At 71.0% G+C, this 56,596-nt stretch carries 49 protein-coding genes and 5 pseudogenes; 31 read left to right on the top strand and 23 right to left on the bottom strand.

The features are described 5' to 3' along the window. Nucleotides 1-86 precede the first annotated feature (86 nt). Together ABZV78_RS11780 and ABZV78_RS11775 are read left to right on the top strand one after the other, a co-directional pair. Nucleotides 87-488, top strand: a complete 402-nt coding sequence (locus tag ABZV78_RS11780) for a YciI family protein (protein ID WP_355637773.1) — start codon at nt 87-89, stop codon at nt 486-488. 3 nt (nt 489-491) lie between these two features. After that, nucleotides 492-1,739, top strand: a complete 1,248-nt coding sequence (locus tag ABZV78_RS11775; protein ID WP_355637771.1) for a sigma-70 family RNA polymerase sigma factor — start codon at nt 492-494, stop codon at nt 1,737-1,739. Here the strand turns inward: ABZV78_RS11775 and ABZV78_RS11770 are convergent. The 3 genes and pseudogenes from ABZV78_RS11770 to ABZV78_RS11760 form a co-directional block, all read right to left on the bottom strand. Next, on the bottom strand, nt 1,726-2,706 hold the full coding sequence (locus ABZV78_RS11770; RefSeq protein WP_355637769.1) for a hypothetical protein: 981 nt from the start codon (nt 2,704-2,706) through the stop codon (nt 1,726-1,728). The genes ABZV78_RS11775 and ABZV78_RS11770 overlap by 14 nt on opposite strands. Nucleotides 2,707-2,815: 109 nt before the next feature. Next, the gene (locus ABZV78_RS11765) at nt 2,816-2,995 is read right to left on the bottom strand and encodes a hypothetical protein (protein ID WP_355637767.1); all 180 of its coding nucleotides are present in this window, start codon (nt 2,993-2,995) and stop codon (nt 2,816-2,818) included. Between the two features lie 227 nt (nt 2,996-3,222). Continuing rightward, nucleotides 3,223-3,399: pseudogene (locus ABZV78_RS11760) on the bottom strand (trehalase-like domain-containing protein); the annotation flags it as partial. A gap of 215 nt (nt 3,400-3,614) precedes the next feature. Between ABZV78_RS11760 and ABZV78_RS11755 the strand changes: the two are divergent. Both ABZV78_RS11755 and ABZV78_RS11750 read left to right on the top strand, forming a co-directional pair. Next, entirely contained in the window at nt 3,615-4,274 is a 660-nt protein-coding gene (locus ABZV78_RS11755; RefSeq protein ID WP_355637765.1) for an HNH endonuclease family protein, read from the top strand. A 137-nt stretch (nt 4,275-4,411) separates the two neighbouring features. Further along, nucleotides 4,412-5,083, top strand: a complete 672-nt coding sequence (locus tag ABZV78_RS11750; RefSeq protein ID WP_355637763.1) for a DinB family protein — start codon at nt 4,412-4,414, stop codon at nt 5,081-5,083. 10 nt (nt 5,084-5,093) lie between these two features. On the opposite strand, the gene ABZV78_RS11745 is transcribed toward ABZV78_RS11750, so the two are convergent. Next, the gene (locus ABZV78_RS11745) at nt 5,094-5,864 is read right to left on the bottom strand and encodes a hypothetical protein (protein ID WP_355637761.1); all 771 of its coding nucleotides are present in this window, start codon (nt 5,862-5,864) and stop codon (nt 5,094-5,096) included. Between the two features lie 72 nt (nt 5,865-5,936). Here ABZV78_RS11745 and ABZV78_RS11740 point away from each other — a divergent pair, with 72 nt between their 5' ends. Next, the gene (locus ABZV78_RS11740) at nt 5,937-6,227 is read left to right on the top strand and encodes a hypothetical protein (protein ID WP_355637759.1); all 291 of its coding nucleotides are present in this window, start codon (nt 5,937-5,939) and stop codon (nt 6,225-6,227) included. A gap of 183 nt (nt 6,228-6,410) precedes the next feature. On the opposite strand, the gene ABZV78_RS11735 is transcribed toward ABZV78_RS11740, so the two are convergent. Next, nucleotides 6,411-7,502: a DUF5937 family protein gene (locus ABZV78_RS11735; RefSeq protein ID WP_355637757.1), complete on the bottom strand. Its 1,092-nt coding sequence runs from the start codon at nt 7,500-7,502 to the stop codon at nt 6,411-6,413. Between the two features lie 118 nt (nt 7,503-7,620). Here ABZV78_RS11735 and ABZV78_RS11730 point away from each other — a divergent pair, with 118 nt between their 5' ends. Next, nucleotides 7,621-8,886 carry an MFS transporter gene (locus tag ABZV78_RS11730; RefSeq protein ID WP_355637755.1) on the top strand — a complete coding sequence of 422 codons (1,266 nt, stop codon included), beginning with the start codon at nt 7,621-7,623 and terminating at the stop codon, nt 8,884-8,886. 44 nt (nt 8,887-8,930) lie between these two features. Beyond that, nucleotides 8,931-10,112, top strand: coding sequence for a low temperature requirement protein A (locus tag ABZV78_RS11725; protein ID WP_355637753.1), 1,182 nt, complete (start codon nt 8,931-8,933; stop codon nt 10,110-10,112). 472 nt (nt 10,113-10,584) lie between these two features. Here ABZV78_RS11725 and ABZV78_RS11720 read toward each other — a convergent pair whose 3' ends face one another. Further along, nucleotides 10,585-11,847, bottom strand: a complete 1,263-nt coding sequence (locus ABZV78_RS11720; protein ID WP_355637751.1) for a hypothetical protein — start codon at nt 11,845-11,847, stop codon at nt 10,585-10,587. Nucleotides 11,848-12,555: 708 nt separating this feature from the next. Between ABZV78_RS11720 and ABZV78_RS11715 the strand changes: the two are divergent. The 4 genes and pseudogenes from ABZV78_RS11715 to ABZV78_RS11700 all read left to right on the top strand — a co-directional run. Further along, nucleotides 12,556-14,607, top strand: a pseudogene (locus ABZV78_RS11715) (NACHT domain-containing protein); the annotation flags it as partial. A gap of 867 nt (nt 14,608-15,474) precedes the next feature. Beyond that, nucleotides 15,475-16,047 (top strand): annotated as a pseudogene (locus ABZV78_RS11710) (sugar transferase); the annotation flags it as partial. Next, the gene (locus ABZV78_RS11705) at nt 16,028-17,002 is read left to right on the top strand and encodes an HD domain-containing protein (protein ID WP_355637749.1); all 975 of its coding nucleotides are present in this window, start codon (nt 16,028-16,030) and stop codon (nt 17,000-17,002) included. The pseudogene ABZV78_RS11710 and the gene ABZV78_RS11705, both read left to right, overlap by 20 nt. Next, nucleotides 16,987-17,316 (top strand): tyrosine-type recombinase/integrase, encoded by a 330-nt coding sequence (locus ABZV78_RS11700; protein WP_355637747.1) that lies wholly within the window; start codon nt 16,987-16,989, stop codon nt 17,314-17,316. Before ABZV78_RS11705 ends, ABZV78_RS11700 begins: the two co-directional genes overlap by 16 nt. Nucleotides 17,317-17,373: 57 nt before the next feature. Here the strand turns inward: ABZV78_RS11700 and metH are convergent, their stop codons facing one another. Next, a complete protein-coding gene (gene metH, locus ABZV78_RS11695; protein ID WP_355637745.1) occupies nt 17,374-20,889 on the bottom strand; it encodes a methionine synthase in 3,516 nt (1,171 codons plus the stop codon). A 170-nt stretch (nt 20,890-21,059) separates the two neighbouring features. On the opposite strand from metH, the gene ABZV78_RS11690 reads away from it, so the two are divergent. From ABZV78_RS11690 to ABZV78_RS11680, 3 genes are all read left to right on the top strand, one after another. Next, on the top strand, nt 21,060-21,209 hold the full coding sequence (locus ABZV78_RS11690) for a hypothetical protein (RefSeq protein WP_355637744.1): 150 nt from the start codon (nt 21,060-21,062) through the stop codon (nt 21,207-21,209). Beyond that, nucleotides 21,206-22,075, top strand: coding sequence for a PAC2 family protein (locus ABZV78_RS11685; protein WP_355637742.1), 870 nt, complete (start codon nt 21,206-21,208; stop codon nt 22,073-22,075). The genes ABZV78_RS11690 and ABZV78_RS11685 overlap by 4 nt, the downstream gene beginning before the upstream one ends. Nucleotides 22,076-22,190: 115 nt before the next feature. After that, nucleotides 22,191-22,982 carry a GntR family transcriptional regulator gene (locus ABZV78_RS11680; protein ID WP_355637740.1) on the top strand — a complete coding sequence of 264 codons (792 nt, stop codon included), beginning with the start codon at nt 22,191-22,193 and terminating at the stop codon, nt 22,980-22,982. A gap of 104 nt (nt 22,983-23,086) precedes the next feature. On the opposite strand, the gene ABZV78_RS11675 is transcribed toward ABZV78_RS11680, so the two are convergent. From ABZV78_RS11675 to ABZV78_RS11660, 4 genes and pseudogenes are all read right to left on the bottom strand, one after another. Beyond that, a complete protein-coding gene (locus ABZV78_RS11675) occupies nt 23,087-23,806 on the bottom strand; it encodes a C39 family peptidase (RefSeq protein WP_355637738.1) in 720 nt (239 codons plus the stop codon). A 304-nt stretch (nt 23,807-24,110) separates the two neighbouring features. Continuing rightward, complete coding sequence (locus tag ABZV78_RS11670; RefSeq protein ID WP_355637736.1) at nt 24,111-24,941, bottom strand: hypothetical protein; 831 nt, start codon at nt 24,939-24,941, stop codon at nt 24,111-24,113. A gap of 263 nt (nt 24,942-25,204) precedes the next feature. After that, nucleotides 25,205-25,600: pseudogene (locus ABZV78_RS11665) on the bottom strand (DUF6114 domain-containing protein); the annotation flags it as partial. A 68-nt stretch (nt 25,601-25,668) separates the two neighbouring features. Continuing rightward, nucleotides 25,669-26,280 (bottom strand): DUF6230 family protein, encoded by a 612-nt coding sequence (locus ABZV78_RS11660; RefSeq protein WP_355637734.1) that lies wholly within the window; start codon nt 26,278-26,280, stop codon nt 25,669-25,671. A gap of 461 nt (nt 26,281-26,741) precedes the next feature. Between ABZV78_RS11660 and ABZV78_RS11655 the strand changes: the two genes are divergently transcribed. The 6 genes from ABZV78_RS11655 to ABZV78_RS11630 all read left to right on the top strand — a co-directional run bounded on the left by ABZV78_RS11655 (nt 26,742) and on the right by ABZV78_RS11630 (nt 35,189). After that, nucleotides 26,742-28,625: a gamma-glutamyltransferase family protein gene (locus ABZV78_RS11655; protein ID WP_355637732.1), complete on the top strand. Its 1,884-nt coding sequence runs from the start codon at nt 26,742-26,744 to the stop codon at nt 28,623-28,625. Between the two features lie 34 nt (nt 28,626-28,659). Next, entirely contained in the window at nt 28,660-29,829 is a 1,170-nt protein-coding gene (locus ABZV78_RS11650) for a CapA family protein (RefSeq protein ID WP_355637730.1), read from the top strand. A gap of 427 nt (nt 29,830-30,256) precedes the next feature. Then, on the top strand, nt 30,257-32,377 hold the full coding sequence (locus ABZV78_RS11645) for a HAMP domain-containing protein (RefSeq protein WP_355637728.1): 2,121 nt from the start codon (nt 30,257-30,259) through the stop codon (nt 32,375-32,377). A 1-nt stretch (nt 32,378) separates the two neighbouring features. Beyond that, entirely contained in the window at nt 32,379-33,623 is a 1,245-nt protein-coding gene (gene pgsB / locus ABZV78_RS11640; protein ID WP_355637726.1) for a poly-gamma-glutamate synthase PgsB, read from the top strand. Next, complete coding sequence (locus ABZV78_RS11635; RefSeq protein ID WP_355637724.1) at nt 33,620-34,105, top strand: poly-gamma-glutamate biosynthesis protein PgsC/CapC; 486 nt, start codon at nt 33,620-33,622, stop codon at nt 34,103-34,105. The genes pgsB and ABZV78_RS11635 overlap by 4 nt, the downstream gene beginning before the upstream one ends. Nucleotides 34,106-34,142: 37 nt before the next feature. After that, nucleotides 34,143-35,189 (top strand): NlpC/P60 family protein, encoded by a 1,047-nt coding sequence (locus tag ABZV78_RS11630; protein WP_355637722.1) that lies wholly within the window; start codon nt 34,143-34,145, stop codon nt 35,187-35,189. 90 nt (nt 35,190-35,279) lie between these two features. Here the strand turns inward: ABZV78_RS11630 and mshC are convergent, their stop codons facing one another. The 4 genes from mshC to ABZV78_RS11610 all read right to left on the bottom strand — a co-directional run bounded on the left by mshC (nt 35,280) and on the right by ABZV78_RS11610 (nt 38,808). After that, nucleotides 35,280-36,518, bottom strand: a complete 1,239-nt coding sequence (gene mshC, locus ABZV78_RS11625; RefSeq protein ID WP_355637720.1) for a cysteine--1-D-myo-inosityl 2-amino-2-deoxy-alpha-D-glucopyranoside ligase — start codon at nt 36,516-36,518, stop codon at nt 35,280-35,282. A 67-nt stretch (nt 36,519-36,585) separates the two neighbouring features. Continuing rightward, complete coding sequence (locus ABZV78_RS11620; protein ID WP_355637718.1) at nt 36,586-37,404, bottom strand: SCO1664 family protein; 819 nt, start codon at nt 37,402-37,404, stop codon at nt 36,586-36,588. Beyond that, on the bottom strand, nt 37,401-37,982 hold the full coding sequence (locus ABZV78_RS11615; protein ID WP_355637716.1) for a DUF3090 domain-containing protein: 582 nt from the start codon (nt 37,980-37,982) through the stop codon (nt 37,401-37,403). The genes ABZV78_RS11620 and ABZV78_RS11615 overlap by 4 nt, the downstream gene beginning before the upstream one ends. 112 nt (nt 37,983-38,094) lie before the next feature. Next, a complete protein-coding gene (locus ABZV78_RS11610; protein ID WP_355637788.1) occupies nt 38,095-38,808 on the bottom strand; it encodes a histidine phosphatase family protein in 714 nt (237 codons plus the stop codon). Nucleotides 38,809-39,677: 869 nt separating this feature from the next. Between ABZV78_RS11610 and ABZV78_RS11605 the strand changes: the two genes are divergently transcribed. Continuing rightward, a complete protein-coding gene (locus ABZV78_RS11605) occupies nt 39,678-40,256 on the top strand; it encodes a hypothetical protein (RefSeq protein WP_355637714.1) in 579 nt (192 codons plus the stop codon). Nucleotides 40,257-40,316: 60 nt separating this feature from the next. On the opposite strand, the gene ABZV78_RS11600 is transcribed toward ABZV78_RS11605, so the two are convergent. Together ABZV78_RS11600 and ABZV78_RS11595 are read right to left on the bottom strand one after the other, a co-directional pair. Beyond that, nucleotides 40,317-41,153 carry an undecaprenyl-diphosphate phosphatase gene (locus tag ABZV78_RS11600; protein WP_355637712.1) on the bottom strand — a complete coding sequence of 279 codons (837 nt, stop codon included), beginning with the start codon at nt 41,151-41,153 and terminating at the stop codon, nt 40,317-40,319. Further along, nucleotides 41,150-42,202: an LLM class F420-dependent oxidoreductase gene (locus ABZV78_RS11595; protein WP_355637710.1), complete on the bottom strand. Its 1,053-nt coding sequence runs from the start codon at nt 42,200-42,202 to the stop codon at nt 41,150-41,152. The genes ABZV78_RS11600 and ABZV78_RS11595 overlap by 4 nt, the downstream gene beginning before the upstream one ends. Nucleotides 42,203-42,369: 167 nt before the next feature. On the opposite strand from ABZV78_RS11595, the gene ABZV78_RS11590 reads away from it, so the two are divergent. Together ABZV78_RS11590 and ABZV78_RS11585 are read left to right on the top strand one after the other, a co-directional pair. Beyond that, a complete protein-coding gene (locus ABZV78_RS11590) occupies nt 42,370-43,341 on the top strand; it encodes an aldo/keto reductase (protein WP_355637708.1) in 972 nt (323 codons plus the stop codon). Nucleotides 43,342-43,434: 93 nt separating this feature from the next. Then, on the top strand, nt 43,435-43,626 hold the full coding sequence (locus ABZV78_RS11585) for a DUF5703 family protein (protein WP_091265978.1): 192 nt from the start codon (nt 43,435-43,437) through the stop codon (nt 43,624-43,626). A 64-nt stretch (nt 43,627-43,690) separates the two neighbouring features. Here the strand turns inward: ABZV78_RS11585 and ABZV78_RS11580 are convergent, their stop codons facing one another. Both ABZV78_RS11580 and ABZV78_RS11575 read right to left on the bottom strand, forming a co-directional pair. Then, nucleotides 43,691-44,344, bottom strand: coding sequence for a hypothetical protein (locus tag ABZV78_RS11580; protein WP_355637706.1), 654 nt, complete (start codon nt 44,342-44,344; stop codon nt 43,691-43,693). A gap of 60 nt (nt 44,345-44,404) precedes the next feature. Beyond that, nucleotides 44,405-45,733 carry a M20/M25/M40 family metallo-hydrolase gene (locus ABZV78_RS11575; RefSeq protein ID WP_355637705.1) on the bottom strand — a complete coding sequence of 443 codons (1,329 nt, stop codon included), beginning with the start codon at nt 45,731-45,733 and terminating at the stop codon, nt 44,405-44,407. Nucleotides 45,734-45,849: 116 nt separating this feature from the next. On the opposite strand from ABZV78_RS11575, the gene ABZV78_RS11570 reads away from it, so the two are divergent. The 3 genes from ABZV78_RS11570 (at nt 45,850) to ABZV78_RS11560 (ending at nt 47,785) form a co-directional block, all read left to right on the top strand. Continuing rightward, nucleotides 45,850-46,467 carry a hemerythrin domain-containing protein gene (locus tag ABZV78_RS11570; protein ID WP_355637703.1) on the top strand — a complete coding sequence of 206 codons (618 nt, stop codon included), beginning with the start codon at nt 45,850-45,852 and terminating at the stop codon, nt 46,465-46,467. Between the two features lie 75 nt (nt 46,468-46,542). Next, complete coding sequence (locus ABZV78_RS11565; RefSeq protein ID WP_355637701.1) at nt 46,543-47,529, top strand: LysR family transcriptional regulator; 987 nt, start codon at nt 46,543-46,545, stop codon at nt 47,527-47,529. Between the two features lie 19 nt (nt 47,530-47,548). Continuing rightward, nucleotides 47,549-47,785, top strand: a complete 237-nt coding sequence (locus ABZV78_RS11560; protein WP_355637699.1) for a hypothetical protein — start codon at nt 47,549-47,551, stop codon at nt 47,783-47,785. Between the two features lie 55 nt (nt 47,786-47,840). Here ABZV78_RS11560 and ABZV78_RS11555 read toward each other — a convergent pair whose 3' ends face one another. Genes ABZV78_RS11555 through ABZV78_RS11545 form a run of 3 tightly spaced genes read right to left on the bottom strand, consistent with a single transcriptional unit; the run spans nt 47,841 to nt 50,949 of the window. Next, entirely contained in the window at nt 47,841-48,191 is a 351-nt protein-coding gene (locus ABZV78_RS11555; RefSeq protein ID WP_355637697.1) for a DUF3140 domain-containing protein, read from the bottom strand. Continuing rightward, entirely contained in the window at nt 48,191-48,364 is a 174-nt protein-coding gene (locus ABZV78_RS11550) for a hypothetical protein (RefSeq protein WP_355637695.1), read from the bottom strand. The genes ABZV78_RS11555 and ABZV78_RS11550 overlap by 1 nt, the downstream gene beginning before the upstream one ends. A gap of 38 nt (nt 48,365-48,402) precedes the next feature. Continuing rightward, nucleotides 48,403-50,949, bottom strand: a complete 2,547-nt coding sequence (locus tag ABZV78_RS11545; RefSeq protein ID WP_355637693.1) for an ATP-dependent Clp protease ATP-binding subunit — start codon at nt 50,947-50,949, stop codon at nt 48,403-48,405. 120 nt (nt 50,950-51,069) lie between these two features. Here ABZV78_RS11545 and ABZV78_RS11540 point away from each other — a divergent pair, with 120 nt between their 5' ends. The 5 genes from ABZV78_RS11540 (at nt 51,070) to ABZV78_RS11520 (ending at nt 56,131) form a co-directional block, all read left to right on the top strand. Then, the gene (locus ABZV78_RS11540) at nt 51,070-51,447 is read left to right on the top strand and encodes a hypothetical protein (protein WP_355637691.1); all 378 of its coding nucleotides are present in this window, start codon (nt 51,070-51,072) and stop codon (nt 51,445-51,447) included. Between the two features lie 199 nt (nt 51,448-51,646). Then, complete coding sequence (locus ABZV78_RS11535) at nt 51,647-51,907, top strand: hypothetical protein (protein WP_355637689.1); 261 nt, start codon at nt 51,647-51,649, stop codon at nt 51,905-51,907. Between the two features lie 9 nt (nt 51,908-51,916). After that, on the top strand, nt 51,917-52,798 hold the full coding sequence (locus ABZV78_RS11530) for a hypothetical protein (RefSeq protein ID WP_355637688.1): 882 nt from the start codon (nt 51,917-51,919) through the stop codon (nt 52,796-52,798). Beyond that, nucleotides 52,791-55,463 (top strand): FtsK/SpoIIIE domain-containing protein, encoded by a 2,673-nt coding sequence (locus tag ABZV78_RS11525; RefSeq protein WP_355637687.1) that lies wholly within the window; start codon nt 52,791-52,793, stop codon nt 55,461-55,463. The genes ABZV78_RS11530 and ABZV78_RS11525 overlap by 8 nt, the downstream gene beginning before the upstream one ends. Further along, nucleotides 55,460-56,131 (top strand): hypothetical protein, encoded by a 672-nt coding sequence (locus ABZV78_RS11520; RefSeq protein ID WP_355637685.1) that lies wholly within the window; start codon nt 55,460-55,462, stop codon nt 56,129-56,131. The genes ABZV78_RS11525 and ABZV78_RS11520 overlap by 4 nt, the downstream gene beginning before the upstream one ends. A gap of 140 nt (nt 56,132-56,271) precedes the next feature. On the opposite strand, the pseudogene ABZV78_RS11515 reads toward ABZV78_RS11520, so the two are convergent. Next, a pseudogene (locus ABZV78_RS11515) lies at nt 56,272-56,596 on the bottom strand (cupin); the annotation flags it as partial.

Raw genomic sequence — 56,596 nt, 5'->3', positions numbered from 1 at the left:
GCCCCTAGGCTGGTGTCCGGGGCGGCTCCGCGGCTCCGACGTTCCGGGTGAGCGGCGCCGCGGGGCGCCGGCCGAGAGGAGACACGGTGAAGTACCTGATCATGCTCTACGGCAGCCAGCGGGACTACGACGCGATGGCCGGGCGGCCCGGCGACCAGCCACCGATGAGCCCCGAGCAGGTCGCCGCCATGCACGCCCACATGGAGGCGGTCCACAAGGAACTGGCCGAGACCGGGGAACTCGTCGACGCGCAGGGCCTGTCCGCGCCGGTGCACGCCCGCCGGGTCCGGCTGCGCGGCGGGGCGCCCGTGGTGACCGACGGCCCGTACGCCGAGACGCAGGAGGTGCTGGCCGGCTACACGATGGTCGAGTGCGCCAGCTTCGACCGGGCCACCGAGATCGCCGCCCGGTTCGTCAACCCGGACGGCGAGGGCGAGTACGTCGACGTGCGGCCGGTCGTGGACGGCATCGAGGAACTCCAGGGCTGAGCGGTGCCCGCCGAACGCGTCGAGGACCTGTTGCGCGCCCTGGCGCCGCAGGTCCTCGGCGCGCTCGTCCGCCGGTACGGGCACTTCGACACCGCCGAGGACGCCACCCAGGAGGCGCTGCTCGCCGCCGCCACCCGCTGGCCCGACGCCGGGCTCCCGGACGATCCGAAGGCGTGGCTGATCACCGTGGCGTCCCGCCGGCTGACCGACCTGCTCCGGGCCGAGCAGGCCCGGCGTCGCCGGGAGGACGGCGTGGCCCGGGAGGCGCCGGCGGACCGGTGGCTCGCGCCGCCCGCGGACGCGGTGCCGGACGACGCCGACGACAGCCTCATCCTGCTGTTCCTCTGCTGCCACCCGTCGCTGCCGCCGGCCGGGCAGATCGCCCTGACCCTGCGCGCGGTCGGCGGGCTGAGCACCGCCGAGGTGGCCCGGGCGTTCCTCGTGCCGGAGGCGACCATGACCCGGCGGATCACCCGGGCCAAGCAGCGCATCCGGGACAGCGGGCTGCCGTTCGCCCCGCCGGCCGGCCCGGAGCGGGCCGCCCGGCTCGACGCCGTGCTGCACGTGCTCTACCTGATCTTCAACGAGGGGTACGCGAGCACCGCGGGGGAACAGCTGCACCGGCCCGACCTGTGCGCCGAGGCGATCCGGCTGGCCCGGTTGCTGCACCGGCTCACCGACGACCCCGAGGCGACCGGGCTGCTGGCGTTGATGCTGCTCACCGACGCGCGGAGCCCGGCACGGACCGGCCCGGACGGGACGCTGGTGCCGATGGCCGAGCAGGACCGGGGGCGCTGGCGGGCCGACCGCATCGCCGAGGGGACGGCGCTGGTCGCCGCGGCGCTGCCCCGGGGCGCGGTCGGGCCGTACCAGCTCCAGGCGGCGATCGCCGCGCTGCACGACGAGGCGACCGACATCGAGGCGACCGACTGGCCGCAGATCGTCGCCCTCTACGAGATGCTGCTGACGTTGCACGACAACCCGGTGGTCCGGCTGAACCACGCCGTGGCGGTGGCCATGGCGCACGGGCCGCGCGCCGGCCTGGCGCTGCTCGACGCACTGGCCAGCGACCGCCGGGTCGCCGAGGACCACCGCCGGTACGCGGCCCGGGCGCACCTGCTGGAGCTGGCCGGGGAGCCGGACGCGGCGCGCGAGGCGTACCTGGCGGCGGCCCGCCGGTCGATGAACCTGGCCCAGCAGCGCTACCTGCACGGCCGCGCGGCCCGGCTCGGCCCGCTCACTGCTGGTTGAGCACCACCGGGGTGCCCGGGCAGGCCAGGCAGGCGAAGACGCGCAGCGCGCCGTAGCGGCCCACCACCACACCGGTCGTCTCGCGGGTGGAGTCGATCGTGAGCACCAGCCGCGTCGGGCCGGCACAGGACGGGCACGGGGTGGGCGTCGGGTCGGTGAGGGTCCAGAACGGATGGCCGCCGACCTTCCAGCCGAAGGCCAGCGGCCACCGGTCGTAGAACTCCGCGACGTCCTCGTCGTCGTCGTCCTCGTCCTCGTCGGCCGCGCGGGGCAGCGCGTCGCGGATCGCCGCCGGCAGCTCCGCCGGGTCCGGGTAGTCGACCACGCGCTCGGGGTGCAACCGGCACGGGCGGGGCAGGTAGTGCTCGTCGCCCACCTCGCCCTCGGGCGGCGCCGCGAGCGGGTCGGTCACCTCGGCCTCGCGGCGCCAGCGCAGGTGGACCGTCGGCCCCCAGGTCGTCGCCTGCTGGTGCTCGAACGGGCACCAGAGCACCTGGAGCAGGTCGGCGCCGTCGGGCCGGGGCAGGTCCGGCAGGTCGGCCGCGCGCAGCTGGGCCAACGCCACCATCGGGTTGGGCGTCGGGTGCGGGCGGGCCACGTAGCGGTGGCCGACGTACGGGCCGCCGTTGACCGAGCCGAAGCCGGTGTAGCCGGGACCGACGAGGCGGGCGATCTCCTCGAGCAACTCCAGCTCCCCGTCGGCCATGACGTGCGCCTGGGTCCGGTGCGCCTCCCGCTCCCGCAGCCGGGCGAGCAGCTCCGCCGGGAGAGGCACCTCCTCGGCGACCATGTGCGGGGTGTCGCAGGTCGGCCAGGTCTCGGCCGCCGGCCAGCGTAGCGGCCCGCCGAGGTGGCTGTCGGCGGCGGTGACCGCACCCGGTCGGGGGTTCAGCCGGGCGGCCGGCCGCCCCAGCGGCGCGAGCGCGGGAAAACGGGTCAGCAGCTCAACCGGCGCGGGGGTGATCATGCAGGGAGCCTATGTCCCCGCCGAGGGCTGCGTGGATCCACGGTCACCGGCCCCCAGCGGGTGCACGGATCCGGGCGCCCCTGCGGGGCGCCTGCGGTATGGCGTGACCTCAGTCCAGGCCGCGCATGATGTGCGGCTCGCCGTCGTCGTCGCCGAAGCAGCGGTGCAGCGTCTGCGCACGGGCCCACAGGTCCAGGCTGCTCGGCGGCCCGACCGGCGGTGGACCGGCGGGCGCGCTCACCACGGGGGCCGGGTCCGGCGGAACCTTCGAAGCGATGTCGTCGGTCATCTCCGCCCCTTTCGTCGTACCCCCATGCTCGTCCTCTGCCGTCACAACCGCATCTCCCGGGCTGCGCCGGCGTGGACGGCTGGTCGGGGGCGGTTACCCGCCCGGGCGGGGCCGGTAACCCGTACTCCGGTCACCGTAACGGGCCGGACCGGGCGGCACAGCGGGTTTCTTCCGCCGGGCGGTCAGCCGCGGGCGTCGAGGAGCCGGTCGAGGTTCGCCGCGGTGCTGATGAGGGAGACCCCATCGTCGCTGAGGAAGCGGGTGATGAGGATCGGAGTCCCCGGCAGGTAGAGCTGTTTGCTCGTGTAGTCGACCCCCTCCGGCGAGACCTGGAAGTGGCCACCGCGACGCCGGTCGAGCAGGCCGCCGAAGATGCACGGCGAATCGAACCGAGGTGCGCAGAACCGACCTCCCACCTCGTCTCGCCGTCGTCCTGGGCGACTACCCCTGCCCCGGCGGCACACACCTGGCCGGCCGCCGGGCCCGCCCGGTTCCGCGCCCGAAGCGGCGTCCGTCCGGTTCCGGTCATCCACTGTTCACAGAACTTGATCTAGACGGCTACTTCCATCTCTGTCTATATGGGTGCCAGCACATGCCAATCCCATCCGGATGGAGTCCCATGACCCGCACGATGCGCGCCACGGCCATCAGCCTCGCCGCGATCCTGGCCGCCACCCTCGGCCTCACCCAGCCCGCCTGGGCCGCCAGCTACTCCGCCTCCCTGACCACCGCCGTCGCCGGCCTCCCCGTCGCCACCGAGGTCCGCACCGGCTACAGCCGCGACCTCTTCCCACACTGGATCGACGCCGACGGCGACGGCTGCAACACCCGCAACGAGGTGCTCTACGCCGAGGCCACCACCAAGCCCACGATCAGCGGCACCTGCACCCTCTCCGGCGGCCGCTGGTACTCCTACTACGACAACGCCTACTGGACGCTCACCGGCGACCTCGACATCGACCACATGGTGCCGCTCGCCGAGGCCTGGGACTCCGGCGCCCGCAACTGGACCACCAGCCGCCGCCAGGCGTACGCCAACGACCTGGGCGACTCCCGCGCGCTGGCCGCGGTCACCGACAACGTCAACCAGGCCAAGGGCGACCAGGACCCGGCCACCTGGATGCCGTCGTACGCCTCCGCCCGCTGCCGCTACATCGGCGAGTGGGTGGCGGTGAAGGTCCGGTGGCGGCTCAGCGTGGACAGCGCGGAGAAGAGCGCCCTGACCAGCTGGGCCAACAACTGCCCCGCCGCCACCATCTCGGTCACGTACGCGTACTGACGCCTGCCATCCCCCGATCCTGGAGCGTTGGCGTTCGGACCGAACGGCACCTCTCCAGGATCGTCGGCGGACACTTCTACCTCCGTCCAGGTCCGCTCCGACACCTGGCACCCAGTTCGTCACACCCGTCAGGCAAGGTGGCCGGACTGAGCAAGGCCGGTGCGGCATCGGCCACCCAGAACCTGGAGGAAAACGTGGCGGTCACCGCCGATGATCTCGACGCGGCACTGTCCAGCGTCGTCGCCCGCCTGCGACCGGCGACCGGCTCGGACTGGTCCGTCCGGGCAGGCAGCCTGGAGTGGGACTGCTGGCACACCGCCGAGCACATCGGCGACTGCCTGATGTCGTTCGCCACCCAGCTCGTGGCCCGACCCGAGAAGCGGTATGTGCGCTACATGGCGATCGCCGACAAGGATGCTTCCCCGGCCGAGGTGCTGGAGTTCGCCGAGGCGGGTGGTCGCGTCCTGGCAGCCACGGTACGCGCGTCCGGGCCGGACGTCCGGGCCTACCACCCCAGCGGTCAAGCCGATCCGGAGGGCTTCGCCGCGATGGGGTGCGTGGAGACGCTGCTGCACGGCGACGACATCGCGCGGGGCCTCGGTCTCGCCATCGACCCACCACGTGACGTGTGCGCCCGGGTGCTCGCTCGGCTGTTCCCGGCAGCGGCGCAGGAACTGGCCGGCGTCGACCCGTGGGCGGCACTGCGGTGGTCCACCGGCCGGATCGAGCTGCCCGGACGCCACCGGCTGACGGAATGGCGCTGGCGGGGTGCTCCCCTCGACGAGGGTGAGGGCCTCACTCGGCGTTGATCTGGACTATTCAGGATCCGGTCGACTGATATCTGCGGACCGCGGCTTCGGCGAGCATGGTGAGGTACTTGTCGCCGCCGGGCTTGTTGCCCTGCTCCTGGACGACCACCAAGGTGGTTCCGGTCCGGACCAGTACGCTGTCGCATTCAAGAGTGCCAGAACCGGACGTCGCGCTGCATCTGACGTGCAGACTGTCATCGCCCAGCCGCGGCCCTGGTGCCACTGCGAAGCGGTAGCCGCCGCCGACGCCCTGACCGGACGACGCGACGGTGGGGCAACGGCCGATGAAGGCTCGCAGATCGGCCATTGCCCGTCGTGCACCGTCATCGGCGTAGGTCCTGAGGACTTCGTTTCCCACCCAGCCCCAGCCATCGGGATCCGCGTCATAGCCGAGAGTGGCCGCGGCCATCGCTGACGGCGCCCCGGTCAGCCGCGTGGCCGACAGCAGCGGGATCATGCCGGCCGGACAGGAAACGTCGACGCCCGAGCGGTGCTCTCCAGCATCCGTCGGCATGACGGTCGCGATCTCCACAGTGAATCCGGGCGGCAGTGAATCCGCGGTCAGCAGGCGTGCGGACAGCGTCGCGGAGTAGCCGGATCCGCCGGTCGCCGGAACTGCCGGGGAAGCTGGCTCCGTGGCCGAGCCCGTCGCCTGCGCCTTGGAGGGGATTGTTTCGTGCGCTGGTCGATCCGCGGGGTGAGCCGTTGAAGAAGAACCGCACGCGGTCGCCATGCAGACGGCCAGCACCGCGACCGACCTCCGCAGCACCATCCTGAGCATCGGGCAGACTCCACCTCTCACGCGAGACGCTTGGCCAGGGGTTGTCTTGGCGGTGTCTGCCACAGTCGTGGCATGGACAACCGGTTCCGCCACCTGCCGCCGCGCATTGAACCACGGTACGAGACACATGACGTCTCCGGTCCGCCGCCGTTGCCGGAGGTGGAGGAAACGAGTTGGTTGACGCCGGCTGGGGAGGTAGCCGCTTTCGAGCAGTTGGCCTCCGCCGTTGCCCGCAACTCCGATCGGACCGGCTCGGAACCAGTGCGGCAGCGACGGCGTGGCCGAGCGCTGGTGATCCTCTCCATTGCCCTGGCTCTGGGGACAATCGCAGTCGGCTTCGTCCTGAGCGTCCACGTCCGTTGATCATCCTCCGTGCGCTCGACGTCCGGCCGCCGGTAAGCCCCTCGCCTCGTATCGGGAAGAACCCCCGGCGGGGTGATGCGGTCCCCGTCAATCACCCAACGTGACCTGCGCCCCGGACCTCTCATGCGGAAGCAATGAACAACGTCGACCTCGTCTTCCTGCCCACGTACGCGTCCTGGCTGTTCAGCGCCCGAGGACGTCCACCAGTTGCTGCCCCAGGCCGGTGCAGGCCTGCATGTCCAGGCGGTACGTCACGTAGCGGCCGCGGCGCGCCGAGATCAGCAGCCCGGCCGCCTTCAGCACCGCGAGGTGCCTGGACACCTCCGGCGCCGTCACCCGCCAAAGGTCGGCCAGCTCGCCGGTCGTGTGCGGACCTCGGGCGAGCGTGCGGCAGAAACGTAGCCGCAGCGGGTGCGCAAGCGCGGTCAGCCGAGCGTCCAGCTCGTCCACCCGCAACACCGGGCGCGGGTCCCAGCCGGATGCCGGGTACTGCAGCACGGGCAGCCAGCCGGGCGCGTACACGACGGTCATATGCGGTGCGCCGTACGCGCTCGGGATGAGCGTCATCCCGCCGCCACGACCGTCTGCGGTCTGGTCCTGCAGCTTGTCGATCGTCAGCATGCCGCGCTCGGCGTCGACCCCGATTGCGTGCGAGATCCGGCCGAGGGCGCCGATACCCTCGCGGGCCAGGTCGAAGCGTCGGCGGTCAGCTTCCTCGGCGAGCGCCGGGCGGACACGTTTCCAGACCGTGCCGAAGAAGGCGGACTCGCAGGCGAGCAGAAAGCGTCGTACCCGCTCCCGCTCAGCGGCCGGATCGGCGAGCACCCGCTCGGCCCACGCCGCCTGCCGCGGCCCTCGGGCGCGGGCCGCGGCCAGCGCCCGCTGCCGCACGATCGGGTCACGCAGCGGCGACCACCTTCGCGGCGCCGGTGAGACGGCCCGATGGGCGGCGAGCGCCGCAGCGACCCAACGCTCGTCGTCCAGGCGGTCGACGTCGTCCAGTTCCTCGCGCAGGCTCGGCCGTGGATCGGGCGGGAACAGAAAGTCGGCCCGGCCGGAGTGCCAGAGCAGACCAAATTCCTCGAGGTCTGGAGCCAGCTCTGCGGGAAGGGCAGCCGCCATCATCGCAACCGCCGCGGCGGTGTCCGGATGATGCTGCGGCTCCGCGAGCACGTGCAGCACCGCGCCGAGCTCCGCGAGCGGCGACGGCGTTATCCGGATCCGATCGGCTGGTACGCCGGCGATGTCGACCGAGGTAACCACAGTACCGATCATGGCAGGGGTCCGCGCCCGGGCAGACCGATTGACGTCGTTTGTCAATCGACGAGGCATGGATTGACGACGCTGGCCAACCTGGGTCCCGTCGCAGCCGTACGGCCGGACGATCGGAGCCGTGACGACCACCCGTACGACACTTCGTGAGCTGGTCCGCGTCCCGGGCGGCGGCCGCTACGCGCTCAGCGCCACAGTCGAGGCAGCGACCTCCGGGCTGCTGCGCCCGTTCATCGTGATCTACGCCGTGCTGATCGGGTTCAGCGCGCGGCAGACCGGTATGACGCTGACCGTCGGCATGCTGGCCGGCCTCGGCGCCGTCCCGCTCGCCGGATGGTGGATCGACCGCGGAGCGCGGCGCGCCCCCGCCGTCGCCGCGCTACTGGTGCGAGCGGTGGGATCGCTGCTGCTCGCCCTGGTGCCCGGCATCGCCGGATTCACGATCGGTGCGGTGCTCATCGGTGTCGGCACGCAGATCGCTCCACCCACCAATTCCGCCCTGGTCGCCGCGCTGGCCGGCCCGGCCCGGCGTACGACGGCGCTGGCCGCGGGGCGCTCGCTGCGCAACGCCGGCCTGGGCGCCGGCGCCCTGCTCGGCACCGTTCTGGTCGCGAGCGGGCCGGAGGCGCTCCGCTGGCTCGCGCTGGCGACGGCGCTCGGGTGCGCGTTCGGCGCGGCGGTGATCGCCCGGGTGCCGCTGCCCCATCAAGATGTTCCGGCCCCCGCCCCGACTGCGGCAACGAAGGAAGCGCGCGGTGCCGGTCTACGCACCGTTACCGTCCTGGCCCTGGCCGGCATTCCGTACGCGTTCTACGCCGACATTCTCGAGATCGCCCTGCCGCTGCTGCTGGTGCAGGGCCTGCACGCGTCCCTGGCGTGGCCCTCGGGCATCTTCGTCGCCAACACCGTCATGGTGATTGCGCTGCAGCTGGTCGTGGTAGTGCGCCTCGCGAAGTGGCCGCACCGCACCGTGCTCTTCTGGTCCGGCCTGTTGCTCGCCGGCTCCTACCTCGCCTTCTGGCTGGGCGAGGCGACCGGCGGCGGCCCCGGCACCGTGCTCGTCGCGCTGGTCATCGTGCCTTACACGCTGGGTGAAATTCTCTACACCGGCAGCAGCGTGCCGCTGGTGATCGAGTCAGCACCGCCACACCTGACAGGGCGCGCGCTCGCCCGCTGGCAGCTCAGCTACGGCCTGGCCCGGGCCGTCGATCCGCTCATCATCACCGGTCTGCTCAGCCTGGGCGCGGCGGCGCTGTGGCTGCCGCTGGCCGCCGCGACCCTGCTGGGCGCAGCGACGGTGCGCCTGGGCACCCGACGGCATCGTCCGCACCGTCCGCGTGTTCCAGGCCACGGCAGCACGTCCGCAGTCACCGCCACTGGCACATGACAGAATGCTCCAAACTGGGCAAAACTGGCAGGACGGGCGAGCCGATGACGACGAGCAGGGCGGCCGAGCTGCTGCGGAGACCGGGGGATCCGCAGCGGGCTACGTTCCTGGAACTCTTCTTCGACCTGGTGTTTGTCCTCGCGCTCGCTCAGCTCTCGCGCGGTCTGGCCGAGGATCTCGGGTGGAGCGGCGCCTTGCGGACGCTGGTGCTGTTGGCGGCCATGTGGTGGGTCTGGTCCAGCACCGCGTGGCTAACCGACCGGACGGATCCGCAACGACCGGTAGTCCAGGCGCTGGTCATCGCGACCATGGTCGGCACCCTGGTGATGGCGGCCGCGGTGCCCGAGGCATTCGGCGACACGGGCCTGATCTTCGCAGGCGCGTACGTCGCCATCCAGCTCGGCCGAGGGCTCGTCCTCGTGGTCGTTCTGCGTGGCCACGAGCTGCAGCGCCACAGCGTGCGCGGGCTGTTCTGGTACGGCCTGTCGGCGCTGCCGTGGATCGCGGGGGCGCTCGTGCACGGCACGGCGCGTGGCGGCTTGTGGGCACTCGCGGTGGTCCTTGACCACACGGCAGGCCGAATCGGCTTCCCCACCCCGGGGGCGGGTCGTACGCCCAGCCAAGACCTTGTGATCTCGGGCGAGCACCTGTCCGAGCGCTACCGGCAGTTCTTCATTATCGCGCTCGGTGACCTGATCCTGGTGACGGGACTGGGGTTGAGCAGGGGCGGCTTCGCGCCTGACCGGGCCGCCGCGTTCGGAGTGTCGATCGCGACCACCGTGCTGCTGTGGCGGATCTACATATACCGCGCCGGGGAGGTCCTGGCGGGAGCGATCGCCGCGTCTGCCGACCCGACCCGCCTCGCCCGATCGGCGTCATACGCCCACCTGACCATGGTGGCCGGCGTGGTCGTTGCCGCCGTCGGCGACGAACTTGTCATCGCCCATCCACTCGGGCACACCCCACCTGCCTGGATCGCCGCCATCCTCGGCGGACCCGCGCTGTACCTGGCCGGGCGCGCCCGCTTCGAGCAGGCGGTATTCGGCCGCGTGTCCCGGTCCCGACCGATCGGCGTCCTTGCGCTGGTCGCCCTGACACCGGCGATGCTCCCCCTGCCGCCAGTAATGGTCGCCGCCGCTGCTGCCCTCGTCCTGACCGGGATCGCCATATCCGACGCAGCCCGCGCCCGCAAACGTCCGCCCGAGCCGCCCTCACCACCCGGCTAGCCGGAAGAGTCACCCATGTCTTCCGACTTGTTGGTAGCCGGAGGCTGTTCATGCAGCTCAGTCAGGGTGACGGCGTCACTTGGCGTTGCAATGTGGAAGGCGCTCGGCATACCCACGCCAACCGGACCGAACGGCCGCTGACCTGCATGGGGCTCTGCCGTCAATCGTCGTCGTTGGTCACCATTGGTTCACCTCGGACGGCCTGTAGACGGCATGATCTTGGTGCCCCTCGGCCCTGGCAAGTCGGCCTGTCCCCCAGAGATCGGCATTCCGGTCCCGCTCAGCTCACGCCGCTGGTCGACGGTCCGAGGGCGGTCGCGGTGGTTCCTCTCAGTCTCGAGTCATGCCGGTTGCTGTCTTTCACGCCCTTACTGCTGGACCGCTTCGGGGTGGTAAGCCGACGACGGACGAGGCTGGCGTCCATGGCTGCGGCAACCCGCCCGCATCGCCATCTATCAGCGCTGCGTCCAACTCAAACATCGATCCGTTCCCAGCCAAGAATTAACCCGTTCCAGCTTTCAGGTATCTTACCGATCTTGATCACCCTCACGATAAGCGAACCCGCCAATTCGATCCCAGCGACCAACGTTGCGCGCACCGAGCCATCTCCTTCATCGAAGGAGCCACCATGTGCGGCGATACTTCGCAGGTTGTATATGCGATCAAGCAACTTGGCCACATTCCTGCGCTCCTCGGGATTGGACGACGCCAAGACGGAGCCTCGCGCCTTGAACTTGTAATTTATCTCACCCGCCGGATCTTTTGGATTGAACAGGAGAGCCTCGATAGCGATCCCCAGATCGATCGCACGACTTTCGGGGGAAGCCGACTCGATCCTTGCGGCATTCAACCGATCAAGTACGACTCGAATCCTTCGCTGGTCTCTCTCATGCATCGCAAAAAAGCCGTGCACAACCAGCTTGGCAAGAGTTTCGTCAATCTCCTCCGGCTCCACCTCAAACTGGTGTGCCCACGTAATCAACTGACCACCCCAGCCGGCAACGGCGGGGAGGGCATCGGCAAGATGGTCCGTCTGATACCAGGTAGCAATGTGGGAGACCTGCCGGGAAGAAACAAGGGTAAGGCAACGTACGACATCTACCGCCTCGACCTCAGAGCCGTCGGAAGGCAGGGGCGGGAAGGTGCCGAACGATATAACCGGATCGACCGTGTATTGCCATGTTAATGCTGCCTTAGGCCGCGCGTTCACCTGAAATCCTGGCGTCTCGTAGGGATCTCCAGCAAGTGTTGGTATCCCGAGCAAGATATCGCGCGGCTGCGTGGGCGAGACTAAGCTTAGCGGCCCCAGCCAAATTCCGTTCCAGATCTCAAACGCATTCACAGGGTGCAGACCCCATACAGCCATAACCCCCTGCAGATGTCGCCTGTTGACTGTAAAGAGCTGCTCGAATGCATGGAGCGCCCGCTCTGCGCCAGCTGCTCGTGCTCGCGCGATTACACGCTGCCCCATGTAGCGGGGATTCATACCCTCGCCGTCATTCGGACTAAGTCTGATATTCAGATCTGCGTCGATGTCGATGGAGAAATAATCAGCCAAGTCTCGACTTAGCCCTTCGATCTCACCTGCCGACAGGCCGACGAATTGCTGCGATCGCACCGACTCATAATGGGCAGAGCCTGGATTATAGCGAGCAAGATCGGGCGGGTCGGATGCCTTCGCCGCCAAGGCGCCAATCCGCTCAACGAGGTCAGCGCGGTCAATCGACGATGTCATTTTGACAGCCTAAGGAACCGGCACGGCTCTTGGAAGAGTCAACTTGGGCACCGACAGTTCGGATCCCTAGGCAGCTCGCCATCCCGTCTGCCGCCGACCCACACCTTGGTGGAGCGGACCAGGGCCAGGGCGACAAGGTGGAGCGCCCTGCCGGACGTACGACCTTGTCGTCCTGGTCCTGGTCCGCTTGGCTCTGCCTGGATCGGTGACTGACGGGATGGCACTCCACCTCAACCACCACGAACCGCGGCCTTGGTCAACCCATCCTGGAGTCGTCTGGCCCCCGCCGGAGGCATCCTCTGCGCCCACTCACATCGAAGCCCTGGATCTGCCAGTCTCACTGGCGGCCCGGGGCTTCCTCGTTGTCGCGCCGCCGGCGGGCTGTCACCGCCGCGCTGGCGGACGAAGGCCAGAGGCGCGGCGGCGGGCCATCGGCCCGGCCCAGGTTCGGCGGCGCGCGCGGCCTGCGAAGCGGGCCGCCTTGACCTCGTACAGAAAGTCATCACACGCGAGCAGGCCCGACAGAACATCCCTGAGAGAACACAGCCATAGACAGGCGCTTCAGACAGCCCTCATAGACGCACTGCTGGTGCGGTACGGCAGCGGCCTCCCGGGTGTCAGCAAACTGACACCAAAACGCCCTGATCGGCTGACCCTTGGCCCTAGACGCCAACATCTACCTTGGCTTGACCCATCGAAAGGTACGGCATGGCGGACGAACCTTCGCGGCTGCCTGGCTTGGTGCGGGCAGGTGGCCTCCTCCTCGCTGCAACCGCAGGACCGGTAGTCGCATTGTCAACGCTACCAAACTTGCGCGCCAATCCTTGGCTAGCCGCCCTCCTCCTATTGCTATACGAGCTGTTCATCCTAGCGGTAGGATTCCTCTCAGCAGTGCTCCGGAATCTGCGCGACCAATGGGCCACTCGCACTGCGGACGCAATTGATGGGTGGATTCAGAGGCGGATATCGTCATTCACCGGGAAGTACCTCCGCTATGTGGTGGCGTCGACCCGCTACATGGACGTCAAGGGCCTATCCACACAGGGTGAATACACTCTCGAGATGAAGGATGTGTTGGTACGCCTTGCTCTTGTTGCAACACCCCTCCACCAACTCTCGCCCCATCCGCTAGGTCGGCAAGGCGCCGAAAACAGAAGGCTCGATGATGGAACAGTCTGGCACTGGCTGCGCCGGGCGCAAAGAGACGGATCAGTTCTTGCCATTATTGGACCCCCTGGCAGCGGAAAAACCACTCTGCTGCGGCACGTAGCCTACACCTTAGGCAAGGGCGGCCTAGCCGCCTTAAGGCTCGACGCCCCGAGTCGAATCCCCATCATCGTCAATCTTCGGGAGCACAAGGACTGGTCGGCCGAGAGCCCTCCCACCATGGTCGATCTCATACGGCGAAGTCTCACCAACGTCGAGCGCACAGAACCACCTGGTTGGATCGAGGCGAACCTGCGCCGAGGGAAACTCTTGGTGATGTTCGATGGGCTCGATGAGATGCCCGACTCCGACATTCGGAGGTCGCTTACGGCCTGGTTGGAACAACAGGCGAGTAGTCAGGCCGGCAATGTCATTGTTGTAACTAGTCGCCCATTCGGCTATAAGGACAACCCGGTTAGCGGGGCGACCGTCGTCGAGGTGCAGCGGTTCGGCAGCACACAAATTGCCGCCTTTGTACAACAGTGGTATGGTGCGGTATCTGCACGGTCACACGGCGGCTGGAATGAATCGTCAAAGCTAGCTGCAAAGACTGGTGCCGCCGACCTACTCTCAAGGTTGGAGGAGACACCGAAGCTGGCTGATCTCACCGCCAACCCCCTACTTCTCACCATGATTGCCAATGTTCACCACTATCGAGGTGCCCTCCCAGGAAGCCGATCCGAGCTTTATCAGGAGATTTGCGAGGTATTCTTGGGGAAGCGGCACCAGGCCCGCGGAGTCCCAGTTGACCTGCCGAGTCGTCAGAAGCAAGCCGTGTTGCGGGTTCTCGCATTCGAAATGATGCACCAGGAAGTCAGTGAGGTAGCGTCCTTCCAAGCCTGCCAATGGATCGAAGAGGCGCTCGCGCGGGTTTCCGACAAACTCACCCCTGCGGAGTTCTTGCAAAGTGTCGAAGAGTCTTCGGGCCTACTAATCGAAAAGGAACGGGGCACGGTTGCCTTCGCGCATCTAACGTTTCAGGAGTTCTTAGCCGCAGACCACATTCGCGAACACGGCAAGATAGTCGATTTGCTCGCCGACCTCCGTTCACCTTGGTGGCGTGAAACAACCCTGCTGTATGCGGCCTTTGCCGATGCGACTCCTATCGTCGAGGCCTGCCTTTCTCAACCACAGGACCCAGCAATCATCGCGCTCGCCGCACAATGCGTCGAGGAAGCGCGCGAGGTTACTGCCGAAATGCGGTCGCTGCTGGATTCAGTGGTAAATCCGCCGGACGCGCGTCAAAACCCCGCTAGCCGACGGGCGGCAGCGCAAGTTCGGCTTATACTTCGGAGCTCTAGGGATATTGCGCTGAAGCGAGACCATTTCATTTCGCGTTCTGAAATCACTTGCGTGGAGTACCAGTATTTTCTCGACTCGATCTCCGAGAAAAGAGTGCCGGACCACTGGGTTGAGGACGTCTTCCCGAAGGGGATGGAAAATCATCCGGTTGTTGGTGTCCGTTACGAGGATGCCGAGGCGTTCTCTCAGTGGATGAGGATGGAAACCGCTGGCGCGGGAGCAGTTCGCTTGCCGCACCTTGACGAAATAGATACAGCCATGCAGCGGGATGGCTTCAGCAGCCGCCCTGGCCGGTACCAATATTGGACTCTCACAGGTACAGGCCACAGCTCTCTACGGGACGCTGGATTCTCGGTCCTCATGAGGAATGCCGCCACGGCACACCGGAAGGATCCGCATCCTAATATAGATAACCGCGCGGCAAGCGGCTTCTTCGCAGGAATTTTACGGGATGATTTAAAGGCTGCCGGCCCGTACGTCGAATCGGCACTCATCGCGGAAGTCCTCAGCAAGATGTGGCAGGAGTCACGGAGCTGCGACGCCGGACAAGCGATGCGCCAAATGACCCTGGCCGAGCAATTAGTTGATCAGTACCTCAAGCACCGACGGCTTCAACCGCACTCTGGCCGTCAGTCTGCCGGATCCCGACACAATTGCGAGGAGCTTGCTGACGAATTGCAGAAGCAGGCTTACCTTCTCCGGGCTGCTGGCAAGAGCGCTCTAAGTCGCTCTTCTGCACGTCGACGCCGCGCACCCAGCATCGTCGGCGCACGTCGAGAGGCAAGAGCGGCGGCTCTACGCTGCGCCGGACTCGCCGCTGCGTTGTTCATAGCCGATGAAGGAGGAAAGGAACTGCGCGCCCCGGGCTGGGTCCCCAAGCCGACTCGCCGGGTTCCCCGACCAAGCCGACTGCCCACAGTAGTCGCCAACGCGTTGGCGCATGCGTTCATGGGCATATACATAGACCTAGCGCTACTAGAGGCAAGGATCCGTGGCGCAGTCGATGCAACCGAGGCTGTCGTATACGCCCGCCAAAACGGTTTCGCGGATTCGCCACAACCATCCCTGGAATCATCTCAGGCACGACGGACAATTTGGAGAGCAGTGAAGCCCGCTTTCGAGCGGCCCATCGCGGCTCTAGCGTTGCTCCTCCTGGCCCCACTACTGCTGACTATTACCTTTGCGATTAAGCTTGACAGTCGTGGGCCGGTACTCTTCAGGCAAGTCAGGGTAGGTAAGGGCGGCACTCGGTTCGGCCTCTACAAGTTCCGCACGATGGTAGTGAACGCTGATGCCCTTTGGGCTGAGCTGACGGAGCGGAACGAGGTTGATGGCTTGATGTTCAAGATGCGCGATGACCCTCGAGTCACGAGAGTTGGGCGGCTATTGCGGCGGTGGTCCCTCGATGAATTGCCCACCTTGATGAACATTGTGTTTGGATCACTTTCAATAGTCGGCCCTCGGCCAGTCCTACCGACAGAACTAGACTGGCACGACGAACGGGTAAGGGCGCGACTCGCTGTTAATCCCGGCTTGACTGGGTTGTGGCAGGTCAGTGGAGGATCAGACCTGTCATGGGAAGAAGGCGTTGGACTTGATCTCGCATACGTAAGGGACGGCTCATTTAGGACGGATGCCTTGGTCTTCATTAGAACGTTTGGTGCGGTGATAGGTGGACGCGGTATGTACTAAGCCGAAGGACGCATGCGGGAAAGCATTTTCGGGACGCTACTTGTTCCGTACTAGGAATAAGGTTGGCACCGGCTACCGGAAGGCGGCCCGCTGGCAGCCTGCTGGAAAGGACCCCGTGGGGCCGCACGAGTCCCGCAGCCATAGTGCGGAGGGCGCCAGACTGGGGAGTCGCGCTCGGTGGTGCGGCAGCAGGCGCTGGTCGTACGCTCGCCTTGTGCAGATTGACGCGCAGCTGGCGGCGGAGGTAGCCGAAGAGCATCTAGCAGTGGCCCTGCCCCGTAGGTGGAGGCACGTTCGAGCGGTAGGAGCCAAGTCTCGCCGAATGGAGCGCTTGGTTCGCCCAGAGGAGCGGGACTTGCTGGTTGCTGCGGCGTGGCTACACGACATCGGCTACGCCCCCGCCATCGTTGACACCGGCTTTCACGCCCTGGACGGGGCACGATGGCTCATGCGGCAGGGCTTCACGCCCCGGTTGGCCGGACTGGTCGCCAACCACTCATGTGCTTCGTATGAAGCCGCAGAGCGGGGACTCGCGGAGGATCTGGCTGCCGAGTTCCCGCTTGAGGAGTCGATCAGGCCACCGAAGTACCAAGCGCCGAAGGTTGTCCCTTGGCCGAACGACCTACGCGCCCGCTTCCGCGCTGCTGTCACAGACCGCTATCGGGTCACCGTCGACCTGGGCGCCGGCTGCGGCCTGCGGCAGGGTGAGATCTTCGGGGTCAGCCCGGACGACGTCGACCCGGCCCGGCCGGTCCTGCACGTGACTCGTCAGGTCAAGCTCGTCCGGGGACGCCTGATCTTCGCGCCGCCCAAGGGCGGCAAGGTGCGGGATGTTCCGTTACCTGAGTCGGTGTCGCGCCGGCTCACCGAGCATGCGAAGCAGTACCCGCCGGTCACGTCACCCTCCCTTGGGGCACCTCGACCGGCGAGCCGCGGACGGTGTCGCTCTACCTGACGACCCCGGCCGGTACGGCGCTGAGCCGGACGGGCTTCAATTCGGGCGTCTGGAAGCCCGCAATCCGCGCCACGGGCGTCCCCGACAACCGACACAACGGCATGCACGTGCTCCGGCACACCTACGCCTCGGTCCTGCTCGACGCCGGCGAAAGCGTCAAGGCCCTCTCGGCGTACCTCGGCCACTCCGATCCCGGCTTCACCCTCCGGATCTACACGCACCTGCTGCCAGCCAGCGAGGACCGCACCCGCCGCGCGATCGACCACGCCTTCGCGGACGATCCGCAGACCCCGGACGGCCTGGAAACGGCATGATCATGGAAATCGAAGCCGTTCCAGGTGCTCCGCCGCAGGTCAGAGCGCCTGCGGTGATCACTTGGCGTTGAAGTAGTTGGCCTCGGGGTGGTGGACGACGATGGCGTCGGTGGCCTGCTCGGGGACGAGCTGGAACTCCTCCGAGAGCTGGACGCCGATCCGCTCGGCGCCGAGCAGCTCCACGATCTTCGCCCGATCCTCCAGGTCCGGGCAGGCCGGGTAGCCGAACGCGTACCGGCAGCCCCGGTAGTCGGTGCGCAACAGGCCGGCCACGTCCGCCGGGTCCTGGTCGGCGACGGTGCGCCCACCAGGCAGGACCAGCTCCGAGCGGATCCGCCGGTGCCAGTACTCGGCCAGCGCCTCGGTGAGCTGCACCGACAGGCCGTGCACCTCCAGGTAGTCGCGGTACTCGTTGCCGGCGAACATCTTCGCCGTGTATTCGCTGATCGGCTGCCCGACGGTGACCAGCTGCAAGGCCACCACGTCCAGCTGCTCGCCCTGCGGCCGGAAGAAGTCGGCCAGGCAGAGCCGGCGCTCCTGCCGCTGCCGGGGGAACGAGAACCGGGCCCGTTCGGCGTGCCCGTTCTCGTCCAGCACCACCAGGTCGTTGCCCTCCGAGTAGGCCGGGAAGTAGCCGTACACCACGGCCGCCTCCAGGATCTGGTCGGAGATGAGCCGGTCCAGCCAGTAGCGCAGCCGCGGCCGCCCCTCGGTCTCCACCAGCTCCTCGTACGACGGGCCCTTGCCGCCCCGGGCACCGCGCAGCCCCCACTGGCCCAGGAAGGTGGCCCGCTCGTCGAGCAGCGCCGCGTAGTCGGCCAGCGGGATGCCCTTGACCACCCGGGTGCCGAAGAACGGCGGGGTGGGCACCTCCACGTCGGCCGCCACGTCGGAGCGGACCGAGGCGTCGTCCAGCTCCGGCAGCACCTCGCGGACCAGCGCCCGCTGCCGCTCCCGCCGCTCCCGGCGCGCCGCCAGGGCGGCCTCCCGCTCCGGGTCGACCACCGGCGCGCCGCCCCGCTTGGCCGTCATCACCCGGTCCATGAGGGACAGCCCCTCGAACGCGTCCCGGGCGTAGTGCACCTGCCCGGGGAACATCGAGCGCAGGTCGTCCTCCACATACGCCCGGGTGAGCGCCGCGCCGCCGAGCAGCACCGGCCAGCGCTCGGCGACCCCGCGCGCGGCCATCTCGGCCAGGTTCTCCTTCATGATGACGGTGCTCTTGACCAGCAGGCCGGACATGCCGATGGCGTCGGCGCGATGCTCCTCGGCGGCGTCGAGGATCGCGTTGATCGGCTGCTTGATGCCGATGTTGACGACCTCGTAGCCGTTGTTGGACAGGATGATGTCCACCAGGTTCTTGCCGATGTCATGCACGTCGCCCTTGACGGTGGCGAGCACGATCCGACCCTTGCCGTCGTCGTCGGTCTTCTCCATGTGCGGCTCCAGGTAGGCCACCGCGGTCTTCATCACCTCGGCGGACTGGAGCACGAACGGCAACTGCATCTGGCCGGAGCCGAACAGCTCGCCGACCACCTTCATGCCGTCGAGCAGCAGATCGTTGATGATCGACAGTGGCGTACGCCCCTCGGCCATCGCCGTGTCCAGGTCGGCCTCCAGGCCGTTGCGCTCGCCGTCGATGATCCGCCGCTTGAGCCGCTCGTCCAGCGGCAGCGCGGCCAGCTCCTCCGCCCGGGTGGCCCGCGCCGAGGCGGCGTCCACGCCCTCGAAGACCTCGATGAACCGCTGCACCGGGTCGTAGCCCTCGCGGCGTCGGTCGTAGACCAGGTCGAGCGCGATCTCACGCTGCTCGTCGGGGATCTTCGACATCGGCAGGATCTTGCTGGCGTGCACGATCGCCGAAGTCAGCCCGGCCTGCGCGCACTCGTGCAGGAACACCGAGTTGAGCACCTGCCGGGCCGCCGGGTTCAGGCCGAAGGAGACATTGGAGATGCCCAGGGTGAAGTTGACCCCCGGGTATCGGGCAGCGATCTCCCGGATCGCCTCGATCGTCTCGATCCCGTCGCGGCGCGTCTCCTCCTGGCCGGTGGCGATCGGGAAGGTCAGCGCGTCGATGAGGATGTCCTCCCGGCGCAGCCCCCACCGGCCGGTGAGGTCGTCGATGAGCCGGCACGCCACGCGTACCTTCCAGTCCCTGGTGCGGGCCTGGCCCTCCTCGTCGATGAGCAGCGCCACCACCGCCGCGCCGTGCTCCCGGACCACCGGCATCACCCGGGCGTAGCGGGACTCGGGGCCGTCGCCGTCCTCGAAGTTGACCGAGTTGACCACGCAGCGGCCGCCGAGCATCTCCAGCCCCGCCTCGACCACCGCCGGCTCGGTGGAGTCGAGCATGATCGGCAGGGTGGAGGCGGTGGCGAACCGGCCGGCCAGCTCGCGCATGTCCTGCGTGCCGTCCCGGCCGACGTAGTCGACGCAGAGGTCCAGCAGGTGCGAGCCGTCCCGGGCCTGGCCCCGGGCGATCTCGACGCAGGCCTGCCAGTCGGCCGCGAGCATCGCGTCACGGAACGCCTTGGAGCCGTTGGCGTTGGTCCGCTCCCCCACCATCAGGATGCTGGCGTCCTGGGCGAACGGCACGTGGTGGTAGATCGACGAGACGCCCGCCTCGGGACGCGGCTCCCGGGCCACCGGCCGCCGCCCGCGCAGCCGCTCGACCAGCATCCGGATGTGCTCCGGGGTGGTGCCGCAGCAGCCGCCGACCAGGGCGACGCCGTAGTCGGTGACGAACTGGTCCAGCGCGTCGGCCAGCTCGACGGGGCTCAGCGGGAAGTACGCCCCGTCGGCCGTCAGCACCGGCAGCCCGGCGTTCGGCATCACCGAGACCGGGATCCGCGCGTGCTGGGACAGGTAGCGCAGATGCTCACCCATCTCCGCCGGGCCGGTCGAGCAGTTGAGGCCGATCAGGTCGACGCCGAGCGGCTCGATCGCGGTCAGCGCCGCGCCGATCTCGCTGCCCAGCAGCATGGTGCCGGTGGTCTCCACGGCCACCTGGCAGATGATCGGCACGTCGCGCCCCAGCTCGGCCCGGGCCCGCTTCGACCCGACCACCGCGGCCTTGACCTGGAGCAGGTCCTGGCACGTCTCGATGATCAGCGCGTCCGCCCCACCGGCGATCAGCCCGGCGGCGTTCTCCTGGTACGCGTCCCGCAGGGTCGCGTACGCCGCGTGCCCGAGGGTGGGCAGCTTGGTGCCGGGGCCCATCGAGCCGAGCACGAACCGCGGCTGCTCCGGCGTCGCGTACGCGTCGGCGGCCTTCCGGGCGAGCCGGGCACCCGCCTCGGAGAGCTCACGGATCCGCTCCGCGATGCCGTACTCGGCGAGGTTGGGCAGGTTGGCGCCGAACGTGTTCGTCTCCACGCAGTCGGCGCCGGCGGCCAGGTAGGCCTCGTGCACGCCGCGGACCACGTCCGGCCGGGTGACGTTGAGGATCTCGTTGCAGCCCTCGAGGCCGTCGAAGTCGTCCAGGGTCAGGTCGGCCGCGTGGAGCATCGTCCCCATCGCCCCGTCGGCGATCAGGATCCGGTCCGCCAGCGCATCGAGCAACGAAGTCCGCACAGGGCCAGGTTAGTGCGGCCCGGCGCCGACCGGTCACCGCAACCTGCGCTTCCCACATACTGTCAGCGGGATCACCGCGCACCTTTCATCCGGTTCGCCCCGAGTGGTCGGGCCGGCAGACCGGCGCGGCCGACGGGCCGCGCCCGGCGGCGGCACGTAGGCTGGCGGACGTGAAGGACATCAGCGACGCGACCGTGCGACAGTTCCAGGTCGCGGCGCGGCGTCAGACGCGCCGCGACCTGGAACTGGTCGTAGGCGGGCGGACGGCCGGGCGACGCCTGGGTGCCGCTCGCGACGAGCAGGGTGAGGTGACGGCGTGACCGAGTTCGACGGACTGCCGGTGCTGCGGTCCCCGGTCGCCATCGCGGCCTTCGAGGGGTGGAACGACGCCGCGGACGCCTCCACCGCGGCCGTGGAGCACCTGGAGCAGGTCTGGCAGGCCCGGCAGGTGACCGAGCTGGACCCGGAGGACTTCTACGACTTCCAGGTGAGCCGGCCGACCATCACCATGGCCGAGGGCGAGACCCGTCGGGTCGAGTGGCCGACCACCCGGTTCATGGTGGCCAGCCCCGAGGGCACCGACCGGGACGTGGTGCTGATCCGGGGCATCGAGCCGAGCATGCGCTGGCGCACCTTCTGCGAGCAGGTGCTGGAGATCTGCCACAGCCTGGAGGTTGAGCGGGTGGTGCTGCTCGGCGCGCTGCTGGCCGACGTGCCCTACACCCGGCCGCTGCCGATCAGCGGCAGCGCGTCGGACGCCGACGCCGCCAAGCGCTACCAGCTCACCCCCACCCGCTACGACGGGCCGACCGGCATCGTCGGGGTGCTGCACGACGCCTGCGCCCGGGCCGAGGTGGACGCCGTGTCGTTCTGGGTGCACGTGCCGCACTACGCCAACAACCCGCCCTGCCCCAAGGCCACTCTGGCGCTGCTGCACCGGGTCGAGGAGGTGCTCGACCTGCCGGTGCCCATGGCCGACCTGGCCGAGGAGGCCGCCGAATGGGAGCAGCGGGTGCGCAGCGCCGCCGAGCAGGACGCCGAGCTGGGCGAGTACGTCCGTGAGCTGGAGGAGCGGGTCGGGGACGCCGGCATCACCCCGCTGACCGGTGACGAGATCGCCCAGGAGTTCGAGAAGTACCTGCGCCGCCGGGGCGGCTCCGCCGGCCCGACCGCCGGCTCCTGGTAGCTGTCCCCCGACGAAGACCGGGTCCTGCCGAGGGCCCGGTTTCTTCGTGTCCGGGGTGGCGAAGTCACACCCTCTACGGCATCCTAGGAACCTAGCTGTCAGGAGGAGGCGGGCGATGCAGATCAATCCCGGCGCGGCCGAGTTCCCGCACCGGCAGATCGCCGCGCAGCTCAAGGCCCAGGTCCGCCGCGGCGACTGGGGGCCCGGCGAGCGGCTGCCGTCCATCCCGGCCATCGCCGAGATGTTCGGCGTGGCCAAGCAGACCGTGCAGCGCGCCGTCGACCAGCTGCGGGTCGAGGGCATCCTGATCACCAAACCCGGCTCCGGTACGTACGTCCGGGGCACCCGGCGCCGGCTCAACCGGCTCTCCCGGGGCCGGTACGGCGGCTTCCGCGGCTACCACACCGACCTGGCCGCCCGGTACCGGCAGCAGCTCGTCTCGGTGGGCCGCGCCCCCGCCCCGCCCGAGGTGGCCGACGCCTTCGGGGTGGCCGACGGCACCGAGCTGCTCTGCCGGCGGCACCTCGTCCGCACCGACGACTCCCCCGTCGAGGTGGGCGCCTCCTGGTTCCTGCCCGCCGACACCGCCGGCACCTCCCTCGAACGGGCCGAGGCGTTCGGCCGCCCGCTCTACCAGGAGGCCGAGGAGGCCACCGGCCGCCGGTACGTCACCGCGAGCGACACGATCAGCGCCCGCCAGCCCAGCCGGGAGGAGGCGGAGATCCTCCAGATCCGCCCGGACACCCCGGTGCTGCACCTGCTGCATGTCGCCTACGATGCCCAGCGCAAGCCGATCGAGGTCGCCCGCGCCACCTGGCCCGGCCCCATGACCACGCTCACCGAGGAGTACCGGATCCCCGCCCCCGCACCGGGCCAGGACCCCGACCCGGGGCTGGTCCTCGGCTGATGCCAGCCGGCGGCCGGCGCCTCGCCGGTGCTGCTTGCTTGATCAGAATGCGTGAAGGGGCCGGATCCCGTTCCGGGACCCGGCCAGCCTTCTCCTGAATCGGCTCAGCTGGAGTAGCCGCGCTCGGCGATCCAGTCAGCGACCCTGTCGTCGCTCATCCAGTAGTGCTTCGACGGGTCGTACGGGTCGGCGATCTTCATCGTGTCACCGCCGTCGCGGAAACCGACGATGGTGAGATAGTGCCCACCCGGGTACGAATACTGGTTGCCCTGGGTGTCGACCGCGGTGCCCATGATGTTGGCTACCACGCCACGCTTGGCGTCGACCGCCTCAACCACGTCCGTGCGCAGCTTGTCCACCTGAGCCGGCTCGGCCTCAGGGGTCTTGATCTCGGTGGTCTCGTAGCCACCGCCGGTCAGCTCGTTGAGCACCCGGGTGGTGTCGTCGACCGAGTTGGTGCCGGCCTGGGTGGTGCCGAGCTTGTCGGCGACCTGCTCCTGGCTCACGACCTTGCCCTGGGTGGACAGCGCCATCCGCGTTGCGGCCGGCGCACAGTAGTAGGAGTTCGGCTGTCGCTCATAGTCATAGTGGAGCACCCGCTTCTCCTCGTCCGCTGGGGGCGGAGGCGACGGCGGCGGAGCCGGCGGCGGCTGCGCCTGCTCGACGACGGCCGGAGCGCTCTCGACCTGCTCGGGCGCGACGGGCGTCACCGGCTCGGCAGATGCCTGACCAGCGATCGCCGGACCAGCGATCGCCGGACCAGCGATCGTCCCGCCGGCCATGACAGCAACAGACAGCACGCTCTTGCGGAAAATCGGGTTCATCGTGAAGCTCCCATCGGGTTGGCTTCCCGGCCATCGCCCGGCGCTTACCCGGGCCCCCGCCGCAGAAAACGCCACAACCTACCCGCGCAGGAGGAGGGCTGGGCCGGATTTGGGCAAACACGCGGGGCGACGAATCCATGTCGTGTATGAGGTGTTCACCGAATGCCGTGCCAGCGCCGTCGGGATGTGGTCATACCGTGGCTTCCGGGCCAACCCGCTACGCGCGGATGGTTATGCGGCAGCGTCGCGGGGAACGCTGAGACTGTCGACGGCAGCGGGAGGACGCTACCTCACCTCCACCCCGTCAGCCGAAGGTCATTTTCAACGCTGGCCGGGCGGTCAGCGAGTGGCTGTTCATGAAGGCCAGGTCGATCACCGGATCGCTGATCGTGATCGGCGAGGTGACGGGGATGCCGGCAGGGACCGGCAGGTCCGGGGTCAGCGTGATCGTGACGCCGAGAAGCCGTCCGACGAAACGGGTGGCGTAGAGGGCCACCTCACCGGTCAGCGTCAGCCGGTCGGCGGCGAACCGCATGGTGCGGCCGCCCGGGCCGGGCGCGCGGAGCAGAAAGTCGTCGGTGACCGCCCGGTCCATGCTGAACTTCAACGTCCTCAGGGTGCCGCCGGCGGTAGGCAGGTCCACGATGCCCTGGATGCGGAGGCCAGTCATGGTCACCGTCGAGCCGGTCACGGTGGAGAGGGACTCTGCCACGAGCGGCTGCCCCGGCGCGGCGGGAATCAGCGGCAACGGCTTGCCTGCCTCCCCGGCCTCGGTGGGGGTCGCCCCGGGGTCGAGGCAGTCGCGAGCAGGGACCTGCGGCCCGGGACCGGCCAGCTCGATTGCGTATCTGCCTGCGCTGAAAGAGGGTAGGCGGGCTGTGCCGGCCGGCGCAGGGTTCGCGTCCGGCAAGCCACTCAGGGCCGGCGAGATCGGGCAGGTGGGCCCGTCCAGCGCCGGGGCGGGCACCACGGACGGCCGCGCCGGGCTCGGCCCGGCGAGCGCCACCGCGGCGGAGATCCCGAGCAGCACCGCGACGAACCGCGGAAGGCACTGCCGGCGCCTGCCGCGCGTGGCCTCCGCCGCCGCTTGCCGGAACGTCCCGCCCCCAACGGTTTCCTGGTGCCCGGCAGGCACCGGCTGAGAGACACGTGGCCCCATCCTGCCCCGCCCGGAGATCAGGTCGCGGACGAGGGCCGGCGGCCCGCGCTCGGGGTCGTGTCGGGGGCCTGTAGGCCAGGGTCCGCACCGGCTGGCGGCTCGTCGCGCCCCGTTTCGTCGTCCGGTTTCCTGTCCCCCGCCGTCCCTTCGCCGCCCCCTTCGTCCCGCGCCGTTTCGTCGCCTGCCGCCTCGTCCTTGGCCGTCCCGCCGCCGGCCGGCTCGCTCGCGCCGGTGGCGGTGGGCTGCGTGTCCGGCGCCCAGCCGAAGCCGAGGCCGCTGCCCGCCAGGCCGAGCAGTACACCGATGAGGAAGCCGCCGAGATTCACCGCGACCAGCGAGAAGAGCACGGTCACCGCGGCGACCACGCCGTAGAGCATCCGATGGTGCAGGTTGAACCACATCAGCAGCCCGCAGGTCACCAGGATGATGGGGACCAGCCAGGACAGGAAACCGGTCGGCCCCATCTGGAAGGCGAGACCAGCGAGCGACATCTGGGTGGTGGCGAAGATCTCGAGACCGGCCAGTGTGGTGAGTAGGCCGCCCCAGAACGGCCGGGTCCGTCGCCAGTGGCGGAAGCCGTGCCACGGGCCGTGGCTCCGCTTCGGCGGGGCGTGTCGCGGTTCGGCGCTTGTCACCTGTGCCTCCTGCGAGTGAGGGGTCGAGCGCAGCCACCACGTCACCGAGGGCGGGGGCGCTGATCAGCTCAGAAGCACTCCTGTGCGGCCGCGCCGGTCTCGACCTTCAGCTTCAGCCCGGTGAGATTGAACTTCCCGGCCTGGGTGGAGCGGGCCACCTGGCGAAGGTTCTTGATCGTCACCGCGTCAGCCTGCTGGCCGAAGGCCTTCCTCGGGCCCTTCACGCCGTCAGGCCCGCCTTCGAGGGTCGAGGCGTCCTGTCCGATATGGATGTTTGTGAACTCGGCGTCACCCTCGAGCTGCTCGGCCTCGATCACCAGGTCGCTCGCGGTGGCGGGTCTGCCACCACCGCCGGCTGTGGTGCGGAGCACCACGGGAGCACCGGGCACCTTCACCGACTGGCACAGGTCAAACAGCTGCGCCCTGCGGATACCAGTGACCGCCACCGGATGCTGTGTGCCGTCGACCTCCTGGGCGACGCCGCCGAACTGGACGAATCCCTCACCGCGCAGCTCTGAGGCGGAAACCTTGAAGGTCTGGCCGGAGACGGCGAACGAGGCGGCCGTCGCACCCTGTGCTATACCGAACACGATCGCACCGGCGACCGCGGTCGCCGGTACGGCCAGCGCGGCGAACCGCCGCCATCGAGTACGGCCCGTGGCGTCGTGGTGCTCCTGCACGATTCCTCCTCAGGATGGCGGTCGCGCCGGGAGGGCGGGCGTGCTCGGACGAAGGTCCGTCACCGAACGGCGGGGACGAAGACCCGAGAATCGGTCCGGTCTCGCGGCGCACATCAGGAGACGCCGCTTACCCGACGCTAACACGATGTAGACATGCGGAAGCGGACTCCTCACTGACAGTTATGTGCGTCGGCGGCTGGTCACCGTGCCCCCCTGGGACACCTCCGTCTCGGGGCCACCACTTCTCGCGATGCCCTGCGCAGTCACCCCACCGCGAACCATGATGCCGGTGTCGGCCTCAATACCGCGTCGGTGCGCCGACGCCTGGGCCCTTGCAGGCGGATGCGCCAGCCGAAGCCCATGCCGCTAGCGAAGCTGACCGGCGAACAGGCGCCTCCTGCCGCGGAACGCGTGATGTCCCAACGACGACCCGTTCCCGCATCAATCGGAGAGGTTGTTGTATGTACGCACGAAAGCGGCGCTACCTCCTTCCCGCGCTGGTGCTGACGCTCATCCTGCCGGCCCTGTCGGCAGCCGCCACCGGAGCGAACACTGTGGCCCCGCCCCCCGGATCCTGTGCGAATCCGACGAGTGGTCGGCGGGCGGATGCGGTCGGTACGGAATTCATGGTGGCGGCCGCCAATCCGCTCGCCGTCGAGGCAGGTTGCAAGATCCTCGCCCGAGGTGGCAGGGCCGCGGACGCGGCGGTAACCGTTCAGGCGGTGCTCGCTGTCGTGGAGCCACACGCCTCCGGGCTGGCTGGCGGCACACTGGTCAGCTACTGGGATTCCGACAAGGACAAGGTCCGGTTCTTCGACGGCTTGTCCAGAGCCCCGGCGAACGTGACCGAGAACGTCAGGACACCCACCGAGCAGGAGCGCAAGGCCCTCGGTGTCGACCGCTTCCCGAACGCGGCCGGCGCAAGCGGACGGTCGTTCGGTGTGCCGGGCACCCTGCGGGTGCTCGCGACGGTGCACGGCGAGTACGGCGCCCTCCCGTGGGATCAACTCTTCGACGACGCCATCGGGCTGGCCGCCAACGGCTTCCCCATGTCCCCGAGCCTGCACGGTGGTTTCAAACAGCGCTTCAACGGCCGGAAGCGCTGCAACTACCCCGACCTGCGCCCCCGCTACTGCAACGGGGACGAACCGAAGCCGGAGGGAACCAAGCTGTACAACCCCGAGCTCGCGGACGTGCTACGGGAGGTGCGGGACAACGGCGCGGACGCCTTCTACGACCCGAACGGCAAGATTGCGCCAGCAATCGCGCAACATGCGGCCAAGGGCCCCATCAAGCTGAAAGGGAACACAGCGGGCCCGGTGGTCATCCCCAGTCTCATGACGGAGCAGGACTTCGCCGACTACGAAGTGGTGGAGCGCCCCGAGGTGTGCCGGAAGGCGTTCGACGTGTCGGTCTGCACCTCGGCGCCGCCGGCATTCGGCGGAGTGGCGACCCTGCAGATGCTCGGCCTGCTCGAACGGGGCCAGGTGCGGAGGACCAAGCCCGGCTCGGCGGACCGCATCCACCTCTCGGTCGAGGCCAGCCGCCTGGCGAACTTCGACCGCCGCGCGTACGTGGGTGACCCGGACTTCCAAGCCGTGCCCGTTGCCGGGCTGCTCGACGCCAAGTATCTCGACGGTCGCTTCGCCCTCTACTCCCCGGACAAGGCAATCCACCCGGTTGAACCGGGCAACCCCCCGGGGGTGCTGCCACCCGGACCGTCGGTCAGCGATCAACCCGCGACGACGGACGTCGGTGATCCGACGAGCAACGCGAGCATCGTCGACGCCGCCGGCGACGCGGTGTCCATGACCACCACCAACAACACCCACTTCGGGTCCCACCTGGAGGCACGGGGGATGATGCTCAACAACGCGTTGAACAACTTCACGGACACGGAGTCCGTCTCACCGGGCAAGCCGGTGAACGTCCAGGAACCGAAGAAGCGACCCACTGCCTCGCAGGCACCGACGATCGTGCTCGACCGCGAGGGGAAGAAGTTGCGGCTCGTGATCGGCGCTGCCGGCGGCTCGCACATTCCCGACTACGTCACCCAGGCGCTGGTAGGGGTGATCGTCGACGGCATGAGCCCGGCGCAGGCGCTCGACCAGGGCCACTACAGCGGTCAGGACATCACGCGCAAGTGCCAGGGGAAGCGGGATGCGCCCTCCGAACTCGAATCGGGCAGGCGGATCGCGGTGAATCTGGCCGACCTCCTGACGCGCGAGCATCCCTGCCCCCGGGTCATGCCACTCGACAGTGGTCTCACCGCGATCGAGGTTCGAGGGAACAAACTTCTGGGCGCGGCGGACCAGCGCAGGGATGGCTCCGCGGCCGGTCGTTAAGGTCGTCGTCCGCCGGGAAGGGAGCACCTTCGAGATGCGTGCATTCGTCGTCCGCGTCGCGCTCGTCACCGCGCTGGTCGTAGACCCGGCCGGCGGGTGGGCGCAGGGCGGTGACCTCGCCCGCGAGCGCCTGTCACCGCAATCTGCGGCAACCGCCGTGCAACGGGCGGCGGGCACGCCACGCCAGGTCAGCATCCTGGGTTCCGGTGACATTCTCGTGCACCCGCCGACGTGGCGGCAGGCGCGGGCCGACGCCGCGGCGGCCGGCCGCGCCGGGTACGAGTTCGACCCGATCTTCGCCTCGATCCGCCCCGACGTCGAGTCGGCAGACCTGGCCATCTGTCACATGGAGGCCCCTCTGGGGCCCGGCGAGCCCAGGGACTTCCCACGCTTCAGGGCCCCCACCGATCTGGCCCCCGCGGTCAGGACCGCTGGCTACGACGCCTGCTCCACCGCCAGCAACCACTCCCTGGATCAGGGCGAGCGAGGCGTGTACGACAACCTCGACGCCCTGGACGCGGCCGGTCTGCGCCACACCGGAACCTTCCGTAGCGCTGCCGAGCAGGCCACGCCGGCGATCTACGGGGTCAACGGGGTCAAGATCGGTCATCTCTCCTGGTCGATGCACTTCAACGGGCTGGAACCGCCAGCCGGCAAGGCGTGGCTGGCCAACCGCATCGACGTCGCCGCGATCCGCGCCGCCGCCGCCGCTACCCGCAGGGCCGGAGCGCAGATCATCGTGCTCTCCGCCCACTGGGGCACAGAGATGAGTCACACACCAGACGGCCAGCAACTGTCCTGGGCCAGACAGCTCATCACCGACCCGAACATCGACCTGATCATCGGTCACCATGCCCACGTCGTGCAGCCGTTCGAGCGGGTCGGCGACGAGTGGATCGCCTACGGTGTCGGGAACACCCTCGCCCGCCACGATTTCCCGAAGGACGCCAACCGGGAGGGGGTCCTGGCCAGGTTCACGTTCACCGAACAGCCCAACCGGCGGTGGGTCGTCACCAACGCCGAGGCCATCCCGATCTGGCTCTCCCTCAAGCCGACCATCCGCGTCCTCGACCTGCCCGGCACCCTCGACCAGCTGCCCGCCGGCGACCGCCGCCGCGCCCTCTACACCTCGGCCGAGGATCGAATCGCCGGATATCTCGACAGCCGTGGCGCCCTCGCCGCCGGGCTTCGTGTGCGGCGTTGAGATGGCCCCGGCCAAGCCGGGCACGCGAGTCATCCCGGCGGGGTGAGGTTCCCTCACCCCGCCGCGTTCGATCATCGGGTCCTACCGCTCGGTGCCGTCGGCAGGCCGGGCCCGCGGAAGCCCCACGTCGCCCTCGAGTTCATCCCGGCTGGGTGAAGTCTCCTCACCCTGCCGCGTTCGATGATCGAGATGGACCGCGCAACTTCGACGTCGCCGAGAGCGAAGGGTTGCCATGAAGAGAAAGCGCCGAGGCGAACAGATCCCGCCCGACCGGAGCCCCCATCGGTCGAGATTTCGCGGACGCGCGCCGGTAGCGTCGGTGCCCTCCGATCCGCCGCAGGAGCAGGTGGTCCCCTGGCGGCGCCGGGCGCTCGAGCAGCAGCTACCGAGCGCCGGATTTCCTGCGGGCTCCGGTAAGCCGTCGCTGGTGTATCTCTGGGTGGTCATGATTCTGGCGGCGGCTGTCGTGCTCGGGTTCGCCGTGAACAGCCATCGGGGCGTCCCCCCGGCCGTGGTCGATTCGCAGCGGGACAACGTATCGAAGGTCGCCGCCGGCATGCGACTGTCCATCAATCACTACGTGGAGGACCTCGACCAGCGAATCGCGTCGCGTTCCCCGACGACGCCCGACGCCGAGCTTCTCAAGCAGGTGGTGGGAAACGGGACGGAGTGGAGCGGGGCCGCGATCGTGGAGACCGCCTCCCGGCGCCCGTTGGCGACCGCCGGCAGCGGCGTGCCCATGGAGCTGCTGCCGCCGACGCTGCCCGCCAAGGACACCATTCCGATCACCACCCCTGACGGGCCGGCGCTGGTCCGAAGCATCGCGCTGGACGGCTCGCGGACCCTGCTGGCGGCGCAACCGCTCGACATCGACGAGCTTCGGCTCAATCCCACCGCCCGACAGGGCATCTTCTTGATCACCCCGGATGGCAAGAGCACCCTGATGCAGGGGATCAGCGCCGTACCCGACATTCACCTGCCGACGGTCTTCGGAGGGCTGGGGCAGTCCCAGGCTGCCGAGGGCCACCCGATCAAGGTGACCGAATGGGTGAACAAGCAGCTGGTCGTGTCCTCCGCTCCGGTCGGCGACACCGGGGCGACGGTCGCCACCCTCATCGTCGCCGACGAGGTGGGCGGCACCTCCACCGTGCACGGCTTCCTGCTCGGCCTCAGCCTGCTGGCGCTGGCGGTGCCGAGTTTCCTGCTGATGAGGCTGGCGCTGGTCAGCCCCGTACGGTCGCTGGTGACGCGCGCCAAGGCCAACGCGTGTGGCGAGGTCCTCACCAAGCGGTACCCGCTGCGCGTGGCCGAGGCCCACCGCATCGCCCGGGCGCTGGCCCTCACGTCCGCCGACCCCCCGTCCGCCACACCCGGCCGCAAACGGTGGCGGTGGCGGTGGCGGCCGACTGTCACCCAGGGCCTGGCCGTGGCGACCGTCGTCGCCCTGCTCTGGCCGGCAGCGGCCGTCGCCTACACCCTCAACAGCCATGAGCCGCCGATCCCCAACCAGCTCGTCCGGGACGAGGAGAGCAGGGCCGAGGCGGCGAGCAACGTCATGGGCAAGGCCCTGAACAACGGCCTGCAGACGGTGACCCGCATCTCGCAGGCGTCCGAGACAGCCGCCGACCCGGCTCAACTGGCCCCGCTCCTGAAGCAGGAGATGGCCGACAAGCACCGGTTCCGCAGCCTCTACCTGATGGATTCGAGCGGATCGGTGGTCGGCTCCGCGGGACGCGAGCCGCTCCGGAAGGAGCCGCTGCACGGTGAGACCGGCATCGACCTGGACGGCGAAACGGCGCGGCTCCCGCTGGTGTACGCCTTTCGGGTCGCCCCGAACGGCGTGGCAACGGTCGGTGAGTTCGACGTCGACTACCTCCTGGAGATGCTGCGCGCGGTGGACGGGCAGGTCCGGGTCGTCGACGAGAACCTCCGTACGGTCTTCGACTCCAACGGCTTCCGTGCTTTCCAGCATCTGCAGGGCACCGCACGGGTTGCCGCCGCCGAGGCGCTGAAGGGTGGCACCGTGGGGATGGCGAAGACGCCCGACGGCAGGCCCGCCCTGATCGCCGCGGCCGGTCTGAACAAGCCCAACACGGTCGCACCGTTGAAGTGGTCGCTGGTGGTCGAGCAGGACCTGGCCGGGCTGCGGTTGCCGCAGAGCGACGGGCGGCGATGGACTCTGCTCGTCGCCGGCGCCACGGCGGGCGTCGTGCTGCTCACCCAGGTGTGGCAGTACTTCGTCTTCGCGCGGCCACTGCGCCGGCTTGCCACCGACGCTGACCGGATCAGCGACGGACAGCTCGAGGAGCCGATCTCACCACAACGGCACGACGACATCGGCGCGCTGGCGATGTGTCTGGAGGTCTGCCGTCAGGTCCGGCACACCGGCTCCGGACGGCTGGGCGGTGCCAGCCGGCTGCGCGGGACGGAGGACGACCGGACCGTCGTGCTCCCCCAGGTCCCGCCGCAGGCCGAAGCTCCTCAAAGCACGCTCTGGTACGGCGATCAGGCCGACTCTCGCCGCGACGACCGAGACGAAGGGAGTTGACGTGGCGTACCTCTACGTCGTTTTCGTCCTCTGCTGTGGGGCTCTGTTCGTCGCCGGCACCATCGAGCAGCGCAACCACTACCGCAACCTGGACCGGATTCCGGATCGCGTGCTGGTCAACGGTATTCGGGGCAAGAGTTCGATCACCCGGCTCTGCGCCGGCGCGCTGCGCGGCGGTGGCCGCGTCGTGGTGGCCAAGACGACCGGTACGGCGGCCCGCTTCATCTTCCCCGATGCCACGGAAGAGCCGGTGCACCGCAAGTTCGGCATCGCGAACGTGGTCGAGCAGATCGGCATCGTGCGCCGGGCCGCCGTGTACCACCCGGACACGCTGGTCATGGAGTGCATGGCCGTGATGCCGGCCCTGCAGGAGGTCAACCAGAGCAAGCTGATCCGATCCAACATCGGGGTGCTGTGCAACGTACGCGAGGACCACCTCACCGAGATGGGACCCACCCTCGACGACGTCGCCCGCTCCCTGAGCCGGTCCATGCCGGAGGGCGGGGTCTGCATCACGGCTGAGCGGGAACGGCTCCCGATCCTGCAGGAGGAAGCCGAACGGCGCGACTGCCGTCTCGTCGCGGTTGATCCCGAGTCGGTGAGTGACGACGAGATGAACGGATTCGGCTGGATCACCTTCAAGGAGAACGTCGCCATCGCGCTGGCGGTCGCCGGGGAGTTGGGCGTCGACCGGCAGAGCGCGCTCAAGGGCATGTGGGAGGCGCCACCCGACCCGGGCGTGCTCTCCGTGGCGCGGGTGATGCACGGCGACAAGCGGTTCCGGTTCGCCAACATCTTCGCCGCCAACGACCCCGAATCCACCTTCATGAACATCCAGCAACTGGAGGACCAGAAGCTCATCACGCGGCCGCTGACGATGGTGATCAACTGCCGGCCGGACCGGATCGAACGCAACGGTCAGATGGGTGAGCTGAGCGGCCGGGTGCGGCCGGAGCGGATCATCCTGATCGGAGAGGTGACCAAGAGCGCCCGTACGGCCGTCCCGACCGACCTCCAGGACCGGATTGTCGACCTCGGTGGCAAGCCCGACCCGGGCAGCCTACTGGAGGGCGTGGCGGCGGCAACCCCGGACGACTCCTCGATCGTTGCCGTCGGCAACATCCACGGACAGGGGGAGGTGCTGGTCCATCAGCTGGCGGATCTGCCGGGCTGGACCTGCGAGGACGGCTCGCCATCCGCCTCCACGATGCCCCGTAAGCCGACCGAAGAAAGGATTCACCGATGAACTTCGGCGGAGAACTCAGCGCCCAGCTGGCCACCGCGAGTCTCGGCATCGGACTGGTCTTTGCGCTGCTGTGCTATCTGACCACCAACCTCTCGCCCGGCGGCATGATCACCCCGGGCTGGATCGCGTTGACCCTCATCGAGGACCAGCTCCAGGCCGTGATCGTCGTGGCGGCGACCATCGTCACCTACCTCATCGCCCGGCTGATGCACCGGGTCATCATCCTCTACGGGAAACGGCTGTTCGCGGCGATCGTGCTGGTCAGTGTCCTTCTCCAATTGACCCTGTTCGTCATCGTCCAGCGTGACCTCCCACTGCTGTTCGCCCACCAGACGCTGGGCTTCGTCATCCCGGGACTCATCGCGTACCAGCTCGTGCGTCAGCCGCCCAGGGCCACCATCCTGGCGACGCTCGTCGTGACCGCGATCACGTTCGGTATCGCGTACAGCGGCGTCGTCGCCGGATTCGTGCCGGTGACCTGACCGCTTCCCCGAGAAACCCGGGAAAGGAGACGCAGGAATGAGCGACCGCAGGTTCTTCCGCAGGCCCGCTTTGCTGACCATCGCCGGGCTCGTCCTGCTGATCGCCGCAAGTACCCTCACCTACGTCGTGGCGCGACCGTCGCCAGGGGACGAACCCGTGCTGACGCTGGGCGGAGCGAAGGCCGAGGGTCAGGCGCGCGGCGCCTCGGGCTACACGTACCAGCGGTCGAAGGAACCGGACCGGACGGAGATCATCAACTCCTCAGGGGAACCGGTGGCGATCATGACCGATGGTGCGCGGACGGCGCACATCCACGGCCCGTCCCGGACGTTCGAGGAGCCGCGGTTCACGGATGCGAAGATCGAGACCGATATGTGGGTTCGGCTTGCACCGCAGCCGTGGCATGCCGGCGCCGAACAGGAGCAATGGTTCATGGACTGGTTCGCCGCAGCTCGCCGGGATCGCTCACCGGACGTGTTGGCGATCGCCTTCGACTACGTCGACGGCGCTCCGGTGAAGAAGGACAACCAGGGACAGCAGTATGCCGGCGACGCGTCGTTCGGGCCGCCGGACCCCGCGGACCCCGACGGTCGTCAGGAGCGCTCCGACTTCTACGACTACCTGGGTCAGGCGTGGTCGTTCCTCGATGGCAAGAGCGCCATGCCCGAGCCGCAGCGCCAGCTGGCGCTCGACTGCTCCGGCTATCTGCGGATGGTCTACGGTCACCGGCTCGGATATCCGCTGCTCGGTACGAACAACCCGGGCAACGGTCTGCCGCGCCGGGCCTACGCGATGGCCGAGGTGGGCCCAGGGGTCCAGCTGATGCCCAACTCCGGCCAGCGGGCCCGAGGGATGGACCGGCTGCTCCCTGGCGATCTGGTGTTCTTCAACGCCCAACCGGTACCGACCGGCCAGATCGACCACTCGGGCATCTACCTCGGCATCGACGACGGCGGGCACCATCGGTTCATCTCCAGCCGGTCGCAGACCGACGGCCCCACCATGGGTGACCTCTCCGGGGCACCGCTCTTGGACGGCATCGGCTACTGGCCGGACCGGTGGCGCACCGCCCGTCGGATCTGATCTGTCAGCGGCCGGAAGCTCCTGGAAGATCGCGAGAACAACGCCGGCGAGCCGGCCTGCGGGAACCAGAGGCCGGCGGCACCCAGGGGATCAGAGGCGGACGCCGAGCAGGGCGTCCACCGTGGCGGCGAAGAGCGCCGGGGCCTGCGGGTCGTCAACGGTGTCAGCCAGGGTCCGGTCGGCCCAGTCGTCGGCGAGAGCCAGCGCACCCGGCGTGTCCAGGTCGTCGGCGAGTCGGGCGCGTACCCCGGCGAGGAATGCCTCCCCCGACGGCCCGGCGGGGGCCGCGGCGGCCCGCCGCCAGCGGGCCAGCCGCTCCTGCGCCGCGACGAGCAGCTCGTCGGTCCACGAGCGGTCGCTGCGGTAGTGCCCGCTGAGCAGGGCCAGCCGGACCGCCATCGGGTCGACCTGGTCGGCCCGCAGCCGGGAGACGAAGACCAGGTTGCCGCGGGACTTCGACATCTTCTCGCCGTCCAGGCCGATCATGCCGGCGTGCACGTAGTGGTCGGCGAACGGGGCCTGCCCGGTCAGTCGCTCGGCGTGCGCCGCCGAGCACTCGTGGTGCGGGAAGAGCAGGTCGTTGCCGCCGCCCTGGACGGCGATCCGGTCGCCGAGCAGGTTCAGCGCGATGACCGCGCACTCGATGTGCCAGCCGGGGCGGCCGGCGCCCAGCTCGCCGCCCGGCCAGGACGGCTCGCCCTCGCGGGCGCCGCGCCACAGCAGCGGGTCCAGCGGGTCCCGCTTGCCGGCCCGGTCCGGGTCGCCGCCGCGCTCCGGGAAGATCTCCAGCATCTGCTCGCGGGACAGGTTGGACTCGTAGCCGAACGCGGGGGCGGCGGCGACGTCGAAGTAGACGTCGCCGGTGCCGTCGTCGAGCCGGTACGCCGCGCCGTCCTTGAGCAGCACGAGCACCTTCTCGGCGATGTCCGGGATCGACTCGACCGCGCCGACGTAGTGCGCCGGCGGGATGATCCGCAACGCCTCCATGTCCTCGCGGAACAGGGCGGTCTCCCGCATGGCCAGGACCTTCCAGTCCTCGCCGTCGCGCTCGGCCCGCTCCAGCAGCGGGTCGTCGATGTCGGTGACGTTCTGCACGTACCGCACGGTCAGGCCGGCGTCCCGCCACATCCGCTGCACGAGGTCGAAGGTGATCATCGTGGCGGCGTGCCCGAGGTGGGTGGCGTCGTACGGGGTGATGCCGCAGACGTACATGGTGGCCGCGTCGTCGGGCTGACTGGGGTGGAGACCTTGCCGCGCCGAGTCGTACAACCTCAGTGGCGTGCCCTTGCCCGGCAGCCGTGGCACCTCGTGTCCCGCCCAAGACTCCATGATTGCCAGCCTAACGATCCGTCAGGCACTCAGGTGGCACGCCTCGGGTGATCAACGCGACAACGGCTCACATCGGCGGCCACGGCATGGCCGGCCACTCCTCCGGCGGCAGCGGGAACCGCCCGGTCTCCCGCAGCCGGTCCACCCGGGCCGCCACCTCGGCGACCTCGCTGATGGTGAGGTGTTCGGACAGCTCGTCGCCGAGCGCTCCGGTGAGCTGGCCGGCGAGCCCGTCGAGCATCTCCACGGCGTCCGGCGGGAGCTGGCGGCCGGCCCAGCCCCACAGCACGGTGCGCAGCTTCTCCTCGACGTGGAAGCAGACCCCGTGGTCCACCCCGTAGATCCGGTCCTCGGGACCGACGAGCACGTGACCGCCCTTGCGGTCGGCGTTGTTGATCACGGCGTCGAGGACCGCCAGCCGGGCCAGCCGCGGGTCGTCGGCGTGCGCCAGCGCGTAGGCGGCCCCGTCGTCGTCGCGGGCTGCGGCGACCGGGAACCAGCGCGGCGGCACCGTCTCGGCCGGCACGAAGCCGACCAGCGGCTCCGCGTCCGCCGGCTCGTCGATCCAGAGCTGGCAGGAGCCGGGACCGAACGGCCCGTCCCGCAGCACGGTCGGCGGCACCAGGTCCCAGCCGGTGGCCTGGGAGACCAGGTAGGCCGAGACCTCCCGGCCGGCGAGCGTCCCGTCGGGGAAGTCCCAGAGCGGGCGCTCGCCGCGGACCGGCTTGTAGACGCAGTGCGCGGTCAGCCCGTCGAGGGTGATGATGCCGCGCAGGGTGGCGTTGGAGGCGTCGACCAGCCGCCCCTCCAGGATGAGCTCACCGTCGCTGAGCAGTCGCAGTGCGGCGGCGCCGTCCTGTCGGGGCTGAAGTTCCGACGAGGTCACCGGTGATAACCGTTGTGCCGGGGGCAGAGGTGACCGGCCGGGTCGAGCGGCTGGCCGCAGAGTGGGCAGGGCGGACGGCCGGCGTTGACCACCCGGCGGGCCCGCTCGATGAACGCGCGGGTCGCCTCGGGAGTCAGCCGGACCCGGAGCCGGTCGAGGTCGTCGTCCGGCTCGTCCGGGTCCTCGTCGGCGTCGTCGTCCGGGTCGCCCAGCTCGACCTCGACCTCCGCCTCACCGGCGGCGATCGCCTCGATCACCACGGTGGCGGAGTCGACGTCGAAGGCCAGGCCCAGGGTGCCGACCCGGAACTCCTCGTCGACCGGGGTGTCGAGCGGGTCGTTGTCGCCGGTCACCGGGGTCGCCGCCTCCGGAAGCTCGACACCGAACCGGCGCTGCGCCTCGGAGAGCAGCTCCTCCAGCTTCTCGGCGAGCAGGGACACCTGGACCTTCTCCAGCGCGACGCTGACCAGCCGGCCTCCGCCGCGCGCCTGGAGGAAGAACGTGCGCTCCCCCGGCGGGCCGACGGTTCCGGCGACGAACCGCTCCGGCGGCTCGAAGGCGTGCACCTGGTGGGTCATACCCACGACCCTATCCGGCGGGCGGAACCGTCGCGCAGCGCACCGACGCCGAATCCGCCCAGGGCGAAACGCCAGGGGCGACCACCGCCGCTCCCGGGCGTGGCGGGGCCGCTCACCGGGCCGCCCCGGCGCCGCCGCCCACCGCCGCGTCGGAGTCGGTCGCCCGGGTCGCCCGCCGGCGCCGCTTGCGCGGCGGCGGGACCAGCCCGGCCAGGTCGCCGCCGGTGTCGTTGAGCCGAACCAGGAAGGGCCGCAGCGGCGTGTAGCGGATCGCGGTCACCGACGCCGGGTCGGCCACGATCCGCTGGAACAGATCCAGGTGTACGCCGAGCGCGTCGGCCACGATCGCCTTGATCACATCGCCGTGGCTGCACGCCAGCCACACCGCCTCGGGCCCGTGCTCGGCGCTGATCCGAGCGTCCCAGGCGCGCACCGCGGCGACCGCCCGCGCCGACATCGCCGCCATCGACTCCCCCTCCGGGAAGACGGCGGCGCTCGGATGCTGCTGCACCACCGGCCAGAGCGGCTCCTTCGCCAGCTTCTTGAGCGGCTGCCCCTCCCAGGCGCCGTAACCGCACTCGATCAGCCCCTCCTCGACCACCGGCTCCACGCCGGGCAGGGCCAGCTCCAGCGTCTGCCGGCAGCGGATCAGCGGGCTCGTCACCACCGCCGCGAGGGGCAGCCCTCTGAGCCGCTCGCCGACCGCCGTGGCCTGGGCCCGCCCGGTCTCGTCCAGCTCGACCGGTTGCCGGCCGGCCAGGCCACCGTCGGCGTTCGCGGTGGTCCGGCCGTGTCGCAGAAGCAGAAGGGTCGCCACGCAGACCACCCTAGGCGCTCCCACCCCCTTGATCGACTCCACCACGGGATGTGGCGGTGTCGGCCAGGAGGTTGTGACGGCCGACACCTCCCCGGCCGGAACACCGGACCCGGTCGGGCCGTTGTGCAGAGCGTCGGTGTGCCCAGTGTCCCCGGGCCTCACCTAAATTGCCTTCGCGGAATACCGTTCGGCTGGAGCCGCGTCGCGCCACTCGCCGAGAGGCGACCTGCACACCGACACCCACAGCGCCGTCCGTCCCTCCGGGGCCGGGCGGCGCTGTTGTTTCCGCCCGGCCCCCTCGGCATCCCGGCGACGGCCGCCGCCGGCCGCGGGGGTTCGGCCCCTGCCCTCCATGCCGTCAGGTCGGGACGGATCGCGTCCGATCGCCCCAGGGGGGCCGAGCAAATGGGCCGATGGTGGTCGACGGGTCCCTGCCCGGAGTTGGAGTTAATGTCCGGTTAACCCATGGACTCGGTTGCCGGGTGGAACGCCATGGGTGTCACCGGGGCCCGGATACACCCACGGCGTTCCACTCGGCGGCTTCACCTGCCCTGCGGGAGTGCCTCGCTGAATGATGTGGGGCCGACTGTCCGGTTCGTGGGGGTGACCGGCCGCACCCGGGCGGCGGAATGGCGGCCGGGCCGGGGTCGTTGTATCCGGGTGAACGACCGAGGAAGGCGCCCCGCCGAGGTGGGTGTGCCGGGCCCGGAATGATGGTGGGCTGCCGGTCGTTGTACATGGTCCCGGCGCGACGAAGAGGCCCCCGCCCCGCGCGCCGATGATCCCCCCAAGACTTTCCTTGTTAGCGCCCGACGTGGTGCTTGCGCACGACCGACCCCCATCGGTCTGGTGCGCCAACCCCCGAATGGAGCTTTCCCATGAACACGATGCTGCGTAAGAGCGTGCTGGGTATTGCTGGTCTGGCTTTCACCGGTGGTGTGTTCGCCGGTCCGATCGCCGCCCACGCCGACGCTGCCCCCGTGCAGGGCACCAAGCCGGTCGCGGTGAGCGTGCAGGGTGACAAGCTGATCCCGCACGGTGTGCAGGGCGCCCAGTCGAAGATCACCCTGAACGACGAGCAGACCGCCAACGCCAAGGCGATCATCGCCGCCACCAAGAAGGCCGGCCTCCCGGAGCGCGCCGCGGTCATCTCGATCGCCACGTCGCTGCAGGAGTCGAAGCTGGAGAACCTGGGCCACCTCGGCGACCGCAACGACCACGACTCGCTGGGCCTGTTCCAGCAGCGCCCGTCCTCGGGTTGGGGCACGCCGGAGCAGATCACCGACCCCGAGTACTCCACCCTGGCGTTCCTCAAGGGCCTGAAGCAGGTCGACGGCTGGCAGGACATGCCGCTGACCGAGGCCGCGCAGACCGTGCAGGTCTCGGCCTACCCGGACGCCTACGCCCAGTGGGAGCAGCAGGCCGCCGACATCGTCAACCAGCACTGGAACAGCTGAGCCAAACGCTGGCCGGCACCCCGAACACGGGGTGCCGGCCAGCGGCGTCTGCGGGTCAGCTCAGGTGGCGTCGATCGTGCCGGTGAGCAGCAGGCAGAGGACCAGGGAGCCGAGCGCCACCCGGTAGAGGACGAACAGGTACAGGGTGTGGTGCGCGACGTAGCGCAGCAGCCAGGCGATGGCCGCGTACCCGATGGCGAAGGCGATCACCGTGGCGACGACCATCTGCGCCACGCTCGGCGCGGCGGTGCCGGGCGCGGACGGCTCGAAGACGTCCGGGATGCTGAACACGCCGGAGATCACCACGGCCGGGATGGCCAGCAGGAACGAGTAGCGCGCCGCCGTCTCGCGGGTGAGGTTGAGCAGCAGGCCGGCGGTGAGCGTGCCGCCGGAGCGGGAGACACCCGGGATCAGCGCCATGGCCTGGGCGAACCCCATGATGACGCCGTCGCGCATCCGGAAGTTCTCCAGCGTGCGGGTCTGCCGCCCCCAGTACTCGGCGAAGGCCAGCACCAGCCCGAAGCCGATCAGCGTGCCGGAGATCAGGTACAGGTTCCGGCCGGCGGTGCGGATCTCGTCCTTGAACAGCAGCCCGAAGATGCCGATCGGGATCGTGCCGACGATGACGTACCAGCCCATGCGGTAGTCGAGGCTCGATCGGACCGAGCGGTCGACCAGGCCCAGGCACCAGGTCCGGACGATCCGCCAGATGTCCTTGAAGAAGTAGATGAGGACGGCGGCCTCGGTGCCGAGCTGGGTCACCGCGGTGAACGACGCCCCGGCGTCCCGGCCGAAGAAGATCGCCGACGTGATCCGCAGGTGCCCGGAGGACGAGACGGGCAGGAACTCCGTGAGCCCCTGGACGATGCCCAGGACGATGGCCTCGACCCAGGTCACTCGCCGACTCCGGAGAGGTCCAGCGCCTCGGCGACGGTCCGCAGGGTCTGCACGCCGCTGTCCCGGTCCGCCACGAAGAGGGTGACCGACAGGGTGGTCACGCCCGCGGCGGCGTACTCCCGCATCCGTTCGGCGATGCGCTCCTTCGGGCCGAGCAGCGAGGTGCGGTCGATGAACTCCATCGGCACCGCGGCGGCCGCGTCGCGCTGCCGCTTGGCCAGGTAGAGGTCCTGCACCTCGCGGGCGGCGTCGCCGTAGCCCATCCGGGTCGCGAGCTGGTTGTAGAAGTTCTGCTGCCGGCTGCCCATGCCGCCGACGTAGAGGGCGGCGTACCAGCGGACCAGCTCGGCGCAGGTGGCGATGTCGTCGCCGACCACCACCGGCACCGACGGGACGACGTCGAAGCCGGCCAGCTCCTTGCCGACCTTGGCCCGGCCGGCACGGACCGAGGCGAGCTGCTCCTCGGCGAACTCGGGGGCGTAGAAGACGGCGAGCCAGCCGTCGGCGATCTCGCCGGCCAGCTCCAGGTTCTTCGGGCCGACCGCCGCCAGGTAGATCGGGATGTGCTCGCGCGGCGGGTGGAAGCCCAGCCGCAGCGCCTTGCCCGGGCCGTCCGGGAGCGGCAGCGTGTAGTGCTCGCCGTCGTACGCGACCTCCTTGCGGGCCACCGCCAGCTTCACGATGTCGACGTACTCGCGGGTGCGGGCCAGGGGCTTGGCGAAGCGGACGCCGTGCCAGCCCTCGGAGACCTGCGGGCCGGAGACGCCCAGGCCGAGCCGGAACCGGCCGCCGGAGAGGGCGTCGATGGTCGCCGCGGTCATCGCGGTCATCGCCGGGGTGCGGGCGGGGATCTGCATCACCGCGGCGCCCACGTCGATCCGCTCGGTCTGGCCGGCCATCCAGGCCAGCATGCTGGGCGAGTCGGAGCCGTAGGCCTCCGCGGCCCACACCACCGAGTAGCCGAGCCGATCCGCCTCCTGGGCCAGTGCCAGGTGGTCGGCCGGCGTGCTCCACGCCGTCTGGTATCCGAGGCTGAGCCCGAGTCGCACTGGTCCTCCCACCATCCGCACCACAGGTCGCATCAGGTTACGCAATGGGGGCGGCGGCGCGGATCACCGGCTCGCCTCGAACACGTCACACCCGCCTGGCAGGTCGGGCAGGAACTTGACTCCGGGCGAGGATATCCGTGACGCCGGGTTCGAAATAAGGTTCACCCATGCAACAGCGACCGCTCGGCCGAAGCGGGCTGGCGGTTTCGCGGCTCGCGCTCGGCACCATGACCTGGGGACGGGACACCGATGCCGACGACGCGGCCGCCCAGCTGAAGAGTTACCTCGACGCGGGCGGCAACCTCGTGGACACCGCCGACGTCTACGCCGACGGCGACGCGGAGTCGGTGATCGGTTCCCTGCTGGGCAGCCTGGTCCCCCGCGACGACCTGCTCATCGCCACCAAGGCGGGGCTGCGGCCGGGCAGCGGCCGCCGCCGGGACGGCTCCCGGGGGCACCTGCTGCGCACCCTGGACGCCTCGCTGCGCCGGCTCGGCACCGACCACGTCGACCTCTGGCAGGTGCACGGGTACGACCCGGACACCCCGCTGGAGGAGACGCTCTCCGCGCTCGACCACGCGGTGTCCAGCGGCAGGGCCCGCTACGTCGGGGTGTCGAACTTCTCCGGCTGGCAGACCGCCCGCGCCGCCGCCTGGCAGGCCGCCTGGCCGGGGCGCGCGCCGGTGGTCGCCGCCCAGGTGGAGTACTCGCTGCTGGAGCGGGGCGTGGAGCGCGAGGTGCTGCCGGCCTGCGCGGCCATGGGGCTGGGCGTGCTGCCCTGGTCGCCGCTGGGCCGCGGGGTGCTCACCGGCAAGTACCGCAACGGCCGCCCGGCGGACTCGCGGGCGGTGTCGCCGCACTTCGAGCGTTTCGTCGCCACCTACCTGGAGCCGCGCTGCTCCAGCATCGTGGAGGCGGTCGCCATCGCGGCCGGCGGCCTGGGCGTGTCGCCGCTGGAGGTGGCGCTGGCCTGGATCCGGGACCGGCCCGGGGTGACCGCGCCGATCCTCGGCGCCCGCACCGTGGGGCAACTGCTCGGCGCGCTCCAGGTGGAGCGGATGACCCTGCCGGAGGAGATCGTCACCGCGCTGGACGACGTCTCGGCGGTGCCGGTGGGCTACCCGGAACGGGACGGCTGACCCCGCCCGGCCGGCCGGGGCTGCGCGAAGAGGGCGACACGGGTCACCGTCAGGGGGTGGCGGCGGGCTGCCGGGCTGGGCAGCATAGAGGCCATGGACTACGAATACGCGCCGCTGCGGTTGCCCTCGAACGTCGATCGGTTGACCGCCGCGGCGCAGCTGGCGATCCAGGCGGAGTTCTCCGGCTGGGAGTTGGCCCGGGTGCGGCTCTACCGGGACGGCACGCGGCAGGTCATGCTGCGCCGTCGCCGCGTCAACCAGCCGCAGCCGGGCCTCTCCTACTGACGGAGGCCCGGGCGAGGCGTCCCCGGGGCCGGCACCGCGCGGTGGGCCCCGGGGACGTCACTGCCTAGTGGGCGTGGTCGTGCTCCTCGTCGAGCTCCAGGAACGGGTGCTCGTCGAGCCGGCCGACCAGCCGGTCGTCGGCGGCCGGCTGGAACGGGCCGACCGGGTCGTCGTCGTCGAAGGACTCCAGGTCGACCGGGGTGCCGACCTCGCTGACCATGACCACGCCGTCGAGCGGCTCCAGCTCGGGCACGTCGAGCGCGGACAGCGAGCCGTCGCCGCTCTGCAGCAGCTCCAGCACGGCCTCGCCGACCCCCTCGACCGGGGCCGGCTCGTCCTCCTCGGGGGTGCCCTCGCGGCGGGCCGCCTCGGCGGCCCGGATCAGCGCGGAGACGCTGGGCACGCGGTAGTCCCGCCGCTGCCGCACCGAGATCACCCGCGGGTGCGGGTCGGTGGCCTCGACGCCCTCGGCCCCGCCGAAGCGCTCGTCGGCCTCGTCCGGGTCGATCGACTCGACGTCCCACGGTGTCACCTCGCCGAAGGCGTCGAGCAGCTGCTCGTCGTACGCGAACGAGGCGTTGTTCAAATTGACGTACGCCTGCCAGACGGCGTCGTCGTCGATCCGGCCCTGGGCGGCGCGGACGGCGGCCAGGTGGGCGCGGGCCGCGTCGATCACGCGCTCGAGGGCGGCGTCCAGCTCACCGTGCTGGTCGGTCATGTGAGGCAGTCCCTTCGCGATGGGGGAGGTTCCGCGCCGGCGGTGACGCGACGGGCTCGGTCAGCAGCTGCGGAGAAAGCGGTCGAGAACCCGCACGCCGAACTGTAGTCCGTCCAGCGGAACCCGCTCGTCGATGCCATGGAACAGGCCGGAGAAATTGAGGTCGGCGGGCAGCCGCAGCGGCGCGAAGCCGAAGCACCGGATGCCGAGCTGGGAGAACGCCTTGGCGTCGGTGCCGCCGGAGAGCATGTACGGCACCGGGCGGGCGCCCGGGTCCTCGGCGCGCAGCGCGGCGGACATCGCCTCGACCAGGTCGCCGTCGAAGGTGGTCTCCAGGGCGGGCTGGCGCTGGACGTACTCGATGGCGATGTCCGGCCCGACCAGCTCGCGCAGCTGCCGCTCCAGCACCTCGCTCTGCCCGGGCAGGCTGCGGCAGTCGATGGTGGCGGTGGCCCGACCCGGGATGACGTTGTCCTTGTAGCCGGCGGCCAGCCGGGTCGGGTTGGCGGTGTTGCGGATGGTGGCACCGATGATGTTGGCGATCGGGCCGAGCTTGGCGATCGCGGTCTCCGGGTCGTCCGGGTCGATCTCGATGCCGAGGACGTCGGAGACCTCGGCCAGGAACGCCCGTACGGTGTCGGTCATCACCACCGGGAAGCGGTGCCCGCCGATCCGGGCGACCGCCTCGGCGAGCGCGGTGACCGCGTTGTCGTCGTGCACCATCGAGCCGTGGCCGGGGCGGCCCTTGGCGTGCAGGCGCAGCCAGTCGATGCCCTTCTCGGCGGTCTCGATGAGGTAGAGCCGCCGCTGCTCGTCCACCGAGTAGGAGAAGCCGCCGACCTCGCCGATCGCCTCGGTGCAGCCGTCGAAGTGGTGCCGGTGCCGCTGGGCGAGGAAGTGCGCGCCGTAGTCGCTGCCGGCCTCCTCGTCGGCGGTGAAGGCGAGCACGATGTCCCGGGACGGGCGCACCCCGGCGCGCTGCCAGCCGCGGACCACGGCCAGCACCATGGCGTCGAAGTCCTTCATGTCGATGGCGCCGCGGCCCCACAGGTAGCCGTCGCGGATCTCACCGGAGAACGGGTGCACCGACCACTCGTCCGGGTCGGCGGGCACGACGTCGAGGTGGCCGTGCACGAGCAGCGCGTCCCGGCCCGGGTCGGTGCCGGGGATCCGGGCGACCAGGTTGGCCCGGCCCGGCGCGGACTCGAGGAGTTCCGCGTCGACGCCGACCTCGGCGAGCTTCTCGGCGACGTACTCCGCGGCCCGGCGCTCCCCGACGCTGGTGTCGTTGTCCCCGGTGTTGGTGGTGTCGATGCGCAGCAGGTCGCGGCAGAGGTCCACGACCTCGTCGGTGGGGTCCGGTCGGGCGGAGGCGGGGGCGCTCGTCATCGCATCTTCATACCAGCCGGCCCGGCCGGAGCGTCGGCCCCGGTCGGGGCGCTGTTTCGCGGATCGCGCGGACGGGTACCGCCGGACCGCCACACCCGTCGATCCCGGAGGGCACCATGACCGTCCCCCTGCCGCCGTTGCCGCCGGCCGCCGACGACGCCTACCGGCCGGGCGGCCGGAGCCTGGCCGACCACGTGGACCGGGAGCACCGGGCGCTGCTCGGGCTGGCCGGGCAGGTCACCGACGCGGGCCTCGACGCGGCGCGCCGCCGGGAGGTGCTGGACGTGCTGACCGCCGCGGTGTCCCGGCACCTCTCCGCCGAGGAGCAGTACCTCTTCCCGGCCGCCCGGGCGGCGGTGCCGGAGAGCGGCGAGCTGGTGGACCGGGAGATCGAGGCGGACGCGGCCCTGCTGACCGCGCTGAAGGGACTGTCCGGTCCGGACGACCCCGCGGTGGCCGACGTCGCCGACCGGGTGCGCCGCCACGTGAGCCGGGTCGCCGCGCTGGTGACGCCGCTGAGCGAGGTGGCCAGCGACGCGGACCTGATCCGGCTGGGCAACCGGTGGGAGATCGCCGAGGAGGCGGCGCCCACCCGGCCGCACCCGGGCACCCCGGCCACCCCGCCGTGGAACAAGATCGTCGAGCCGGCGGTGGGCGTGCTGGACAAGGTGCGCGACGTGGTCGCCGGGCGGCGGACCCGCCTGTCGGACCTGGAGCGACCCCGCGACCTCTGAACCGCTGGCTCATACAGCTATACCGATGCGGTCGGACCCTTCCGCCCACCCGTTGGGTGGTCCTACCGTCACCGTATGAATCTGGAGCTGCGACACCTGCGGGTGGTCTGCGCGATCGCGGAGACGGGGAGCGTGACCAAGGCGGCCTCGACGCTCGGCCTGGCCCAGCCGGCGCTGACCGCCCAGCTCCAGCGCATCGAACGGACCCTGGGCGGGCCGCTGTTCGAGCGGGACCGCCGGGGCGCCCGGCCCACCGCGCTGGGCGAGCTGGTGCTGGACCGGGCCCGGGTGCTGCTGCCGGCCATGAAGGGCCTCCAGGACGAGGCGGCCCGGCTGGCCGGGGCGGGCGACCCGCTGAGCCGCTACCGGTTCGGCGGGGTGAACAGCCCCATCCTGGGCCGGCTGGTGCACCGGCTCGCCGCCGAGCGCCCGGACGTGCAGATCACCACGTACGCGTCCTGGTCGGTGGACGAGCTGGCCCAGCTGGTGGCCGGCGGGCGGCTCGACTTCGCGCTCACCGGCGTGTGCGGCGACGCCACCCCGTCGGCGGAGTCCGGGCTGAGCTGGCGGGAGGTGGCCGTCGACCCGGTGTTCGTGCTGCTGCCGCAGACTCACCCGATGGCCGACCGGGACGAGGTGCGCCTCGTCGATCTGCGCCGCGAGCAGTGGGTGGCCGCGCCCGGGGACGGCTGCTTCGGCGACTGCTTCGCGGCCGCCTGCGCCCGGGCCGGCTTCACCCCGCGCAAGGTCTACGAGGCGGACGTGCGGGCCTGCCTGGACCTCGTGGACGCGGGCGAGGCGGTGGCGCTGTGCCAGGCGACCTTCCGACCGGTGGCGGGGCTGGTGACCCGCCGGCTGGCCGGGACACCGCTGCGCTGGCGGCTGGTGCTCGGCTTTCACCCCGACGCCCCGGCGGCCCGGGTCGCCGAGCCGGTGCTGGAGACGGCGGTGGCCGCGTACACCGACGCGCTGGCGAACCACCCGGACTACCTGGCCTGGCTGCTGTCCCACCCGGACTTCGGCGCGCAGCCGACCACCCCCGGCGGGGTGCGAACCGCCTGAGCGCGGGTATCTGGGCGGCATGACTGATCTGTACCCCGCCGCCGACCAGCGGGAGCTGCTGCGCCAGGCGGCCGCCGCGCACACCGCCGCCTCCGCCGACCTGGAGGCGTTCCTGCGCCGGTTGCCGGAGGTGCCCGAGCCGGGCGACATCACCGAGTACGCCAACCTGCTCAGCCGGGAGGAACGGGCCCGCGGCGACCGGCAGGACGCGGCCGACGCGGCCGGGCTGCAACTGCCCAGCATGGAATCGGAGTAGCAACGACGGCGGCGGCACCCGGGACAGGCTTCCCGGGTGCCGCCGCGACGCGCGGTCAGCGTTCGATCAGGACGTCGTGACCGAGGTCGAGCAGCGAGTGGCGCCACTCGTCGTCGGCGTTGCCCCGGCTCGGCTTCGCCGCGGTGAGCGCCCGGATCTGCTCGATGGCGTTCCGCATCACCTCGATGTCGTCCGGGGTGAGGTCCACCTTGCGCTTGGTGAGCACCTGGAGGATCCGCCGCCCCGGCTCGGGCAGGCCCAGGTCCGGGTCCGGGCCGAACGCCTCCTCCCCCGAGCCGCGGGTGAGCAGCCACCGCCGCAGCTGCTCGGAGGGGACGTTCACCTCGGCGTGGAAGTCGTCCCAGATCACCTCGACCTCGGGGTCGAGTCGCGCCTCGCGTACCATCACGCCTCCTCTCCCGACGGCGACCCGGACGGCGTCTGGTCGCCCTCGCCCTTGTCGGTGTCCTGCTTCAAGCCCTCCGGTGGCACCTTGACCCGGGCCGGGTTGGCCGTCGGGGGTGCGACGATGGGTTCGGTGCGCTCGGTGTCCTCCCGGGTCTCCTCGGGTTCGGTCATGTCCGCCCTCCGATCCGTCGGGGTTCGGGCGTCTTCCCTCATCGCGGATGGGACGTCGACGCGGCGGTGTAGCCGCGCTCGCCGGCGCCCACCTCGATGGCGAGCTGGCCGTCCCGCGCGTCGACGGTTACCTGCTGGCCGGGCGAGATCTGGTTCTCCAGCAGCATCCGGGAGAGCCGGTTGTCGACCTCGCGCTGGATCACCCGGCGCAGGGGCCGGGCGCCGAACTCGGGCTGGTAGCCGTGCTCGGCCAGCCAGTCCACCCCGGCGGTGGTGAACTCGACCTGGATGTCCTGAGCGTGCAGCCGGCGGCGGGTCTCCTCCAGCAGCAGCCCGGTGATCTCCCGCAGCTGCTCGGCCTCCAGCCGCTGGAAGATGATCACCTCGTCGATCCGGTTGATGAACTCGGGCCGGAAGTTCTCCTGCAGGCGGCGCATCAGCCGCTCGCGCAGCTCGCTGGTCTGCTGCTCGCCGGGCTCGCCGGCCCCGAAGCCGACGGTGCGCTGGGTGCCGGTGATCAGCTCCGACCCGAGGTTGCTCGTCATGATCAGGACGGTGTTCTTGAAGTTCACGGTCCGCCCCTGGCTGTCGGTGAGCCGGCCGTCGTCGAGCACCTGGAGCAGGATGTTGAACACGTCCGGGTGGGCCTTCTCGATCTCGTCGAGCAGCACCACCGCGTACGGGCGGCGGCGCACCGCCTCGGTGAGCTGGCCGGCCTCCTCGTAGCCGACGTACCCGGGGGGCGCGCCGACCAGCCGGCTGACGGTGTGCCGCTCCTGGAACTCGCTCATGTCCACCCGGACCATCCGGTCGGCCTCGCCGAACAGCGCCTCGGCGAGCGCCCGGGCCAGCTCGGTCTTGCCGACGCCGGTGGGGCCGAGGAAGAGGAAACTGCCCATCGGGCGGTTCGGGTCGGCCAGCCCGGTACGCGAGCGGCGGACCGCCTCGGCCACCGCACTGACCGCCTCGTCCTGGCCGACCACCTTCTCGTGCAGGTGCCCCTCCAGGCGCAGCAGCCGGTCCCGTTCCTCCTCGGTGAGCTGGTTGACCGGGATGCCGGTGGCCCGGGAGACGACCTCGGCGATCTCCTTCGGCCCGACCTCGGGCACGTGGCTGGGGCCCTCGTCGCCGCGGGCGCGCCGGAGCTGGTCCTCCAGCTCGGCGGTGCGGTCACGCAGCTGGGTGGCCCGCTCGTACTGCTCGTCGGAGACGGCCTGCTCCTTGTCCCGGCGTACCTCCTCGAGTTGCTGCTCCAGGTCGCGCACGTCGGCGGCGGGGGTGCGGGTGCGCAGGCGCACCCGGGCGCCGGCCTGGTCGATCAGGTCGATCGCCTTGTCCGGCAGGTACCGGTCGGTGATGTACCGGTCGGAGAGCTCGGCGGCGGCGACCAGCGCCTCGTCGGTGAAGCGGACCTGGTGGTGCGCCTCGTAGCGGTCGCGCAGGCCGCGCAGGATGGCCACGGTGTCCTCGACGGTGGGCTCGGGCACCAGCACCGGCTGGAACCGGCGGGCCAGGGCGGCGTCCTTCTCGATGCTGCGCCGGTACTCGTCCAGCGTGGTCGCGCCGATCACCCGCAGCTCGCCGCGGGCCAGGGCCGGCTTGAGCATGTTGGACGCGTCCATGCCGCCCTCGCTGCCGGCGCCGCCCGCGCCGACCAGGGTGTGGATCTCGTCCAGGAAGACGATCAGCTCCTCGCGGTGGGCGCGGATCTCGTCGATCACCTTCTTGAGCCGCTCCTCGAAGTCGCCCCGGTAGCGGGTGCCGGCGACCAGGCCGGCCAGGTCGAGCTGGATGACCCGCTTGCCGATGAGCGTCTGCGGGACGTCGCCGTCGCAGATCCGCTCGGCGAGGCCCTCCACGATGGCGGTCTTGCCGACGCCGGCCTCGCCGATCAGCACCGGGTTGTTCTTGGTACGCCGGGACAGGATCTCCACGGCCTGCTCGATCTCGTCGGCCCGGCCGATCACCGGGTCGATCTGGTCCATCCGGGCCAGGTCGGTGAGGTCCTGGCCGTACTGGTCGAGGGTGGGGGTGCCGCGGTCCGGCTTCGGGCCGGTCGACGGGCCGCGCTCGGCACTGGCCGCCTGGAGCGACTCGGGCTGGATCCGCCCGGCGGCGAGCATCCGGCCGGCCGGCGACTCCGGGTTGAGCGGCAGGGCCATGAGGATGTGCTCGGGGCCGATGTAGTTGGCCCCCATGGCCCGGGAGAGCTGGTGTGCGTCGAGCAGCGCCCGCTTGGCCGCCGGGGTGAGCGACAGGTTCGGCGGCACCTCGCCCCGGGGCGCACCCTCGCCGCGCCCGCCCAGCGCGTTGACCAGCGCGTCCGGGTCGGCGCCGGCCCGGCGGACCAGGTCGCGGAGCGGCTCGCGCTGCAACGCCGCCCACAACAGGTGGTCGGTGTCCAGGTCGTTGCTGTGCTTCTGCGCCGCGCGGCGGGCCGCGTCGGCCAGCATCTCCCGCGCGTCGGCGGTCATCAGCCGGGTGATGTCGACCCGGTGCGCCGGCCGGCGTCCTGCCTCGCCGCGCCCGAAGTAGCGGGCCAGGAACTCGTCCCACGGGTCGTTGCCGAAGTCACCGGGTCCCATAATCTCTGTCCTCCGCAGTCGGTCGGCACGGCCGCCGGGGCGCGACAAGGCGCGGCACGGTCGGCGGTGGCTACCCGGCGGTCGGCGCGACAAACGCGGACGGGTGGCACGCTTGGGAGCATGGAGACCAGGCCGCTGCTGATCGTTGACGGCGCGAACGTGGTCGGCTCGCGGCCGGACGGCTGGTGGCGGGACCGGGCCGGGGCGGCCGCCCGGCTGCGTGACGCGCTGGTGCCCATTGCCGAGGCGGGGGTGCCGCCGGAGCTGCCGCCGCCGGTTGAGGTGGTGCTGGTGGTGGAGGGCGCGGCCCGGGACGTCCCGGCGGTGCCCGGCGTCGCCGTGGTGTCCGCGCCCGGCTCCGGCGACGACACCATGGTCGAGCTGGTCGCGGCGGCGCCGGCGCGCCGCCGGGTGGTGGTCACCGCCGACCGGGAACTGCGGGCCCGGGTGGGCGCGCTCGGGGCCGAGGTGCACGGCCCGCGCTGGCTGCCCCACTGACCGCTCTCCGGGACGCCGGCGTCCCACGTACGGGACGCGAGGGTCCGGCCGCAGGACCCGCGAGTCCCGCCGCGGAGCGCTTTTGCGCACGTCAGGGCGGCAATCGGACAGCCGGGCAGGAACGCCGCGAGGGTGGAGTTTCTCCCACCCGTCGGGATGGGTTGTAATGGAGATCTCCCCCGCCCCCAGGAGGTCCCCCGTGGCGAGCGTCGCCGAGCTGAAGGCAGCGATCGATGTCGCTCTCCAGCAGATAGGAGACGGGCAGACAGCGGTGCAGGCGGCCGGTGAGAAGCTGGCCGAGGCGCAGCAGACCCTGGCCGGCGCGCTGGAGGGCAGCGGCCACCAGACCGTCGAGGCGGCCCAGGCCTCGCTGACCCAGGCCAGCCAGGAGCTGGAGGAGTGTCTCGCCGCCACGCTGGTGGCGGTCGAGCAGGCGCAGCTCTACGTCGCCACCCTCTGAGGACCGGTCGTGTCCATCGTCGAGGACATCGGCGCGCAGGTCCGCGCCGCCGCCGAGGAGCTGCCGCTGGCCCAGCTCGCCGCCGCGCTGGAGAAGTTCGGCCAGGCCACCGAGCGGCTGCGCTGGGTGCGCCAGGAGTCGGCCAACCCCATGGGGGTGCCGGAACTCTCCGCCGCGACCGAGCACGCCGAGACCGCCGGGTACGCGCTGCGGGTGGCTCAGGAGCAGCTGTCGGCGTACCTGGCCGCGATCGGGCTGGCCGCCGACGGGGCGCCCGCGCCGACGGCCGGGGACCGCCGGCCCAGGCACGACGCGCCCCACGGCGAGGCGGCGCCCCCGCCGCCCGACGCCGCGCCGGACCGGGACGAGCAGCCGGCGGTGCGGCGCTGGTGGGCGGTGCGGGTGGCGGAGCTGACCGGCGGCCGGGAGGGCGCGCCGGACGAGCCGGACGAACGGGTCGAGAACTCCCGCGAGCTGCTGCGCCGGGTGGTGACCGGGGTCCGCGCCGGCGACCGGGACCGGCTGCACCGCGAGCTGCGCCGGGCGCACGCCGACGTCGGGCTGGGGCTGGCCGCCATCGCGCCGCCGATGCTGCGCGGCCTGGCCGGCGAACTGCTCGGCCACCCGCCGCGGGCCGACGACCTGGGCCGGCTGCGCCGGGAGCTGGACGGCCGCGTCCGCGACCTGCTGCCCGGGCTGCCCCCGCCCGTGCTGGACACCCTGCTCACCCGGGTCTGCCGCATGCCCCCGCCCCGCCGCGGCGACGACCAGGAGCAACCGCACGCCGCCGACCCGGCGGTCACCGCCGGGGTGGTCACCGGCGTGCTGCTCGACCGGCTCGGGCGCGACCTGCCGAAGGACACCGACGACCGGGAGCCGTCCCGTGGCTGACGTCCGCGCGCAACTGGTGACGCGGGTCCGGGGGTTGCTCTCCGAGGCCCTGGGCGCCACCCGGAACCGGCTCGCCGCCGCCGACGCCGACCTGGCCGCAGGCCGGGACCGGCTGGCCCGGGTGCGACGCGCCGCCGCCGCCGTCCCTGACCGGGTGGGCGCGGCGCGGGACCGCCGGCTCGCCGAGATCGACGCCCGGCACGCCGCCCGGATCGCCGAGCTGGCCCGGCGGGCCGCCGCCGCGGCCGGGCGGGAGGCCCCGGGAGCGGCGTCCGCGCCGTGGGACCGCTGGCAGGCCACGCCGGCCGGCCGGGTCGAGCCACCCGGCGCGGTCCGGATCGGCACGGTACGAATCCCCGGCGCCGAGCCGGTGCCGGCGCTGGTCCCGCTGCTCGACGCCGGCCACGTGCACCTCGCCGGCAGCGACCGCGAGGGCGTCGCCGCGGTGGTGCCCGCGCTGCTGCTGCGGTCGGTCGGCCGGGCCGACCCGGGCGCGGTCCGGCTCTTCGGGTACGACCCGGAGCACCTGGGCGGCGGGTTGGCCGGGTTCGCCCCGCTCGGCACCGCCGGGCTGCTCACCTTCGTCGGCCCCGGTGGCCTGGGCCGGCTGCTCGACGACCTGGTGGAGCAGATCCGGCGGATCAACGAGACCGTGCTGGCCGGCGAGCACGCGTCGCTGCGCGAACTGGCCGCCGCGACCGGCCGCCGCCCGGAGCCGTGGCGGGTGGCGGTGCTGCTCGGCGGCGACGAGCTGTCCCGGCACGAGCGCGGCCAGCTGGACCGGGTGGTGCGCACCGGGGCGGCCTGCGGCGTGCACCTGGTGGTCCGCGGCGTCGACCTGCCCGACGGCCCGACCGTCACCCGCGTGGTGGTGGACCCGGACGACGCCCGGATCGGCGGCCTGCCGGTGGTGCTCGACGCCCCGCCACCGGCCGGGCTGGTCACCGAGACCTGCCGGGAGGTGGCCTCCCGGGTCAACGCCGGCCCGCCGCCGGCGCCCTTCACCGACCTGCTCCCCCCGGCCGGCGACTACTGGCGGGAGGACTCGGCGCACGGGCTGACCGCGCCGATCGGCGAGGGCCCGCACGGGCGGCCCGTGCTGCTCACCCTCGGCGACTACCCGCCGCACGCGCTGATCGGTGGCCCGTCCGGCACCGGCAAGACCAACCTGATCTTCGCCTGGATCGGCGCGCTCGCCGCCCGCTACTCCCCCGCCGAACTGGAGTTCTACCTGCTCGACTTCAAGGAGGGGGTGTCCTTCGCCCGGTTCGCCCAGGGCCGGCGGGACCCGAGCTGGTTGCCGCACATGCGGCTGGTCGGGATCAACGTGAACACCGACCGGGAGTTCGGACTGGCGCTGCTGCGGTTCCTCGCCGAGGAGCTGCGCCGCCGGGCCGACGCGGCGAAGAAGCACGAGGTCACCAAGCTGGCCGAGCTGCGCGCGGTGGACCCGACCGGGCACTGGCCGCGGATCGTGGCGGTGGTCGACGAGTTCCAGGCGCTGCTCGCCGGCCGGGACGTGGTCGCCCGGGAGGCCGCCGACCTGCTGGAGGACCTGGCCCGGCGGGGCCGGTCGCAGGGCATCCACCTGGTGCTCGCCTCCCAGGACGTGCGCGGCATCGAGGCGCTGTGGGGGCGGCCCGCCCTGGTCGCCCAGTTCACCCTGCGCATCGCGCTGCCCAAGGCGCTGCGCATCCTGGCCGAGCGCAACGACGCGGCGCAGTCGCTGCCCCGGCACCACGCCGTGGTCAACGCCGAGTCCGGCCTGGCCGAGGGGAACGAGGTGGCCCGCATCCCGTCGGCCGGCGACTGGGAGACGTGGAGCGAACTCCAGCACCGGCTGTGGCGGATGCGCCCCCAGGACGCCGCCCCGGCCCGGCTCTTCGACGGCGACGCGATCCCGCGGCTGGCCGAGGCGCCCGACTTCCGCGCGCTGACCGCCCCCGAACAGGGCGTGCCACGCAGCCCGGTGGCGCTGCTCGGCGAGATCATCGACGTGCAGGCCCGCTCGGCGGCGCTGCGGCTGCCCCGCGCCCCCGGACGGAACCTGGCCGTGCTCGGCACCCGGGTCGACGAGGCGTGCGCGGTGCTCGACGCCGCCGCCCGCTCCCTCGCCCGGCAGTACCGGCCCGGCACCGCCCGGTTCTCCATCGCCTGCCTGGACCCGGACGCCGACCCGGCCGCCCGCGCCCTCTACGAGGACCTGGCCGACGACGCCGCCTGGTACGACGAGGAGACGGTGCCGGAGCTGATGGCCGAGGTGGGCGACGCGCTGGGCACCCCGGGCACCCCGCAGACCCCGCACTTCCTGCTGCTCTACGCGGTCGACGCGGCGGCCGGGCAGCTCGCCGGGAAGGCCGGCCAGCGAACCGGCCTGGAGCAGCTGCGCCGGATCCTGCACGACGGGCCGGAGCGGCGTACCCACGTGCTGGCCTGGTGGCGCGGGGTGGCCCGGATGCGGGTGGACCTGGGCGGGCCGGCGGCGCGCACCGACCAGATCGGCGCCTGGGTGGCGCTCGACGTGCAGGGCGCCGAGCTGGGCTCCTCGCTCTATCCGGGCACCGGCGGGCCGGACTGGTACCCCCGCCCGTGGCGAGGCCTCTACTTCGACCGGGCGGTGCACCGCACCGGACAAACGATCATCCCTTATGGTCCCTCCCGATGAACGAACCGGTCTCCAGTGAGACGTACGCCGCGCAGGTCCGCCGGCTGGCCGAGCTGACCGCCCGGGTGGCCGCCCAGCGCGCCGAGGCGCACACCTGGTACGAGCAGCAGGTGGCCGCCGCCGACCGGGCGGTGGCCGAGGCCGCCGGGCAGGTGCGGCAGGCCGAGGCGGAGGTGGCCGAGGCGCAGCGGATGGTGGAGCGGGTGGACGCCGAGGCGGCCCACCTGTGGGGGCAGCTCCGGGCCCGGATCGGGGCCGGCGGCCGGCGGCTGGGCGATCCGCCCGGGCCGGCCCGGGACGCCACGGGCGATCCGGTGCCGCTGCTGCGCGGCGTGCGGGAGCTGCTGGAGCGGACCCGCCAGCCGGGCGAGCTGCCCAGCTCGGCGAACCCGCTGCTGGTCGGCTGCGGGATCGGCGGCGCGCTGGTGGCGTACGCCCTGGGCGAGGGCGCACGGGCGCTGGGCGCCGGCTCCGGCGGTGACCTGGCGGTCGGCATGCCGGTGCTGGCGCTCGTGGTGACGCTGCTCGGGCCGCTGGTCGGGCTGGCGCCGGCCCGGCTGCTCGCCGACCGCCGCCACGCCGTGCTGACCCCGCGCCCGATCCTCCTGGTCGCCGCCGCCGGCCTGGCCACGACCGCCCTCCTGCTGACCCTCACCTACACCCGCTGACCCGCGCCCCGGCCCTCGCGCCGAGGACCCGGGCGGTCGATCATGAAGTTGGCGGCGCGACACGCCGTCGGCGGCACCGCCAACTTCATGATCACCGGAGCCGGCGGGCGGCGCGCGGCCGGTGGCGCGCGGGGCGGTGGTCAGGCGGGGGTCAGGACGGCTTCCTTGAGGAGGCGGCGGGCCAGGACCAGGCGGTCGGCGTCGTCGTCGAGGCCGGGCAGGTCGCCGACCCGGGTGACCTCGCCGGCGAGCAGCGCGCGCAGCGCCGGCTCGCAGGTGCCGGGCAGCGTGACGGTGCGGTCGAACAGGCGCAGCGCCACCTTGCCGTCCCCGGCCGGGGTGAGCTGCCAGCGCAGCCCGGCCCGGGGCGCGACCCGGCTGTCCGCGTCGAGGAGGGCGCCCAGGCCGGTCTCGAAGGTCCTGTCGGGTGCGGCGGCGTAGGTTGCCGCCGCTGGTGTTTCGAGG

The organism is Micromonospora sp. NPDC004540, assembly GCF_040610095.1.
GTDB lineage: Bacteria > Actinomycetota > Actinomycetes > Mycobacteriales > Micromonosporaceae > Micromonospora.
This window is presented reverse-complemented; position numbering and strand designations above follow the sequence as displayed.

Excerpts from the sequence above, each read along its gene's own strand:
- ABZV78_RS11565 (WP_355637701.1), top strand. The coding sequence starts at position 46,543 with ATGAATCTGGAGCTGCGACACCTGCGGGTGGTCTGCGCGATCGCGGAG.
- ABZV78_RS11590 (WP_355637708.1), top strand. The coding sequence starts at position 42,370 with ATGCAACAGCGACCGCTCGGCCGAAGCGGGCTGGCGGTTTCGCGGCTC.
- ABZV78_RS11520 (WP_355637685.1), top strand. The coding sequence starts at position 55,460 with ATGAACGAACCGGTCTCCAGTGAGACGTACGCCGCGCAGGTCCGCCGG.
- ABZV78_RS11615 (WP_355637716.1), bottom strand. The coding sequence starts at position 37,982 with ATGACCCACCAGGTGCACGCCTTCGAGCCGCCGGAGCGGTTCGTCGCC.
- ABZV78_RS11770 (WP_355637769.1), bottom strand. The coding sequence starts at position 2,706 with ATGATCACCCCCGCGCCGGTTGAGCTGCTGACCCGTTTTCCCGCGCTC.
- ABZV78_RS11680 (WP_355637740.1), top strand. The coding sequence starts at position 22,191 with ATGCAGATCAATCCCGGCGCGGCCGAGTTCCCGCACCGGCAGATCGCC.
- ABZV78_RS11550 (WP_355637695.1), bottom strand. The coding sequence starts at position 48,364 with ATGACCGAACCCGAGGAGACCCGGGAGGACACCGAGCGCACCGAACCC.
- ABZV78_RS11765 (WP_355637767.1), bottom strand. The coding sequence starts at position 2,995 with ATGACCGACGACATCGCTTCGAAGGTTCCGCCGGACCCGGCCCCCGTG.
- ABZV78_RS11725 (WP_355637753.1), top strand. The coding sequence starts at position 8,931 with ATGACGACGAGCAGGGCGGCCGAGCTGCTGCGGAGACCGGGGGATCCG.
- ABZV78_RS11675 (WP_355637738.1), bottom strand. The coding sequence starts at position 23,806 with ATGAACCCGATTTTCCGCAAGAGCGTGCTGTCTGTTGCTGTCATGGCC.
- ABZV78_RS11540 (WP_355637691.1), top strand. The coding sequence starts at position 51,070 with ATGGAGACCAGGCCGCTGCTGATCGTTGACGGCGCGAACGTGGTCGGC.
- ABZV78_RS11755 (WP_355637765.1), top strand. The coding sequence starts at position 3,615 with ATGACCCGCACGATGCGCGCCACGGCCATCAGCCTCGCCGCGATCCTG.
- ABZV78_RS11605 (WP_355637714.1), top strand. The coding sequence starts at position 39,678 with ATGAACACGATGCTGCGTAAGAGCGTGCTGGGTATTGCTGGTCTGGCT.
- ABZV78_RS11570 (WP_355637703.1), top strand. The coding sequence starts at position 45,850 with ATGACCGTCCCCCTGCCGCCGTTGCCGCCGGCCGCCGACGACGCCTAC.
- ABZV78_RS11745 (WP_355637761.1), bottom strand. The coding sequence starts at position 5,864 with ATGCTCAGGATGGTGCTGCGGAGGTCGGTCGCGGTGCTGGCCGTCTGC.
- ABZV78_RS11720 (WP_355637751.1), bottom strand. The coding sequence starts at position 11,847 with ATGACATCGTCGATTGACCGCGCTGACCTCGTTGAGCGGATTGGCGCC.
- ABZV78_RS11630 (WP_355637722.1), top strand. The coding sequence starts at position 34,143 with ATGAGCGACCGCAGGTTCTTCCGCAGGCCCGCTTTGCTGACCATCGCC.
- ABZV78_RS11585 (WP_091265978.1), top strand. The coding sequence starts at position 43,435 with ATGGACTACGAATACGCGCCGCTGCGGTTGCCCTCGAACGTCGATCGG.
- ABZV78_RS11580 (WP_355637706.1), bottom strand. The coding sequence starts at position 44,344 with ATGACCGACCAGCACGGTGAGCTGGACGCCGCCCTCGAGCGCGTGATC.
- ABZV78_RS11650 (WP_355637730.1), top strand. The coding sequence starts at position 28,660 with ATGCGTGCATTCGTCGTCCGCGTCGCGCTCGTCACCGCGCTGGTCGTA.
- ABZV78_RS11545 (WP_355637693.1), bottom strand. The coding sequence starts at position 50,949 with ATGGGACCCGGTGACTTCGGCAACGACCCGTGGGACGAGTTCCTGGCC.
- ABZV78_RS11735 (WP_355637757.1), bottom strand. The coding sequence starts at position 7,502 with ATGATCGGTACTGTGGTTACCTCGGTCGACATCGCCGGCGTACCAGCC.
- ABZV78_RS11575 (WP_355637705.1), bottom strand. The coding sequence starts at position 45,733 with ATGACGAGCGCCCCCGCCTCCGCCCGACCGGACCCCACCGACGAGGTC.
- ABZV78_RS11740 (WP_355637759.1), top strand. The coding sequence starts at position 5,937 with ATGGACAACCGGTTCCGCCACCTGCCGCCGCGCATTGAACCACGGTAC.
- ABZV78_RS11560 (WP_355637699.1), top strand. The coding sequence starts at position 47,549 with ATGACTGATCTGTACCCCGCCGCCGACCAGCGGGAGCTGCTGCGCCAG.
- mshC (WP_355637720.1), bottom strand. The coding sequence starts at position 36,518 with ATGGAGTCTTGGGCGGGACACGAGGTGCCACGGCTGCCGGGCAAGGGC.
- ABZV78_RS11555 (WP_355637697.1), bottom strand. The coding sequence starts at position 48,191 with ATGGTACGCGAGGCGCGACTCGACCCCGAGGTCGAGGTGATCTGGGAC.
- ABZV78_RS11655 (WP_355637732.1), top strand. The coding sequence starts at position 26,742 with ATGTACGCACGAAAGCGGCGCTACCTCCTTCCCGCGCTGGTGCTGACG.
- ABZV78_RS11635 (WP_355637724.1), top strand. The coding sequence starts at position 33,620 with ATGAACTTCGGCGGAGAACTCAGCGCCCAGCTGGCCACCGCGAGTCTC.